This window comes from Enterococcus sp. AZ101 (genome assembly GCF_050499005.1).
Taxonomy (GTDB): domain Bacteria; phylum Bacillota; class Bacilli; order Lactobacillales; family Enterococcaceae; genus Enterococcus_L; species Enterococcus_L ureilyticus.
In genome coordinates this window covers 1,787,819-1,845,288 of record NZ_JBMHEZ010000001.1, presented here as the reverse complement: position 1 = coordinate 1,845,288, position 57,470 = coordinate 1,787,819, and the positions used below count along the sequence as shown (strand labels likewise).

Annotated in this window: 60 protein-coding genes and 1 pseudogene (2 of these 61 running past the window's edge); 43 read left to right on the top strand and 18 right to left on the bottom strand. The window is 36.2% G+C overall.

From position 1 onward, the window contains the following. From IGJ50_RS08785 to IGJ50_RS08765, 5 genes are all read left to right on the top strand, one after another. Nucleotides 1-492, top strand: partial view of a hypothetical protein gene (locus tag IGJ50_RS08785; RefSeq protein ID WP_429949914.1) — the 3' portion only. Its footprint begins 168 nt before the window's first position; 492 of the gene's 660 nt are visible here — the last part of the coding sequence; its start codon lies off the left edge, out of view; its stop codon occupies nucleotides 490-492. A 111-nt stretch (nucleotides 493-603) separates the two neighbouring features. Then, on the top strand, nucleotides 604-1,191 hold the full coding sequence (locus tag IGJ50_RS08780) for a GNAT family N-acetyltransferase (RefSeq protein WP_429949913.1): 588 nt from the start codon (nucleotides 604-606) through the stop codon (nucleotides 1,189-1,191). 380 nt (nucleotides 1,192-1,571) lie between these two features. Beyond that, on the top strand, nucleotides 1,572-2,561 hold the full coding sequence (gene trpX / locus IGJ50_RS08775) for a tryptophan ABC transporter substrate-binding protein (RefSeq protein WP_429949911.1): 990 nt from the start codon (nucleotides 1,572-1,574) through the stop codon (nucleotides 2,559-2,561). 12 nt (nucleotides 2,562-2,573) lie between these two features. Further along, complete coding sequence (locus tag IGJ50_RS08770) at nucleotides 2,574-3,461, top strand: ABC transporter permease (protein ID WP_207121651.1); 888 nt, start codon at nucleotides 2,574-2,576, stop codon at nucleotides 3,459-3,461. Further along, nucleotides 3,458-4,243: an ABC transporter ATP-binding protein gene (locus IGJ50_RS08765; protein ID WP_207121650.1), complete on the top strand. Its 786-nt coding sequence runs from the start codon at nucleotides 3,458-3,460 to the stop codon at nucleotides 4,241-4,243. Before IGJ50_RS08770 ends, IGJ50_RS08765 begins: the two co-directional genes overlap by 4 nt. A 131-nt stretch (nucleotides 4,244-4,374) precedes the next feature. Here the strand turns inward: IGJ50_RS08765 and IGJ50_RS08760 are convergent, their stop codons facing one another. Continuing rightward, on the bottom strand, nucleotides 4,375-4,833 hold the full coding sequence (locus IGJ50_RS08760; protein ID WP_207121649.1) for a threonine/serine exporter family protein: 459 nt from the start codon (nucleotides 4,831-4,833) through the stop codon (nucleotides 4,375-4,377). Between the two features lie 12 nt (nucleotides 4,834-4,845). Then, the gene (locus IGJ50_RS08755; protein WP_207121648.1) at nucleotides 4,846-5,607 is read right to left on the bottom strand and encodes a threonine/serine exporter family protein; all 762 of its coding nucleotides are present in this window, start codon (nucleotides 5,605-5,607) and stop codon (nucleotides 4,846-4,848) included. A 243-nt stretch (nucleotides 5,608-5,850) separates the two neighbouring features. Here IGJ50_RS08755 and IGJ50_RS08750 point away from each other — a divergent pair, with 243 nt between their 5' ends. Next, nucleotides 5,851-6,039 carry a hypothetical protein gene (locus tag IGJ50_RS08750; RefSeq protein WP_069641275.1) on the top strand — a complete coding sequence of 63 codons (189 nt, stop codon included), beginning with the start codon at nucleotides 5,851-5,853 and terminating at the stop codon, nucleotides 6,037-6,039. A 39-nt stretch (nucleotides 6,040-6,078) separates the two neighbouring features. On the opposite strand, the gene IGJ50_RS08745 is transcribed toward IGJ50_RS08750, so the two are convergent. Then, nucleotides 6,079-6,852, bottom strand: a complete 774-nt coding sequence (locus IGJ50_RS08745; RefSeq protein WP_429949908.1) for a Cof-type HAD-IIB family hydrolase — start codon at nucleotides 6,850-6,852, stop codon at nucleotides 6,079-6,081. 150 nt (nucleotides 6,853-7,002) lie between these two features. On the opposite strand from IGJ50_RS08745, the gene IGJ50_RS08740 reads away from it, so the two are divergent. Further along, nucleotides 7,003-7,722 (top strand): response regulator transcription factor, encoded by a 720-nt coding sequence (locus IGJ50_RS08740; protein WP_069641277.1) that lies wholly within the window; start codon nucleotides 7,003-7,005, stop codon nucleotides 7,720-7,722. Then, nucleotides 7,723-9,192 (top strand): sensor histidine kinase, encoded by a 1,470-nt coding sequence (locus IGJ50_RS08735; protein ID WP_069641278.1) that lies wholly within the window; start codon nucleotides 7,723-7,725, stop codon nucleotides 9,190-9,192. 38 nt (nucleotides 9,193-9,230) lie between these two features. On the opposite strand, the gene IGJ50_RS08730 is transcribed toward IGJ50_RS08735, so the two are convergent. The 3 genes from IGJ50_RS08730 to IGJ50_RS08720 all read right to left on the bottom strand — a co-directional run bounded on the left by IGJ50_RS08730 (nucleotide 9,231) and on the right by IGJ50_RS08720 (nucleotide 12,713). Then, nucleotides 9,231-9,782, bottom strand: coding sequence for a hypothetical protein (locus tag IGJ50_RS08730; RefSeq protein ID WP_069641425.1), 552 nt, complete (start codon nucleotides 9,780-9,782; stop codon nucleotides 9,231-9,233). Between the two features lie 4 nt (nucleotides 9,783-9,786). Next, nucleotides 9,787-10,497 (bottom strand): hypothetical protein, encoded by a 711-nt coding sequence (locus IGJ50_RS08725; RefSeq protein WP_429949905.1) that lies wholly within the window; start codon nucleotides 10,495-10,497, stop codon nucleotides 9,787-9,789. A gap of 107 nt (nucleotides 10,498-10,604) precedes the next feature. Further along, nucleotides 10,605-12,713 carry an LTA synthase family protein gene (locus IGJ50_RS08720; protein ID WP_069641426.1) on the bottom strand — a complete coding sequence of 703 codons (2,109 nt, stop codon included), beginning with the start codon at nucleotides 12,711-12,713 and terminating at the stop codon, nucleotides 10,605-10,607. A gap of 295 nt (nucleotides 12,714-13,008) precedes the next feature. Here IGJ50_RS08720 and IGJ50_RS08715 point away from each other — a divergent pair, with 295 nt between their 5' ends. Then, nucleotides 13,009-14,181 (top strand): class I SAM-dependent rRNA methyltransferase, encoded by a 1,173-nt coding sequence (locus IGJ50_RS08715; RefSeq protein WP_429949903.1) that lies wholly within the window; start codon nucleotides 13,009-13,011, stop codon nucleotides 14,179-14,181. Nucleotides 14,182-14,219: 38 nt separating this feature from the next. On the opposite strand, the gene IGJ50_RS08710 is transcribed toward IGJ50_RS08715, so the two are convergent. Next, nucleotides 14,220-15,116: a LysR family transcriptional regulator gene (locus IGJ50_RS08710; protein WP_429949902.1), complete on the bottom strand. Its 897-nt coding sequence runs from the start codon at nucleotides 15,114-15,116 to the stop codon at nucleotides 14,220-14,222. A 335-nt stretch (nucleotides 15,117-15,451) separates the two neighbouring features. Between IGJ50_RS08710 and IGJ50_RS08705 the strand changes: the two genes are divergently transcribed. The 5 genes from IGJ50_RS08705 (at nucleotide 15,452) to ybaK (ending at nucleotide 20,993) form a co-directional block, all read left to right on the top strand. Next, the gene (locus tag IGJ50_RS08705) at nucleotides 15,452-17,509 is read left to right on the top strand and encodes an FAD-dependent oxidoreductase (protein WP_207121642.1); all 2,058 of its coding nucleotides are present in this window, start codon (nucleotides 15,452-15,454) and stop codon (nucleotides 17,507-17,509) included. A gap of 16 nt (nucleotides 17,510-17,525) precedes the next feature. After that, nucleotides 17,526-18,398 carry a shikimate dehydrogenase gene (locus IGJ50_RS08700; protein WP_069641283.1) on the top strand — a complete coding sequence of 291 codons (873 nt, stop codon included), beginning with the start codon at nucleotides 17,526-17,528 and terminating at the stop codon, nucleotides 18,396-18,398. Nucleotides 18,399-18,432: 34 nt separating this feature from the next. Then, complete coding sequence (locus IGJ50_RS08695; RefSeq protein ID WP_069641284.1) at nucleotides 18,433-19,635, top strand: MFS transporter; 1,203 nt, start codon at nucleotides 18,433-18,435, stop codon at nucleotides 19,633-19,635. A gap of 13 nt (nucleotides 19,636-19,648) precedes the next feature. After that, entirely contained in the window at nucleotides 19,649-20,404 is a 756-nt protein-coding gene (gene aroD, locus IGJ50_RS08690) for a type I 3-dehydroquinate dehydratase (RefSeq protein ID WP_429949900.1), read from the top strand. A 136-nt stretch (nucleotides 20,405-20,540) separates the two neighbouring features. Beyond that, nucleotides 20,541-20,993 carry a Cys-tRNA(Pro) deacylase gene (ybaK, locus tag IGJ50_RS08685; RefSeq protein WP_429950061.1) on the top strand — a complete coding sequence of 151 codons (453 nt, stop codon included), beginning with the start codon at nucleotides 20,541-20,543 and terminating at the stop codon, nucleotides 20,991-20,993. A 7-nt stretch (nucleotides 20,994-21,000) separates the two neighbouring features. Here the strand turns inward: ybaK and IGJ50_RS08680 are convergent, their stop codons facing one another. Next, nucleotides 21,001-21,396, bottom strand: coding sequence for a ribonuclease HI family protein (locus IGJ50_RS08680; protein WP_069641286.1), 396 nt, complete (start codon nucleotides 21,394-21,396; stop codon nucleotides 21,001-21,003). Nucleotides 21,397-21,478: 82 nt separating this feature from the next. On the opposite strand from IGJ50_RS08680, the gene IGJ50_RS08675 reads away from it, so the two are divergent. Continuing rightward, a complete protein-coding gene (locus IGJ50_RS08675; protein WP_069641287.1) occupies nucleotides 21,479-21,922 on the top strand; it encodes an EbsA family protein in 444 nt (147 codons plus the stop codon). 38 nt (nucleotides 21,923-21,960) lie between these two features. Here the strand turns inward: IGJ50_RS08675 and IGJ50_RS08670 are convergent, their stop codons facing one another. Continuing rightward, nucleotides 21,961-22,161: a cold-shock protein gene (locus IGJ50_RS08670; protein ID WP_025869040.1), complete on the bottom strand. Its 201-nt coding sequence runs from the start codon at nucleotides 22,159-22,161 to the stop codon at nucleotides 21,961-21,963. Nucleotides 22,162-22,469: 308 nt separating this feature from the next. On the opposite strand from IGJ50_RS08670, the gene IGJ50_RS08665 reads away from it, so the two are divergent. From IGJ50_RS08665 to IGJ50_RS08585, 17 genes and pseudogenes are all read left to right on the top strand, one after another. Next, nucleotides 22,470-22,853 carry a hypothetical protein gene (locus IGJ50_RS08665; RefSeq protein WP_069641288.1) on the top strand — a complete coding sequence of 128 codons (384 nt, stop codon included), beginning with the start codon at nucleotides 22,470-22,472 and terminating at the stop codon, nucleotides 22,851-22,853. Beyond that, a pseudogene (locus IGJ50_RS08660) lies at nucleotides 22,853-23,554 on the top strand (CBS domain-containing protein). The gene IGJ50_RS08665 and the pseudogene IGJ50_RS08660 overlap by 1 nt, the downstream one beginning before the upstream one ends. Nucleotides 23,555-23,559: 5 nt before the next feature. Further along, nucleotides 23,560-24,036, top strand: a complete 477-nt coding sequence (lspA, locus tag IGJ50_RS08655; RefSeq protein WP_069641428.1) for a signal peptidase II — start codon at nucleotides 23,560-23,562, stop codon at nucleotides 24,034-24,036. After that, a complete protein-coding gene (locus IGJ50_RS08650) occupies nucleotides 24,023-24,928 on the top strand; it encodes an RluA family pseudouridine synthase (RefSeq protein ID WP_069641290.1) in 906 nt (301 codons plus the stop codon). Before lspA ends, IGJ50_RS08650 begins: the two co-directional genes overlap by 14 nt. Before the next feature lie 415 nt (nucleotides 24,929-25,343). Then, nucleotides 25,344-25,901: a bifunctional pyr operon transcriptional regulator/uracil phosphoribosyltransferase PyrR gene (gene pyrR, locus IGJ50_RS08645; RefSeq protein WP_069641292.1), complete on the top strand. Its 558-nt coding sequence runs from the start codon at nucleotides 25,344-25,346 to the stop codon at nucleotides 25,899-25,901. A 34-nt stretch (nucleotides 25,902-25,935) separates the two neighbouring features. Beyond that, entirely contained in the window at nucleotides 25,936-27,222 is a 1,287-nt protein-coding gene (locus IGJ50_RS08640; protein ID WP_069641293.1) for a solute carrier family 23 protein, read from the top strand. 77 nt (nucleotides 27,223-27,299) lie between these two features. Further along, a complete protein-coding gene (locus IGJ50_RS08635) occupies nucleotides 27,300-28,226 on the top strand; it encodes an aspartate carbamoyltransferase catalytic subunit (RefSeq protein WP_069641294.1) in 927 nt (308 codons plus the stop codon). Nucleotides 28,227-28,235: 9 nt separating this feature from the next. Further along, nucleotides 28,236-29,519, top strand: a complete 1,284-nt coding sequence (locus IGJ50_RS08630) for a dihydroorotase (protein WP_429950059.1) — start codon at nucleotides 28,236-28,238, stop codon at nucleotides 29,517-29,519. A 2-nt stretch (nucleotides 29,520-29,521) separates the two neighbouring features. Further along, nucleotides 29,522-30,601 carry a carbamoyl phosphate synthase small subunit gene (locus IGJ50_RS08625; RefSeq protein ID WP_429949898.1) on the top strand — a complete coding sequence of 360 codons (1,080 nt, stop codon included), beginning with the start codon at nucleotides 29,522-29,524 and terminating at the stop codon, nucleotides 30,599-30,601. Next, nucleotides 30,601-33,780, top strand: a complete 3,180-nt coding sequence (gene carB, locus IGJ50_RS08620; protein ID WP_429949896.1) for a carbamoyl-phosphate synthase large subunit — start codon at nucleotides 30,601-30,603, stop codon at nucleotides 33,778-33,780. Before IGJ50_RS08625 ends, carB begins: the two co-directional genes overlap by 1 nt. 125 nt (nucleotides 33,781-33,905) lie before the next feature. Beyond that, nucleotides 33,906-34,688: a dihydroorotate dehydrogenase electron transfer subunit gene (locus IGJ50_RS08615; protein ID WP_429949894.1), complete on the top strand. Its 783-nt coding sequence runs from the start codon at nucleotides 33,906-33,908 to the stop codon at nucleotides 34,686-34,688. Then, entirely contained in the window at nucleotides 34,688-35,614 is a 927-nt protein-coding gene (locus tag IGJ50_RS08610) for a dihydroorotate dehydrogenase (protein ID WP_207121636.1), read from the top strand. The genes IGJ50_RS08615 and IGJ50_RS08610 overlap by 1 nt, the downstream gene beginning before the upstream one ends. Beyond that, nucleotides 35,611-36,330 (top strand): orotidine-5'-phosphate decarboxylase, encoded by a 720-nt coding sequence (gene pyrF, locus IGJ50_RS08605; RefSeq protein ID WP_207121635.1) that lies wholly within the window; start codon nucleotides 35,611-35,613, stop codon nucleotides 36,328-36,330. The genes IGJ50_RS08610 and pyrF overlap by 4 nt, the downstream gene beginning before the upstream one ends. Then, nucleotides 36,327-36,962, top strand: a complete 636-nt coding sequence (pyrE, locus tag IGJ50_RS08600; RefSeq protein ID WP_207121634.1) for an orotate phosphoribosyltransferase — start codon at nucleotides 36,327-36,329, stop codon at nucleotides 36,960-36,962. The genes pyrF and pyrE overlap by 4 nt, the downstream gene beginning before the upstream one ends. Nucleotides 36,963-37,144: 182 nt before the next feature. Beyond that, nucleotides 37,145-37,846, top strand: a complete 702-nt coding sequence (locus IGJ50_RS08595) for a carbonic anhydrase family protein (protein WP_069641302.1) — start codon at nucleotides 37,145-37,147, stop codon at nucleotides 37,844-37,846. A gap of 14 nt (nucleotides 37,847-37,860) precedes the next feature. Next, nucleotides 37,861-38,751 carry a LysR family transcriptional regulator gene (locus IGJ50_RS08590; RefSeq protein ID WP_069641303.1) on the top strand — a complete coding sequence of 297 codons (891 nt, stop codon included), beginning with the start codon at nucleotides 37,861-37,863 and terminating at the stop codon, nucleotides 38,749-38,751. 110 nt (nucleotides 38,752-38,861) lie between these two features. After that, nucleotides 38,862-39,476 (top strand): hypothetical protein, encoded by a 615-nt coding sequence (locus tag IGJ50_RS08585; RefSeq protein ID WP_207121632.1) that lies wholly within the window; start codon nucleotides 38,862-38,864, stop codon nucleotides 39,474-39,476. Between the two features lie 75 nt (nucleotides 39,477-39,551). On the opposite strand, the gene hisC is transcribed toward IGJ50_RS08585, so the two are convergent. Then, nucleotides 39,552-40,610, bottom strand: coding sequence for a histidinol-phosphate transaminase (gene hisC, locus IGJ50_RS08580; protein ID WP_429949891.1), 1,059 nt, complete (start codon nucleotides 40,608-40,610; stop codon nucleotides 39,552-39,554). 221 nt (nucleotides 40,611-40,831) lie between these two features. Here hisC and IGJ50_RS08575 point away from each other — a divergent pair, with 221 nt between their 5' ends. From IGJ50_RS08575 to IGJ50_RS08565, 3 genes are all read left to right on the top strand, one after another. Beyond that, a complete protein-coding gene (locus IGJ50_RS08575) occupies nucleotides 40,832-42,004 on the top strand; it encodes a pyridoxal phosphate-dependent aminotransferase (RefSeq protein WP_429949889.1) in 1,173 nt (390 codons plus the stop codon). An 81-nt stretch (nucleotides 42,005-42,085) separates the two neighbouring features. Continuing rightward, nucleotides 42,086-43,506 (top strand): IS3 family transposase gene (locus tag IGJ50_RS08570; protein WP_429949887.1). Its coding sequence is split into 2 segments (ribosomal slippage): nucleotides 42,086-42,563 and nucleotides 42,563-43,506, totalling 1,422 coding nucleotides; the frame shifts between segments, so codons are not numbered across the junction. 206 nt (nucleotides 43,507-43,712) lie between these two features. After that, a complete protein-coding gene (locus IGJ50_RS08565) occupies nucleotides 43,713-44,621 on the top strand; it encodes a phosphate ABC transporter substrate-binding protein PstS family protein (protein WP_069641307.1) in 909 nt (302 codons plus the stop codon). Between the two features lie 49 nt (nucleotides 44,622-44,670). Here the strand turns inward: IGJ50_RS08565 and IGJ50_RS08560 are convergent, their stop codons facing one another. Then, nucleotides 44,671-46,431, bottom strand: coding sequence for an ATP-binding protein (locus IGJ50_RS08560; RefSeq protein WP_429949885.1), 1,761 nt, complete (start codon nucleotides 46,429-46,431; stop codon nucleotides 44,671-44,673). Beyond that, nucleotides 46,428-47,141, bottom strand: coding sequence for a response regulator transcription factor (locus IGJ50_RS08555; RefSeq protein ID WP_069641309.1), 714 nt, complete (start codon nucleotides 47,139-47,141; stop codon nucleotides 46,428-46,430). Before IGJ50_RS08555 ends, IGJ50_RS08560 begins: the two co-directional genes overlap by 4 nt. 144 nt (nucleotides 47,142-47,285) lie before the next feature. On the opposite strand from IGJ50_RS08555, the gene IGJ50_RS08550 reads away from it, so the two are divergent. From IGJ50_RS08550 to ffh, 4 genes are read left to right on the top strand one after another with little or no spacing between them, the layout of a single operon-like run. After that, a complete protein-coding gene (locus tag IGJ50_RS08550) occupies nucleotides 47,286-47,756 on the top strand; it encodes a DUF523 domain-containing protein (protein WP_069641310.1) in 471 nt (156 codons plus the stop codon). Continuing rightward, nucleotides 47,757-48,401: an NUDIX hydrolase gene (locus IGJ50_RS08545; protein ID WP_429949884.1), complete on the top strand. Its 645-nt coding sequence runs from the start codon at nucleotides 47,757-47,759 to the stop codon at nucleotides 48,399-48,401. A 50-nt stretch (nucleotides 48,402-48,451) separates the two neighbouring features. Beyond that, nucleotides 48,452-48,790 (top strand): putative DNA-binding protein, encoded by a 339-nt coding sequence (locus IGJ50_RS08540; protein WP_429949882.1) that lies wholly within the window; start codon nucleotides 48,452-48,454, stop codon nucleotides 48,788-48,790. 4 nt (nucleotides 48,791-48,794) lie between these two features. Then, complete coding sequence (gene ffh / locus IGJ50_RS08535; RefSeq protein ID WP_069641313.1) at nucleotides 48,795-50,213, top strand: signal recognition particle protein; 1,419 nt, start codon at nucleotides 48,795-48,797, stop codon at nucleotides 50,211-50,213. 68 nt (nucleotides 50,214-50,281) lie between these two features. On the opposite strand, the gene IGJ50_RS08530 is transcribed toward ffh, so the two are convergent. From IGJ50_RS08530 to IGJ50_RS08520, 3 genes are read right to left on the bottom strand one after another with little or no spacing between them, the layout of a single operon-like run. Further along, nucleotides 50,282-51,448: an ABC transporter permease gene (locus tag IGJ50_RS08530; RefSeq protein ID WP_429949880.1), complete on the bottom strand. Its 1,167-nt coding sequence runs from the start codon at nucleotides 51,446-51,448 to the stop codon at nucleotides 50,282-50,284. Further along, complete coding sequence (locus IGJ50_RS08525; protein ID WP_429949878.1) at nucleotides 51,445-52,344, bottom strand: ATP-binding cassette domain-containing protein; 900 nt, start codon at nucleotides 52,342-52,344, stop codon at nucleotides 51,445-51,447. The genes IGJ50_RS08530 and IGJ50_RS08525 overlap by 4 nt, the downstream gene beginning before the upstream one ends. Beyond that, nucleotides 52,341-52,727 carry a GntR family transcriptional regulator gene (locus IGJ50_RS08520; RefSeq protein ID WP_207120518.1) on the bottom strand — a complete coding sequence of 129 codons (387 nt, stop codon included), beginning with the start codon at nucleotides 52,725-52,727 and terminating at the stop codon, nucleotides 52,341-52,343. The genes IGJ50_RS08525 and IGJ50_RS08520 overlap by 4 nt, the downstream gene beginning before the upstream one ends. Nucleotides 52,728-52,828: 101 nt before the next feature. Between IGJ50_RS08520 and IGJ50_RS08515 the strand changes: the two genes are divergently transcribed. Continuing rightward, entirely contained in the window at nucleotides 52,829-53,425 is a 597-nt protein-coding gene (locus IGJ50_RS08515; RefSeq protein WP_429949876.1) for a DNA-3-methyladenine glycosylase I, read from the top strand. A gap of 56 nt (nucleotides 53,426-53,481) precedes the next feature. Here the strand turns inward: IGJ50_RS08515 and IGJ50_RS08510 are convergent, their stop codons facing one another. After that, entirely contained in the window at nucleotides 53,482-54,033 is a 552-nt protein-coding gene (locus IGJ50_RS08510; protein ID WP_429949874.1) for an NADPH-dependent FMN reductase, read from the bottom strand. A gap of 272 nt (nucleotides 54,034-54,305) precedes the next feature. Between IGJ50_RS08510 and IGJ50_RS08505 the strand changes: the two genes are divergently transcribed. The 3 genes from IGJ50_RS08505 (at nucleotide 54,306) to IGJ50_RS08495 (ending at nucleotide 55,922) form a co-directional block, all read left to right on the top strand. Continuing rightward, complete coding sequence (locus IGJ50_RS08505; RefSeq protein WP_429949873.1) at nucleotides 54,306-55,142, top strand: GNAT family N-acetyltransferase; 837 nt, start codon at nucleotides 54,306-54,308, stop codon at nucleotides 55,140-55,142. 247 nt (nucleotides 55,143-55,389) lie between these two features. Beyond that, nucleotides 55,390-55,665 carry a 30S ribosomal protein S16 gene (rpsP, locus tag IGJ50_RS08500; RefSeq protein ID WP_010761445.1) on the top strand — a complete coding sequence of 92 codons (276 nt, stop codon included), beginning with the start codon at nucleotides 55,390-55,392 and terminating at the stop codon, nucleotides 55,663-55,665. An 11-nt stretch (nucleotides 55,666-55,676) separates the two neighbouring features. Then, nucleotides 55,677-55,922, top strand: coding sequence for a KH domain-containing protein (locus IGJ50_RS08495; RefSeq protein WP_069641319.1), 246 nt, complete (start codon nucleotides 55,677-55,679; stop codon nucleotides 55,920-55,922). 153 nt (nucleotides 55,923-56,075) lie between these two features. On the opposite strand, the gene IGJ50_RS08490 is transcribed toward IGJ50_RS08495, so the two are convergent. Continuing rightward, complete coding sequence (locus IGJ50_RS08490; RefSeq protein WP_429949871.1) at nucleotides 56,076-56,414, bottom strand: hypothetical protein; 339 nt, start codon at nucleotides 56,412-56,414, stop codon at nucleotides 56,076-56,078. Next, on the bottom strand, nucleotides 56,392-57,470 hold the 3' portion of the coding sequence (locus IGJ50_RS08485; RefSeq protein ID WP_429949869.1) for a DUF1576 domain-containing protein. The gene runs 250 nt beyond the window's last position; 1,079 of the gene's 1,329 nt are visible here — the last part of the coding sequence; its start codon lies beyond the right edge, outside the window; its stop codon occupies nucleotides 56,392-56,394. The genes IGJ50_RS08490 and IGJ50_RS08485 overlap by 23 nt, the downstream gene beginning before the upstream one ends.

Below are 57,470 nucleotides of genomic sequence, written 5' to 3'. Positions count from 1 at the left end.
GTAAATCAAGAAAGGCTTACTAAAAAAGCCAATTATTTAGAGGCGAAAACAGCTGATAAAACAATTAGTGAAAAGACTGCAATGACTGTTTTATTTTCAGTACCAAGTGGGAAAACATACGAAAATGTCATCGCTGTTTTAAAAGATTCAAATCAAATGAAAGAATTTAATCATAGTATTTATATTTATCCAATTGTTTATGAAGCCGAAAAAATTGAAAAAAAATATAATATCAAAAAAAATGAAGTCACGATTCTTTTCTTTGAAAATGGGAAAGAAAAAAATAGAATCACCGTGGATGAAAGTTTAGACACTAAAACAATGTTGATTCCTGCTTTAAATCAGTTGCCATTGTCTGGTGTAGGGCAAAGCGTTCAACCTCCTACAACAACTTCAACAGAAGAAACAACAGAAACAACAAAGGAAGATCAAACCATCAATGAAGAAACAGTGGATGATCCGAATACAGAAGCTGATTCTATAGTGCAATAAATCAATTTTGGAAAGAAGGGCTTGATATGAAAGAATTTATTTTATTCAGTTTATTGGGACTTTTTACAATGAAACCTAGATTGCAACGTGTATACGTAAGAAGTGAACGACGTGACAAGTATTAAATGGCGGACTTTAGCGACTGACTTAATAAGAAAGAGGACTCAGCCTAAAACTGAGTCCTCTTTCAAACGTAATAGGTCTAAAAAAATTCAAATAACAGAAAAAATCTATTTAATCCCCTTTGATAAGCTTCGTAAAGAATCATTAAAATGGTATCAAGATCCAGAGAGTATGTATCATATCGTGGGTGCTAAAATCACGTATTCAGAAGAACAAATTCAACAAATGTATGAATGGCAAGATGAGCATGGGTTACTTTATTACATTGAATATAAAAACGGCGACCTTGTTCAAATAATCGGTGATGTCTGGCTAGCAAAAGATGATTATGCCATTGTGATCGATCAAGCGTTTCGCAATCGGCATATTGGACGGGCGGTCACAAAATACTTTATCTACAAATCAAAAAAATTAGGTAGAGAATTTATCATGGTAAGTGAAATTTTTGATTGGAATAAAGCATCTAAGCAAATGTTCACAAGTTTGAATTTTTATCCGTTCAAAGAAAATAAAGATAGTTGGAGCTATCGAAGACAGTTGAAAAAGAGCAAAAGAACCAGTGAAGAGTCAAAATAATTTCTATTTAATACATTTTTAGACTTGACGAATAAATTCTCTATAGTGTACACTTGCTGTAACAGAAAAAACTTGTAGGAGTGATTACATGAACCAACTATCAAAACCAATTAGCAAATTGAATCATTCATGGCAAAACTGGCGTAGATAGTTGTATGTATGAGACTCTCATAGATACAACTTTAGAAGATGATTTCTAAATTTTGTATCTATGTCGGTATATTAAAGCTGTATTTTTGACCGCATAGATGATTAGTCTATGCGGTTTTTGTTGAAAAGACAACGACTGCTCCTTTTTAGGAATTGTCGTTGTCTTTTTTTAATACTTTCATACAGAGCTAAAGAAGCCAACTACGTATTCACATTTAGGAGGAGAATTTATGAGAAAAAATCGTTTATCATTTGTTGTAGCAATTATTGTTATTTTTTTAATTGGTTCATTTTTTTTCGAAAAAAAAGAGACGTTCAAAGAGGAGTTGCCAACCGTTGGTGTACTGCAATTTGTTAGTCATCCTGCACTGGATCAAATCTATAAAGGCATCCAGACGGGGTTGAAAGAAGAAGGCTATGAAGATGGTAAGAATATAACCATTGCTTTTCAAAACGGACAAGCTGATCAAAGTAAATTAGCTACGATGAGTCAACAATTAGTGCAAGAAAAAAAATCTAATGTCTTGATAGGAATCGCTACACCAGCAGCACAAGCTTTAGCTAATACAACTTCTGAAATCCCAATCGTTCTTGGTGCGATTACTGATCCGGTTAGTGCTGGACTTGTAAAAAATGATCAACAGCCTGGTGGCAATATAACGGGTGTCAGTGATAAATCACCAGTTGATGCACAATTTGAGTTAGTAAAAGAAATTTTGCCGGAAAGTAAAAAGGTCGGTATATTATATGCTTCATCTGAAGAAAATTCTAAGTATCAGGTTGAGGAAGCAAAAAAAATTGCTGAAAATCAAGGATGGAGTGTTAAGACCTATGCAGTCCCTTCCAGTAATGAAATTGCGCAAACAGTTCAAGTCATGACAAGTGAAGTCGATTTTATTTATATTCCCACTGATAATACGATTGCCAATGCAATGCAGACGGTTGTGAATGAGGCAAATAAAAGCAAAACACCCATTATTCCATCCGTAGATACGATGGTTGAACAAGGTGGACTTGCTACTGTTGGAATCAATCAATTTGATTTGGGTATACAGACAGGTAAAATGGCGGCTGATATTTTATCAGGAAAAGCCAAACCTGCAACAACGCCAATTTATACATTTAAAACGGGAGATATTATCATCAACGAAAAACAAGCTGCTAAATTAGGAATTTCAATTCCTGAAAATATCAAGTCAAAAGCAACGATTATAGAATAGGGAGAGGATCAAATGATTGTTTCAGCGATTGGACAAGGAATGTTATGGGCAATATTAGGGTTAGGGATTTTTATGACATATCGTATATTAAATTTTCCGGATATGACAACAGAGGGGTCATTTCCTTTAGGTGGTGCAGTTTGCGTTACGGCAATTACATCCGGTATCCATCCGATTTTAGCAACATTACTAGGTGTTTTAGCGGGGATGTGTGCAGGTTTAGTAACAGGTTTACTATTTACTAAAGGAAAAATTCCCGTAATCTTAGCGGGGATTTTGGTTATGTCAGGTTTGAATTCTGTTATTCTTTATGTGATGCAAACACCAAATTTATCTTTATTGAATAAACCAAAAATTCAAGATTTCTTTTTACAACTAAACTTACCTAATTATTATGATATTATTTTTTTAGGTGTGATTGTTTTAGCCATCATCATCAGTTTACTACTGTTTTTCTTTAACACGAATTTAGGTCAAGCATATATTGCAACTGGAGATAACGAGCATATGGCCCGTTCGATCGGAATCAAGACGGATTCTATGAAAATATTAGGGTTGACATTATCAAATGGTGTCATTGCATTGTCTGGGGCGCTAATTGCACAAAATGATGGCTACGCGGATGTCAATAAAGGAACTGGCGTAATTGTCATTGGTTTGGCTTCCATCATTATTGGAGAGGTCCTCTTTGGTGAACTGACATTTGCTGAACGTCTTGTGGCAATTGTCGTAGGAAGCATCATTTATCAACTACTTATTTTGCTTGTCATTAAACTGGGCTTCGACACAACGTATTTAAAAATCTTTTCAGCAGTGATATTGGCGGCATGTTTAATGATTCCACAACTAAAAAAAGCATTGAATCTTCACTTTTTACCACAAAAGGAGGCAGACAAATGAGTACAGTGTTAGAGCTTAAAAATGCGACAAAACAAATTGATAATGGCTTAAATGAAACAAAACTGATTTTGAATCATGTAAATTTAAAAATTGCACAAGGTGAATTTGTCACGGTACTTGGTGGGAATGGTGCGGGGAAAAGTACGTTATTTAATAGTATTGCAGGAACTTTGGACCTAAGTGAAGGGGAGCTTTTTATAGACGGTCAGAATATTACAAATTATTCTGAAGAAAAGCGCGCAAAGTACTTTTCTCGAGTGTTTCAAGATCCAAAAATGGGAACGGCCCCAAGGATGACAGTTGCAGAGAATTTATTATTAGCATTACATCGAGGCAAAAGACGAGGGTTACGTTTACGAAAGCTGAATGAAGAAAGAACTTTTTTTACAAAGATTTGTAGTGAAGTTGGCAATGGTCTGGAAAATCATTTAGATACGCCAACTGGAAATCTATCAGGCGGACAAAGACAAGCTTTAAGTTTATTGATGGCAACGTTGACCAAACCCGAGCTATTACTTTTAGATGAGCATACAGCTGCGTTAGATCCTAAAACATCAAAACAGTTGATGCAACTGACAGATCAACGAATCAAAGAAGGTCAGTTGACCTGTTTGATGATTACGCATCGTATGGAAGATGCACTACACTATGGCAATCGTTTGATCGTCCTACAAAAAGGAAAAATTATTAAAGATTTAAATAAGGCAGAAAAAGAAAAACTAAGCTTACAAGATCTATTATTATTCTTCGAAGAAGCAGCTGAAGAAATTTCGGTTGATTAAAAAAGGCGAGATAAAAGCGTTTAGCTCCGAAGGATTTACTTTTTCCGCGCTGTTTATTCGAATTTAGAGCGCGAAACAAAACTGACCTTTAGTTTTGTCTTGCGCTCCTGCTTTTTTTTTCTGTTTTTATCTTATGAATTATTGATTGTCGATCTATTTTTATCAAAAAATTTTTTCAATAAACGTTCAACGATACCAGTCACCATAAAACCAGCAGCAATTGCACCGGCTGTCAGGATTACTTTGATGATCGAGTGAAATCCTCCAACATAATCACCTAAAACGATGCTTCTAACTGCTTGATAGGCAGCTCCACCAGGTACTAATGGAACTAAGCTGGGAATATTAAAGATCGTCATCGGCATTTTTTTTCTACGTGAAAAATAAATACTTAACAAACCAATACCAATAGCACCCAGAAAATTAGCAAAAATTTCTCCTGCTTCCAAATTTTTCGTGAACCAAAAAATCATCCAGCCTACAGCACCAGTGAGGCCGCAAGCGTTTAAAACTTTTCTAGGGACATTTGTAACAATTCCAAAGGTTACCGTACTCAGATAACTAAATAAGCAATGTATAATAACTTCCACAGAATTTTCTCCTTACATAAATAATTTAAACACAATGGCGATCCCAATCCCAATCGAGCCGGCCACAAAGATGGCTTCGGTGGCTCGTGCAGTTCCACTCAAAAGATGGCCGGCTAAGATATCTCTAAACGAGTTTGTAATAGCTACTCCAGGCACAAGTGGCATGACGGCACCGATAATAATATTATCGATATTTTCAGCTACATGAAACTTTACTGCTAGATAAGCTAAAAATCCAATTGAAAAAGCCGCAAGAAAATCATCTAAAAACTTGATATTTAACCACTCTTTAGTAAAAAAAGCTACACTAAAACCGATCATACCGATGAAAAAAGTAGCGAAAAAATCATTCCAAGTACCACCAAATATATACATCAACATACAGCTGACCACTCCTGCTGAAAGAATTTGCAGAAGAGTAGAATAAGTGGGTGCTTCATGAGTGATGTTTTTTAGCTTTCGATTAAGTTCTTCCAATGTAATTTCTTTGTTAGCAAATTTTCGGGAAAGGTCATTAACGATCGCAACATTTTCTAAATTGATACTTCGTTCTGTAACATTTTCTAATTGGGTATAATTACTAGAACGAAAGCCCATAAAAAGTCCTGTCGCTGTAACGTAGCTGACACTTTCTTTTTGACCGGCATTTTCAGCAATACGATTCATCGTATCTTCAACTCGATATACTTCAGAGCCACTTTCGGTCATGATTTTTCCAGCCATTAAGCACGTATCTAAAATAAGTTGTATTGTTGATTGTTTATCTGTTCTCATAATAAAAAAACTCCTTACCCTAAAGGTTACAATAAGGTTAGTGTATCACTTTTTTATCCTGTTTGAAATGACTAGCGTATTATCTAGAAAAATACCAACGAGCAGAAATATTTAGAATTCTCTTAGAATTATAAGGAAACCCTAAAAAATTGTAGAAAACTTCACAGATAGCTAAAAGTTCCTTGCTTTTTCCAAGTAAAAGTCCTATCCTTATAGATAACAAACCGAAGGGGTCTAGATATTATGGATAAGCAATGGTCACTTTATTCAGTAAGCAGTCTGATTTTACTTGTATTGTTAAAAAGAACGTTCGATCAGGGACATATGGGATTAAGCATAATCCTGCTTCTTCTCTTACTGATTCAAGTGACAGGAACCGTTATCTGTGTTCATCAAAAAAGACATAAAAAAGAAATCCCATCTTCTAAATAAGAAGTGGGATTTTTTAGTGTAATTTAGTAGAGCACTTCGTTAAATCAAGTCAAAATGTTTCAACGCATGAACAATTCCGCCGTCAGTATTTTTTTTGGTGATAAAGCTAGAACGTTCTTTTAATTCGCTACGTGCATTGCCCATCGCAATTTTATGGTCACAAGCTTCAAATAATGCAAGATCATTAATCCCATCTCCAAATGCAAAAGTTGGAACTTTAGGCAGTTCTAGTGTCTTAAATAGATTTTGAACACCACTGCCTTTAGAGACACCTTTTCTTACAGTATCAATTGAATAAGGACCATTACGATAAAAGGTCATTTCTGGGAACTGCTTTAGATAATGCTCATCCCCATCTTCGGATAGTACTAACATCATATTTACAGTTTTCTCAGCCAAATTGGATCGATCAATATCAGGAACGTCAGAATGAATAAAAGCATAGGCATTTCTTAAGATGTCGCTGTGACCAGAACACCAAATTTGTTGATCATTATAAAAAGAAATCTCATGTCCAAGACTTTTGACCTGTTCATACATTTTTAGACATTCTTCATAGGAGAATTCATCTGAATAAACTTTCTTTCCTTCTACTTGAATAAATTGACCATTCATTACAATCGCAGAATCAATGCCGCTATCTTTCATAATATGCTCAATTTCTACAACGGTTCGTCCAGTCGCGATCAATGGTAAAATTTGATTGGCTTTTAATGCACGAATTGCGCTTGTAATCTCGGGTGTGATTTGGGACTTATCATTCAATAAGGTTCCATCCAAATCAAAAAAAGCAACTGCTTGTATATTTTCCATGAATTTTCAACGTCCTTTCAACACTTATCTTATCAAAGATTGAATAAAAGACAAAGCTTTTTTGAAGAAAGGTAGAAGTTATTGGAGCTAAGCCAATTTTAGAGTATAATATAAATGACGTTAAACTAGAAGGGAAGAGGCGATTAGATAATGAATGTCTTAATGATAGAAGATAATGAATCTGTTTCAGAAATGATGCAAATGTTTTTCTTAAATGAGGGGTGGGAGGCAACATTTAAATATGATGGGAAGGAAGGTTTAGATGCTTTTTTAGAAAATCCTGAGAAATGGGATATGATCACTCTAGACTTAAACTTGCCTACAATGGACGGAATGGCGGTCTGTCGTGAGGTCCGTAAAGTTTCAAATTCGGTTCCAATCATTATGTTAACAGCACGTGATTCAGAAAGCGATCAAGTAATCGGATTAGAGATGGGAGCAGATGATTATGTTACAAAACCGTTTAGCCCGCTAACGTTGATTGCTCGAATAAAAGCCTTGCATCGCCGCTCTGAAATTGGAGAACATAATTTAGATGGCGCAGACCGTTCAGATGATCAGTTCGATGTCGAAACAGATCACTTTAAGATGAATACGAAGACAAGAGAGGCCTATCTTGATAATCAGCCAATCGATGGATTAACACCAAAAGAATTTGATCTTTTATATACGTTAGCTAAAAAGCCGCGACAAGTATTTTCACGTGAGCAGTTGCTTGAAATGGTTTGGGATTATCAATATTTTGGAGACGAACGTACAGTTGATGCGCATATAAAAAAATTGCGTCAAAAAATTGAAAAAGTTGGACCACAAGTAATTCAAACGGTTTGGGGCGTAGGGTATAAATTTGACGATTCTGGAGTAGCTTAGATGAAATATTTATACCAACAATTACTAGCTTTTTGGGGTGTGATCATACTGATCATTTTAATTGTGGGCACATCCTTTACACAACTAACTAAAAAAACGATGCAAGATACAAATTATGAGCAGCTTAGAGGGTATGCGCAATCAGCTTGGCAAACAAAAGATTCGATCAATCGCTACCCAGGAATGACTGAACAAGAGCTGCTAAATATGTCGTTTACTTTATCTGAAAGCGTATTGAGCAATCAGGATGTTCAGTTTATATTTATAGATCATGATATGACGATCCAATATCCTGTGAACACTAAAAAGAAGTTTGATTATTCTCTGATAGAAGAAAATTGGGCCAACTTGATGCAAGGTCAACAGGAATATACTACAATCGATAAAGATATTTATGGAAATAAACATATGTCTTCCTATGTGATGATGCCAGTTACGAAGACCAATGTTCAAACAAATGAAAATTCAATCGTCGGTGCATTAGTGGTTACGCAACCTGCTAAAAATGTTTCTGATAGTGTGGATGCCATAACTGCAAACTTGTTCAAAGGATTTATCATATCAAGTATTGTAGGCTTAATTTTAAGTTACTTTTTTGCTAGTTTCCAAGTGAAACGGATCAATCGTATGAGAAAGGCTACTAAAGAGATAACTAGTGGGAATTTTGATGTCAAATTAGTCACACATGATAAAGATGAATTTGATGATCTAGCAGAAGACTTCAATAAAATGGCCGAGTCCTTGAAAGAATCCCGAGAAGAAATCGATCGGCAAGAAGATCGCCGGCGCCAATTCATGGCAGATGCTTCTCATGAGATGAGAACGCCATTAACGACGATCAATGGTTTATTGGAAGGTCTTCAGTATAATGCGATCCCCGAAGGTCAAAGAGAAAATGCCATTAAACTTATGCAAAATGAAACCTCACGTTTGATTCGACTTGTAAATGAAAATTTAGACTATGAAAAGATTCGAACCAATCAAATCAGTATTGTCGTCAAAAAATTTGATGCCACAGAGACATTGAAGAATATTCTTACGCAATTAGAGGGGAAAGCAGAATCAGCAAACGATAAACTTATCTTGGAAGCTGAGAATGCAATCGATGTATATGCTGATTATGATCGATTTGTTCAGATCATGGTCAATATTATTCAAAACGCAATACAATTTACTCGTGACGGTGAGATTCGAGTTCGTCTGCAAAAAGGTTATTTAGAGACGATTGTAACGATTTCGGATACAGGTATTGGGATGACAGAAGAGCAAGTCCAAAATATTTGGGATCGGTACTATAAAGTCGATCCTTCAAGGAAAAATACAAAATATGGTGAATCTGGTTTGGGCTTATCGATCGTACAACAATTAGTTCGTTTGCATAAGGGAAAAATCAGTGTAACAAGTGAAGAGGGCAAAGGAACAAGTTTTACTATTTCTTTTCCTGATGTGGAAATAGAAGATGAAATGTAAAAAGTACCGGTTAAACAATTTTGTTTAACCGGTACTTTTTATGCAATTTTGATAACTTTATCCATGTAAGGACTTTCAGCGATCTGAATGTCATTTGTTAAAACCAAAATGGCTTTTTGTTTTTCTTTTGCTATTTTTTGAAGCAAAGGTAGGAGCTCTTGTCTTTGACCAATAGACAGTTTTTGGAAAATGTCATCAATAATGATAACATCTTTTTCTATGAGCATAAGCTGAACTAAATGAAGCTTAATTTGCTCAAAAGAAGTTAGTTCTTCTTCTGATTTGTTTAGTACATTTGTAGCAAGTCCCACATAAATAAATAGATCATCAAGCCGTTTCTTTTTATCCTTTTCTTTGATGGAAGAACCTACAAACAAATTGTCTCTGATAGATAGATAAGGTAAGAAAGTATTTTCAGATGAAATAAAGCCCACAGCCATCGATTGTTTCATCTCAAATGTTTTATCAATAAGAAAGTAAAAATCGGCTTGAATACTACTTTGGTCTTCTAAAACAACGGTCATATGTTGTTGTTGAAATAATTCCTTAAAACTTTCTTCAGTCCAATTTTTTGCTAAAGGAAAATTCATACACTCACGTCCTAAATACTTTTTTTGAATTTCTTGAAAGAAAATAGGTTGAAGCAAAAGTAACTCCAGTTGTAATCGATAATAATAAAAGACAATTTTTTGAAAAAGCCTTGAAAATCGTAGCAATCGGTAAACTGCTAATTCTTAGGGATAAAAAGTGTGTTTCTCCAGTTGAATTCATCACTTGGTTAGGTGTGCTTTCTATAAGTACATTAGAAGAGAAAAATGCCACACGTTTAATTCCCAGTCCTTTTGCAAGTAGTGGTCTAACTTGTAATAAAATAAATTCATATGTATGCTGACAGACAATAAGAACTACTCCAGTGGTGATTATTCCAACTGTAATTGGAATGATACTTTCTAAAATAGATTGCTTCACAATAAAACGATTTGAAAAGCCCATAATACGCCATTTCATCATATCTTGTTTTTTTATATTTAATGAAATAAAAACTAACAGAGTAATTAGCATTGCCCACAGTAATATAAAAACTAAATATAAAGTAGAATACAGCTGCATAATTTTTTGATAGTTAGAATGGTACTCAGAGTTATTGATTAAGTCGCTTACTTGATCATATAAAGACGTTTCTAGATCTTTCAAATTCAACAGACTAGTCAATAAAAATAGAAAAAAAGCAGAGCAAACACCAATACAAAAAGAAATCCTTTTATGATAAGAAACGCTGGCAAACGCGTAACGAATATTTTTCAAATAGGTTCACCTCACTAACGTAAGTATAAAAGAAGAATATGAATTAATTATGAATAAGATTTAAAAAAGCTTGAGTAATTTACTCAAGCTTTCATGATTGTTCTGTGTTATTGTCCAGATTTTAAATAGTCTTGATAAGATTCGGTATGGTATTTATCAACGGTAGAGGTGTTATCATTTTTGCTGTAAACACTTGTTGATTTTTGCCCTTTATCTGCTTCTATTTTTTCTAGTTGTTCCAATTGATCTTTGTAATTATAATCGTCTGGATTGACAGGCGTCAATCCGCTATTTGTATAGAAACGGAGCAAGTCACCATTTGTTGTTTGATCAGACATTTCAAGTTGTAAGTTCGCTTTGTCTTTCAAGGCTTGCGCTTCTTGTTTCTGTTGTTCAGTTGGTTCTTCGATCAAACGACCAGTTGCCGTGTCATAGATACTAGAACCTAGCATTGTATACTTAGGTGAAACATAATTTCCGTTTCTAAAAGCAACAAGTTGTGCATTTTCTTTAGAGAATAAATCTTGTCCCATTTGAATATAATTTTTAGTATCGATACCCATTAGATGTAATAAAGTAGGTAAAGCGTCGATTTGACCACCATAAGTATGATTGATCCCGCCATTTGTTTGTCCTGGAATATGAATCATATAAGGAACACGTTGCATTGTTGAATTGTCAAAATCATTCCAAGTTGATTTTGATTTCCCAACAAGTTCTGCTAAGTTTTGATTTCTAGAAGTAGAAACGCCATAGTGATCACCATAAAGTACGATCACAGAATTTTCATATAATCCAGAAGCTTTCAAATAATTAAAGAATTCTTCAACTGCTTTGTCAAGATAATTTGCTGTAGCAAAGTAGCCGTTGATCGTTTCATCATTTGTTTGTGCAATCGGGAACCCAGCTTCATTGTTTGTAAATTGTGAATAAGGGTAGTGATTTGAAACAGCAATAAATTTAGAATAAAACGGTTGTTGTAAATGTTCCAAGTATTGGGCTGACTGTTGGAAAAACGGTTTGTCATGCAAACCATATTGGAACGAATTATCTTCATTCACATCATAGTAGTTTGCATCAAAGAAATAATTATATCCTAAGTGTTTATACGTTTCGTTACGATTCCAAAAGTTACCAGCATTTCCATGAAAGACAGCACTGGTGTAACCTGCTTCTTGACCCAAGATAGCCGGAGCTGCTTCAAAAGTATTTTTACCACCCACTTGGGTGAATAAAGAACCTTGATCTAAACCAAATAATGAATTTTCAAACATTGTTTCAGCATCACTTGTTTTTCCTTGTCCCACTTGGTGGAAGAAGTTATCAAAACTATAGGTGCTATTGCTGTGATACAAGCTATTGATGAAAGGAGTTACAACGTGTTCAACACCTTGCTCATCTTTCAATTTGTAATCGATCAAAAATTGTTGGAAACTTTCTAAGTGAATGTAAATCACATTTTTACCTTTAGCAATCCCAAAGGTATCTGGATTTGGTGCAGCATGATGTTCTTTAACGTAATCAGCTACAGCATCCATATCATTTTCACTCGCTTCAGCACGAACCTGGTTAGTTTGATAAGTTGTCACACCATCATAGACCGTAAAGGCATTCAAACCTAAAAATTTAACGATATAATCACGAGAAAATTGGCGACCTAATAATTGCGGACGAGCTGTTTCAGCTAATGTTAAATTGGTAACGAAAAATAAAGCAGACAACATCGTAATGGAAACAGCGACACGTGCTCGAACAGGACGTTCATCCATTTTGATCTTTTTAGTGAGCAATAACACACCGATAATAATGAAGTCGATCCAATAAAGTACGTCATAAGGTCTAAACAAACGTAAAGCACTTTCGCCAAGACCGCTAGCAACTTTTCCAGCACCAAGCATTGTGTTGACAGTGATAAAGTCAGTAAATTCTCTATAGTAAACGACATTTGAAAAGACCAGTAATGTCATCAAGAAATAGATCACCATCATAGTAATATATGAGGCTCTCTTTCTTCTAACATACAAAGCGATAGCCAATAAGAAAAAGGTTGAGGCGATTGGATTAATAAAGAGAATGAAATACTCGAAAGCATTTTCGATTCTTAAATGGAAATCAACCGTATAGGCAAAAATATTTTTTAGCCAGATTAATACTGCCACAAACCCAAACAGTCCTAGTCTAGTGTTTAAAAAATTAGGCATATGTATTTTTTTTATATTATTCAAAATAAACGTATCCTTTCCGAAGTCAAATCTAAAGGAAAGCCTAAGAAACAATTCTAAGAGCTTTCCGTATACTGTTCTAATTCTACTCTGTCTACAATTCGATGTCAATTTAAATCAGGATTGTCCTCATAAAAGTTAATGAAATTTTACTTTTCTTAAGATTATCAGACCCAATCAGTTGATAATGTCTGGCGACAGAAGAAATAATTTTTGCTATACTAGCAAATGGTGAGCTCTATAGTAGTTTTTACTAAGGAATCAAATTTGGCAAAGGAAGTAACGAAAAATGAATATAATGGTAACAAAGAAATCAGAAAAAAAATTTAAGGGAAGATACCCGCTAATTCAAAAAGAAGATTTATTGGAAATACCGAAAACATTCACTGATGAGTGGATCAGATTCGTGGATAGTCAAGGAAAGTTTCTTGCTACAGGATATCTTGGTAAGCAAAATAAAGGAATTGGCTGGTTGGTTAATTGGGAAGGAACGATTGATTCACTTTTTCTAGAAAATTTATTTTTAAAAGCGAAAGATCAACGGCAAGTTTTTGATCAAGAGGAAGCTACGACGGCTTACCGTTTATTTAATGGAGAAGGGGATGGGTTAGGCGGATTGATCATTGATCGTTACGATAAATTCGCTGTTTTCTCTTGGTATAACGAAACCTTGTATCAGAAAAAAGCAACGATCATTCAAGCGTTTAGAAATAGCTTTCCAGAAATTAAAGGAGCCTATGAAAAAGTCCGCTTTACGAGTGATACATTACCTGAATCTCAAAAATTATTTGGGTTAGAGGCACCTGAACCGCTATTCGTCTATGAGAACGGTGTAAGGTATGCTACGTATTTAAATGATGGATTGATGACAGGGATTTTTCTAGACCAAAAAGAAGTAAGAGGGCGTTTAGTTGAAGGCGTAGTAGCTGGCAAGACAGTCTTGAATATGTTTAGCTATACAGGCGCATTTTCAGTTGCCAGCGCAATGGGCGGCTCTAGTACAACGACTAGTGTAGACTTGGCAAAACGAAGTTTACCGAAAACAAAAGAACAATTTGAAGTGAATCATTTAGCCGTAGACGATCAAAAAATCATCGTTATGGACGTTTTCGACTACTTTAAATATGCGTCACGTAAGCAGTTACATTATGATGTAATCATTTTAGATCCGCCAAGTTTTGCTCGAAATAAGAAGAAAGTATTTTCCGTAGCTAAAAATTATGGGGATTTAGTGAAAGATTCAGTAGATATTTTAGAACAAGAAGGCTTATTGATTGCTTCAACAAATGCTGCAAATATTTCTTTAGAGAAATATAAACACATGATAGTTCAGGCATTAGAAGAAAAGCAAGTTCGGTATCAATTTAAAGAAACCTATCAACTACCGAATGATTTTAGAACCAATAAGCATTTTGAAGAAGGTAACTATCTAAAAGTATTTTTCATTGAAATTATAAAATAGCAACAAGAATCGTTCTCTCTCAGGAACGATTCTTTTTGCTATTCATAAAACATATTTTGAGCAAACGAGACGATAAATTCTTTAAAGCGTAAGGCAGCAGGTGATAAAAAATGATCTTTTTTCGTAGCTAAATAGATGTAGCGAGGAAAAAAATTATCTTCAAGGGTAATCATTTTGACATTATAGGCTGAAATTGAAGGGATTTTAGGCATCAAAGCTATTCCATAATTGTGGGCAACAAATCCAAGCATGGTGTGATCTTCTTCCACTTCACAAATAATATTTGGTGTAACAGAGGCGGCTGTTAACATCTTATCAAGGTAAGGGCGCAAACCACTTCTCTGATTAAAGTAAACAAAGGGATAAGCACTTGTTTCTTTTAAAAAAATACTGTCGTAGCTTGCCAGGGGATGGTCAACAGGTACAATCAAAACGATTTCCTGCTCTGTTAAAATTTCATAATTTAGTTGTTCATCTTCTTTTAACTTAGAAGTGATTGCAAGATCAACATCTTCTTTTAATAATAAATCAGTCATATCTGAAGAATTTCCTTGAAATAAATGAAAACGAATTTGCTCATTACCTGGGTATGCAGAGAATTCTTTCATCAACATAGGAGCTAAAAAAGAGCCAGCAGTATAAATAAAACCAAAGTCGATCAACCCTTTTTCAGGACTGACTAATTCTTTTAAGGCACGTTCACCTTTCGCTAATTCTTCTAAAGCAGTTGACACATAGGTGTAGAAAAATTTTCCGTATTTGGTCAGTTGAATATTTCTGCCTTTTTTTTCAAAAAGTTGGGCGTCTAATTCTTTCTCTAGTTCAGACATAGAGTGACTTAAATTGGGCTGTGTTGTATTTAATAATTTTGCTGCGTGGGTCATATGTTGGGTATCAGCTAACATTCTAAAAAATTCTAGTTGTCGCAAATTCATAGGTAAAAACTCCTTATTGGTCATTCATAAGCATAGTTTATCAATAAATACTCAAACATGCATCAAAAAAGCCAAAATCATTTTAAAACAATATATAAATATTGTTTATCGGAAACATAAAAAACATTCATTGGAATTTATTGATCGACTGGATTACAATAAAATCACAGTAATTGTGAAATGTTTAACAATTGATGGAATTGATATTTCGAATCAAATAATTACATAGAAGTAGGAGACATCTATTTTTTTATAAAATAAAATAGATTCAAGTTAGCTTTTTCACGATCAAGTTTTGTAGCTAATCTATTCTACTTTAAAAATAGGAGGAAATCATGAATAATTATCAAGCAATTTTTGAACCATTAAGTGTAAAACGAATGACTTTAAAAAATCGGGTTGTCATGCCGCCAATGGGGACGAATTTCGCTAACATGGATGGTACTTTCAGTATGCAGCATGTTTCTTATTACGAACAACGTGCTAAAGGTGGAACCGGTCTGATTACGCTAGAAAATGTTTGCATCGATTATCCAATGGGAACCAATGGGGCTCGCCAGCTAAGGATGGATAATGATCAATATATTTCAGGTCTATGGAACTTTAATGAAAAAATGCATGCTTATGGAGCGTGTACTTCTGTACAGATCAACCATGCTGGAGCATCGGCTTATGGTTTACGTTTAGATGGAGAGCAACCAGTCTCAGCATCTAATATACCCTCTAAAAAAGGGAACCCGATTCCACGACCTTTAACAGAAGAAGAGATTTATGGAATTGTTGACCGTTATGCAGATGGGGCTTTAAGAGCGCAAAGAGCTGGTTTTGATTGTGTAGAAATTCACGCAGGGCATTCTTATCTGTTAAGTCAATTTTTATCTCCATTATATAATAAGCGAACAGATAAATTTGGAGGTAGTCCGGAAAATCGTGCACGCTTAACGAAACTAGTGGTAGAAGCTGTTCGAAAAGCTGTAGGGCCATTTTTCCCAATCTCACTACGTTTTAGTGCGGATGAATTACTAGAAGGTGGTAATACTTTAGAAGATACGATTGATATTTTAAGCTACTTTGCGGAAGAAGTAGATATTTTGAATGTCTCAGCTGCATTGAACGACAGTTTGCAATATCAAATCGATAAAATGAACTTACCAGATGGCTGGCGTGCCTATATGTCAAAAGCTGTGAAGGAACGTTTTCCTGATAAAATAACAGTTACTTCTGGAAATATTCGTAGTCCTAAAAGAGCGACAGAAATTTTAGAATCAGGTGATGCCGACCTACTTGCGATGGGACGTGGTTTGATTGCTGAGCCGAATTGGGTCAATAAAGTTGCGAACGGACAAGAAGATTTACTTAGAAAATGTATTTCCTGTAATATTGGTTGTGCTGATCATCGCATTGCGAAAGCACGTCCAATGCGTTGTACGGTTAATCCAGATTTACATTATGAAGATGACTACAAAATGAAACCAATTTTGCATCCAACCAAAATGGTTGTGATCGGTGGAGGGACTACAGGGCTTGAAGCTGCTGCAACAGCTGCTGAAGTGGGCGTTAATGTGGAACTTTTTGAACAAAAAAATTATCTAGGTGGTTTAGGGCACGAGATTGCTCGCTTCCCTGATAAAAAAAGAATCGACGATTTTATTACCTATCAAATCAATCGTTGTAAAGAGCTCGACAACTTAGCGATTCATTTGAATCAGCCTGCATCACTAGCTGATATTGAAGCCATTGGACCGGATATTATTGTTAATGCAACGGGGGCAAAACCATTATTACCACCTATAAATGGATTAAAAGAACAGTTAGCTAATCCAAATCGGAAAATTTTCTCTATTTTTGATATTTTGGATGATATGACGAAATTTCAAGAGTTTGAAGGCAAAGAAATCGTTGTAATCGGTGGTGGTGCTGTTGGGCTTGATGTGGTGGAATATTACGCTGAACGTGGAGCGAAAAAAGTTAGTATCGTGGAAATGCAAGGAGAAATCGGGAAAGATTTAGATTTGATCACAAAATTAGCAATGATGGAAATTGTTGAGAAATTTGGTGTGGAAGTCCATGTAGAGACTAAGTTGACAGAAGTTAGAGAAAGTAGCTTCTTAGTTGAAAAAGATGGTGAGTTAATGGAACTACCATTCGATTTAGGCTTTGTCTGTCTTGGCATGCGTGCAGAGGCACCTTTGATTCGAGAACTAGATAATTATGCTAGAAGCAATGGAGCTGTTCTATTGAATATGGGGGATAGCAAGGTAGCAAGACGAATTATGGAAGGAACTCGGGAAGCACGAGATATTTTAAAAACAATCGAAGTCTTAGAAAATACAAGAACGCAAAAAATGCTATTCGAACAAACAAAGAGCTTACAAGCAACACAAACTATATAAAGTGAGGGAATTTAAAATGACAGAAAGAATTGACGGACACACATTATTAATCAGCTTGATTGCAACACCGATTCGCCACAGTTTATCACCAACCATGCACAATGAAGCTTTTGCTAAGCTAGGCTTAGATTATGCTTATATGGCGTTTGAAGTTGGAAACGAAGAGTTAAAAGATGCTGTTCAAGGGATTCGTGCGCTAGGAATTCGTGGTTCGAACGTTTCAATGCCTAATAAGCAAGCCATCATTCCTTATTTAGATGAACTTTCACCAGCAGCGGAATTAGTTGGTGCAGTGAATACAGTGACCAATAAAGAGGGTAAAGGGCACTTAGTTGGTCATGTAACAGATGGTACGGGGGCAATGCGGGCCTTAAAAGAAGAGGGCGTTGAAGTGAAGGGGCAAATCGTTACGATGACCGGTGCAGGAGGCGCTGGAACAGCAATTGCGATCCAAGCTGCTTTAGATGGGGTAAAAGAATTACGGATTTTCAATATCAATGATCAACACTATCAAACAGCAGAAGAAACGGTTAAGAAAATCAACGGAAACACAGAATGTGTTGCAACATTGACAGACTTATCTGACCAAGCAGCATTTAAGCAATCTATCAGCGAGAGCAGTATTTACATCGATGCAACAGGTGTAGGGATGAAACCATTACAAGAAGAAAGTCTAATTAATGATCCAGAAGTAATTCGTCCAGATTTAGTTGTTTTTGATGTAGTCTATATTCCAAAAGAAACAAAATTATTAAAATTTGCCCGTGAACATGGCGCAAAGAAAACGATTAATGGCCTTGGCATGATGCTTTATCAAGGTGCTGAAGCGTTCAAACATTTTACTGGTGAAGATATGCCAGTTGATTATATTCGTGAGCTATTATTTTAAACAAAAAACAATGTTACTTACAGGAGAGAAATGAATGAAAAATAAATATGTACCAACAGCGTTAGGGCTGTATATCAACTATATTGTGCATGGGATGGGCGTTTTGATCATCATGCAAAACAAAGATGCATTAGCTGCACAATGGAACACGAATATTGAAGGTGTATCTGGTGTTGTGGCAATGCTCGGGATTGGGCGATTAGTCGCGATTTTGATTTCTGGCTGGTTATCAGATAAATTTGGCCGTAAGCCGTTTGTTTATCTAGGTATGCTGATTTATGCATTATTTTTTGTTGGAATTTTATTCAGTCCAAGTGTACCAGTTGCGATGGCATTTGGTGTGATTGCAGGAATTGCTAATTCTTGTTTGGATTCAGGAACTTATCCTGCTTTAATGGAGTCTTTTCCTAAAACAGCTGGGACAGCAAGTGTGTTAATCAAAGCAGCTGTCCAAATTGGTCAATTCGCTTTACCATTTATTATTGCCTTTTTAGGAAGCAGTGGTTTATGGTTCGGCTGGTCCTTTGTTGTGTGTCTTGTTTTATTATGTGTCAACGCTTTGTTCTTATTAAAACTACCTTTTCCAGATTCAGATAATAAAGAAGCTGAAAAAGAAGGCATTGAAATTGAAGCAGCTCCAGTTACAATATTCAAAAGTAAACCTAAAATGCATATCGAAGGCGTTGCATTTGTCATTTATGGCTTTATTTCTCAAGCAACATTTTATCTGATTAGTCAATATATTGCAGTATATGGACAAGAAGTTGCAGCTATGTCAGAAAACTCAGCCAAGTTACTTGTTTCATATTATTCAACAGGTTCATTAGTCTGTGTTGGTGTAACGGCAGTTGTTGCAGCTAAGGTTCGTCCAGTCAATCTAGTATTGCCATACACGCTCGCTTCATTTTTATCCATTACAGCTATGTGGTTGTTCCCAACACCGACAGTATTGATTGTTGGAGCCGTTTTAGTTGGATTTTTTGCAGCCGGTGGTGTAATGCAGTTAGGATTAACAGTTATGGGAGAAATGTTCCCAGCTGGTAAAGGCACTATAACTGGAATTTTTTATACATTCGGAAGTATTGCTTCCTTTGCTATTCCTGTTGTTTCTGGTAGAATCGCTAGTAGCAACCCTCGTGGCATTATGCTATTAGATACAATCATTGCGGGAATCGGTTTTGTATTAGCGGTCATTATTTTTATCCGCTATCGTCAAACGATCGATACATCTAAATAGGGAGGAAAAACAAATGAATACCGTCACAGTTAAAAACGTGACTCTCGGAAGTGGGAGTCCTAAGATTATTGTTCCTCTAGTAGGTAAAAATGAAAAAGAATTAATAGAAGAGGCGAAACATTTAGTAACGATTGATTGCGATCTTGTTGAATGGCGTGTTGACTTTTTTGATCAAGTAGCAGATTTTCAAGCGACGGCAGAAATGTCTAAGAAAATTGCAGAGATTTTATCAGATAAGCCAGTTCTATTCACATTCCGCACGAAACAAGAAGGTGGAGAAATTGCATTTTCAGATCAGCAATATTTTGATTTATATAAAACAGTTATTGAAAATGGCGCAATTGACTTATTAGATGTTGAATTGTTTATGGAAGAAGATGCTGTCAAAGAAATCATTCAATTAGCGCACCAAAAAACAATCAAAATCGTGATGTGTAATCATGATTTTGACAAAACGCCTAGCAAAGAGGAAATCGTTTCAAGATTATGTACAATGCAAGAAAAAAATGCAGATATCTGTAAAATTGCTGTAATGCCTCAATCATCAGATGATGTTTTAACCCTTTTAGAAGCTACCAATGAAATGCAAACAAAACATGCAGATCGTCCGATTGTCACTATGTCGATGGGTCAAAAAGGGATGGTCAGCAGAATGTGCGGTGAAGTTTTTGGATCAGCAATGACTTTTGGTGCTGCCAAAAAAGCATCTGCCCCTGGTCAAGTACCTGTAGGTGAATTGCGTGAGATTCTTAACACATTAGCGTTATAAGAATAAGACTAGCTTAGAAATGAAAGACTAATTTCTAAACTAGTCTTTTTTCTTGCATCCATAACGTTCTTTGATACACTTAAGTATGAGGTGAGTAGAATTGGCCAAGAAAAAGAAAACACAAAAAACAAATGCGATGCGCATCGTGGAACAACATAAGATAGCTTATAAGGAATATGAATTTGAGTGGAGTGAGGATCACTTAAGTGCAGATAGCGTTGCAGAAAAACTAGCGATAGAAGAGGGGGAAATCTTTAAAACCTTAGTGACTGTAGGGAATAAAACAGGACCAGTTGTCGCTGTTATCCCAGGTAATAAGGAACTAGATTTGAAAAAACTGGCTAGTGCAAGCGGTAATAAGAAAGTTGAAATGCTCCATCTGAAAGACTTGGAAGAAACAACTGGATACATCAGAGGAGGTTGTTCACCCATTGGCATGAAAAAGTTGTTTCCAACTTATCTTGCTAAAGAAGCCTCTGATTACACTACAATCATTGTCTCAGCAGGTAAAAGAGGCCTGCAAATTGAATTACCTGCTGCTTCGATTCTTCAAGTAACAAATGGAGCCATAGTTGATTTGACAACGTAAAACAAGATTATTGATATTTTTGCAAAGCTTGTCGCGCTAAGCTATCAGCACCTTTATTTTGACTTTCAGGAATCCATTTTATTAAAAGTAAAGGAAAGTTCTTCTCCAATTGTTGGAACGTCTCTAAATAAGGTTGAAATAAAAGATTCTTAGTATATCGTTTTTCAATCGTTTGAACAACGATTTTACTATCAGAATGAATTAAGATTGTTTGATCATTTAACTCTTTATCGATCAGTAGTTGAAGAGCATTCATAAAAACTTTAAATTCTGCTTCATGATTTGAGTGCTCACCAAGTGGAACGTGAAATTGTTCGTGAATCCCGTCACCAACAACGACAATTCCACCGCCGCTTGGACCTGGATTTCCTTTTGTTGCAGCATCGACATATATTCGTAACATAAATATCTCCTTATTTCTTTTCGTTAAAAGTTGAAATATGTTACTATTATAACATACTGAATTTTTATTAAGGGGTCGCTACATGAAGAAAAAAGTCTATCATTGGCAACCAGAATTATCAACAGCGATAATTTATTGGTCTTGTACATTTGGCATTTTATTTTTAAGTTTGATTTTAACATTGGAACATACTCGTCCTTACTTAACAAGTAATATTGTCTTGGGTATTTTTATTTTCTTTGTCTTTTTAGGATGCAATCGTTATTTTATAATAGACGGAAAATACTTGGTCGTTCATGCTTTATTACCAGTGAGACGAAAAAAAATTACATTGAGTGCAATTGAAGCTATTCGAGTGGGACCTAAATGCATTGAACTAAAATCGTGTGATTTCAAAGAAGGAACACAGATGTTTATTATGACTAAAAAGAATAAAAACGCATTTATAGAAACAATCAAGCAGCATAAATCATTTAAGGCAACAATTATAGATGATCCTGAGCTGACTATTAGTAAACATTATTAAAAAAACAGCATCCTGTATAAATACAGGATGCTGTTTTTCTATATTTTCTTCACATGAGCTGCTTGTAGCCCACGTGTGCCTTCCATTACTTCAAATTCGACTGCCTGATTTTCTTCTAACGACTTAAAGCCATCTTCTTCAATTGCTGTGAAATGAACAAAGATTTCCTCGTCTTCATTGTAACCAATAAAGCCGTAACCTTTTCTATTATCGAACCACTTGACGAACCCTTTTTCCATTCAAATCACGCTCCTTTATTTTCTAAAGTCTAGCATCATTATAAAGTGAAAAAACGAAGCCGTCAATCTTTTGTAAAAAAGTAATGTTTGTGATAAAACGCTCCGTATGGAAACGTTTAAATTGGTGGCAGCTTAATAAATTTTATTAAATAAGAACAAAAAGTTCGGGAATAGAGAATTTTGATGCTGGTTGATACAGAAATTTATCAAGAAATCGATTTATTACTTATAAAATAAAAGCAACTTCTTTCTTCCAGTCTACGGTTTTTTGTTATATACTTTAAACTAAAGCTCGAGGAGGGATATACATGATGATTCGTTGTACTAGAAATACCGGATTTTATGGAATGGGTAGTCCGATCGAGATTAAAAAAGAGCAGAAAAAATGGTTTTACTTAAGTCAAAATCAAACGAAACAAGTTGAGTTAGATGAAATGAAATGTACCATTCAAGCTCAATTCTCTTTTTTAAAGAGCGCTCCTTTTACAGTTGAAGACAGTGGGCAATTGATTGAGTTAGAAATAACGATGAATCCAACCTTGATAGTTGTTTATGTTATACTCTTTGTGGGGATGTTTATGATTCCTGTGCTACATTTATCGTTGTGGGGTATCTTGTTGCTCATGATCCTTTATTTTATCTTTGTATTTTTTATGCTAAATAAAGCGTATATAATTAAGGAGAAAACTTAATGGGTGAAAGAGCAGAGGCGTTTTTAAGTAGTTTCAATCGTATTGAAAAATGACTTCGTGAGCAGTTGAATAACTCAACAAATATAGGGTTCAGTGAAATGGTTCGGCGTTTAGCTAGAAAAAGAGAAAGTCAAATTTCGTTGTTCCAAGATGATTTACTCCAAATGGCTCAATTAAGAAATGCAATTGTACATGAACAAATCTCAGCGGATTTTGTTATCGCTGAACCAAATGAATGGGCAGTCAAACGTTTGCAGGAAATTGAAAAAGCGTTGATTAGTCCTGAAAAAGTTCTGCCGAGTTTTTTAAAAAAAGTAACAGGTTTTGATGTCAATATCTCAATTCAAGAGATTTTATCGATTGTGGCCCGCAAACAATATTCGCAATTTCCAATTTATGATAATGGTCAATTTAATGGTTTGATCACCGTTCGTGGTTTAGGGATTTGGCTAGCTGTTGAAAGTTCTAAAGGAGCTATTCAATTAGACGGAAGAAAAGCATCAGAGCTTTTAGTTAGTAATTATAAAGAAAGCAATTATCGATTTGTAGATAAAGAAACAACTGTCTTTCAAGTAGAAGAACTGTTTGCGCATCACATTCGATTAGAAGCAATATTGATTACAAAAGATGGGAATCCAAATGGCAGTTTACTTGGAATTATTCGTCCAAGAGATTTATACAATAATTTAGAGAAGGAATGAAGCATTTGTTAGCAATTTATTTGATTATCAGTGCCGCATTGATTGGGCTCGATCAATGGGTAAAATATTTAACGGTAGCCAATATCCAACTAGGAGACACAAAAGAATTTATTCCTGGGTTTTTATCCTTTACGTATATTCGTAATACAGGTGCAGCTTGGAGTCTTTTAGAAGGGAAAATGTGGTTCTTTTACATTGTGACGGTAATCGTAGTCGCCGTCGTTTTGTACATTCTCGTTAAAAATATTAATGGAAGCAAGTGGTTTACGGTCGGTTTGACTTTAGTTTTAGCAGGAGCGATCGGAAATTTTATCGATCGTGTACGTCTAGGTTTTGTGGTTGACATGTTCCAAACGGAATTTATCAGCTTTCCTATATTCAATGTTGCTGACTCAGCGCTAGTTATTGGCGTAATATGTATTTTTATTTATCTTATTTTAGACGAAAAAGCAGCGAAGGATGGAAAAAATGAAGCAAATTAATGTAAAAATCAAACAAGAAAAAGGACGGATCGACAAAGTTTTAAGTGATCTATTAAAAGAGCATTCCCGTTCGCAAATTCAACAATGGTTAAAAGATGAACACATAACGGTCAATGGTGAAGTGACTCGTTCTAATTATAAAGTCAAGGAGCAAGATGAGATTAGTATCGATGTACCAGAACCTGAAGAATTGAATGTTCTAGCTGAAGATATCCCAATTGAAATCGTTTATGAAGATGATGATGTATTAGTCGTCAATAAACCACAAGGGATGGTCGTACATCCATCAGCTGGACATCAGCATGGCACATTAGTAAATGCATTGCTATACCATATCAAGGACTTATCCTCGATCAATGGTATCATTCGTCCAGGAATCGTTCATCGCATTGACAAGGACACTTCGGGTTTATTAATGGTTGCCAAAAATGATCAAGCACATGTTGCATTAGCAGAACAATTAAAAGATAAAACATCCCTTAGAAAATATATCGCTTTAGTTCATGGAGAAATTGCACATGATAAAGGTGAAATCAATGCACCGATCGGCCGCTCTAAAAATGATCGAAAGATGCAAGCGGTAATAGAAGGTGGAAAGCCAGCTGTTACGCATTTTGAAGTGTTAGAGCGCTTTGAGGGCTATACATTAGTTCAATTACAATTAGAAACAGGTCGAACGCATCAAATTCGCGTTCATATGAAGTATATTGGCTATCCAGTTGCCGGGGACCCATTATACGGGCCAAGAAAAACCTTAAAAGGCAACGGACAATTTTTACATGCTGAAATGCTAGGATTCAAACACCCGACAACTGGCCAAATGATGGTTTTTGAAGCACCGCTACCCGACCTTTTTGAAAAAACTTTAGATCAATTAAGAAATAATGATTGATTTATTTAAAAAGAAAAGGTAAACTGATTTGAGAAAGAAAATTAAATAAGTAATCCTTTAAGAGTAGTCCCGTGAGGCTAAGAAGGAAACATGCAGAACAATATCTAGGTGCGCTTAGAAAAAATCTGTGTGAAATGAATAGTATCTTTGTATAGATAAATTCAATCCTCCTATCCGAACACGGGTGGGAGGATTTTTGTATGCTTTGAATCACTAAGATTGCTTCATAGAGCAGATGATGAACAAGGCTTGGCGAATGAAGTGAGAGAAGTCACCGTACAAAAGCGCTAACTACTCCAAATTAGGAAGAACAAGCACCAACACCAAACAAAAAAGAGTAAGTGTAACGCCTTTACGCTGAAACAAGTCACGCATAAGGTGGCAAGAAAAACTATATTTTCAGGAGGAGACAAAAATGCAAACAAAAGAAGTCGTTGATGCAGTTACTATGAAACGTGCCTTAACCAGAATCACATATGAAATCATCGAAAGAAACAAAGGAGTCCAAGATATCGTATTAGTAGGAATCAAAACGCGAGGGATCTATATTGCACAACGAATTGCTGAGCGGTTGAAACAATTAGAACAAATCGAGGTTCCTGTAGGTGAGCTTGATATCACATTATACCGTGATGATATGGATGGTCAGACAATGAAAGAACGCTCTTTGGAAGAACCAGAATTGCACTCGTCAGACATACCTGTTTCATTAGAAGGAAAAGAGGTTATTTTAATTGATGATGTCCTGTTTACAGGTCGGACGATCCGAGCAGCAATGGATGCAGTCATGGATCTGGGACGACCAAGAAAAATTTCATTAGCAGTCTTAGTAGACAGAGGACATAGGGAACTTCCAATCAGAGCTGACTACGTTGGAAAGAATATTCCAACATCAATGGCTGAAGAAATCATTGTGGAAGTAGAAGAAAAAGACGGAACAGATCGAATTTTGATCGCTAGTATAGAAGAGTAAACAAATAGATTAGTAAAAGATAGGGTAGGTTGAGATGACAGAAAAAGAATTTCGTAATGAAGAAGCAGTTTTAGATATACATGATAGACCGAAGACAATACATTGGATAGGTTTGAGTTTACAGCATTTATTCACCATGTTTGGTGCAACAGTTTTGGTTCCGATTTTAGTAGGAATCGATCCAGGGATTGCCTTAGTAAGTTCTGGATTAGGAACAATCGTCTATCTGTTTGTGACGAAAGGGAAAATTCCTGCATACTTAGGAAGTAGCTTTGCTTTTATAGCTGCCATGCAGATGCTGATGAAAACTGACGGTTATCCAGCAATCGCCCAAGGAGCGATTACAACGGGTCTCGTTTACCTAATTGTATCAATCATCATTAGTAAAATTGGTTCAAGCTGGCTAGATAAAATTTTACCGCCAATCGTCGTTGGCCCCGTGGTTATGGTGATTGGGTTGGGACTCGCATCAAACGCGGCAAATAATGCCATGTTCAATAATGGTGAGTACGATTTTAGCTATATTGCAGTAGCACTTATTACACTAGGCTTAACCATTTTTTATAACATGTTTTTCAAAGGATTCCTCGGTTTGATTCCCATTTTACTAGGGATTGTGAGCGGATATCTAGTGGCTTTGTTATTCGGGATCGTTGATGTCGAACCGATCAAGGCAGCTGCATGGTTTGCCATGCCGAATTTTGAAATTCCATTTGTGCAGTATCAGCCAAAATTACATTTAAATGCTATCACAACGATGGCACCAATTGCCTTCGTTACAATGACAGAACATATCGGGCACTTAATGGTCTTAAATAAGCTGACCAAACGCAACTATTTTCAAGATCCCGGTTTATCCAAAACACTAATGGGCGACGGAGCGGCTCAAATTGTCGCAGGGCTAGTCGGTGGCCCTCCCGTAACTAGTTATGGTGAAAATATCGGAGTTTTAGCCATTACTCGGGTTCACAGCGTCTTTGTGATTGGCGGAGCGGCAGTTTTCGCTGTTGGACTTGGTTTTGTTGGGAAATTAAGCGCCATTATCCTAAGCATCCCTGGTCCAGTGATTTCCGGTATCAGCTTCGTTTTATTCGGAGTGATTGCTGCTAGTGGATTAAAAATCTTGATTGACAATCAAATCAATTTTGATAAGAAAAAGAATTTATTGATCGCTTCTGTAATCTTAGTGATAGGAATCGGGGGATTAGTTTTTAAGCTAGATACGTTTGAATTATCATCAATGGCATTGGCTACAGTTTTAGGAATTATTCTAAATTTAATTTTACCAGAAACAGCACGCAGTGAAGAAAAGTCCATCTAGCAACAGGAATGAATAAGTTGTCTAGTTTCAAGGCTGAATGAGTTCTTTCAGCTTTTAAAATAGGGAGGAATGAACGTATGATCATCACATCTGAACGTATTAGCTTGAAACACCTTTTAACTGTAGAAGCATTAAGTGATCAAGAAGTTATGGGGTTGATCCGACGCGCACAGGAATTTAAACAAGGAGCGACGTGGCAGCCGGAAAAGAAACAGTACTTTGCGACAAACTTATTCTTTGAAAATAGTACACGAACACATAAAAGTTTTGATGTAGCTGAAAAGAAACTTGGGATTGAAGTCATAGAATTTGAAGAGAGTATGAGTTCAGTCAAAAAAGGTGAGACGCTTTATGATACGGTGCTGACAATGTCGGCAATCGGAGTTGATGTGGCGGTTATTCGTCATAGTGAAGAAAATTATTACGATGAACTGATCCAAAGTAAAACGATTCAATGCGCTATTATCAATGGTGGTGATGGCAGTGGGCAACATCCTACACAATGTTTATTGGATTTGATGACTATCTACGAAGAATTTGGACACTTTGAAGGACTCAATATAGCTATCGTTGGCGATATCACCCATTCACGTGTAGCTAAATCGAACATGCAGATGCTAAAGCGACTTGGCGCAAAAATCTTTTTCTCAGGCCCAGAAGAATGGTATGACAAACAATTTGAAGCCTATGGACACTACATGCCACTTGATGAAGTTGTGGAAACTGTTGATGTGATGATGATGCTTCGAGTACAACATGAGCGGCATGACGGTTCAGAAATATTTTCGAAAGAGGAATATCATAAAAATTTTGGGTTAACCATCGAACGAGCAAAACATTTGCAAAAACAAGCAATCATCATGCATCCAGCACCAATTAATCGTGATGTTGAATTAGCAGACTCGCTTGTTGAAGGAATCCAGTCGCGGATCATTCAACAAATGAGTAATGGCGTATATATGAGAATGGCTATTTTAGAAGCAGTACTACAAGGGAAGGCATAGGTGAACAACATGAAAACACTTATCAAAAATGGGAAAATTATCAAAAAAGACAATCAACTGATTACAGCAGAAATATGGATCGAAGATGGCAGAATCAGGGCGATTGGAGAGTCCTTTGACGAGACTACTTTTACCGAAGTTTATGATGCTAAAGGTCAATTGATCACACCAGGCTTAGTTGATGTTCATGTCCATCTAAGAGAACCGGGCTTTACCTATAAAGAAACAATCGCTACTGGTAGTAAATCAGCAGCCAGAGGCGGATATACTACTGTTTGCGCTATGCCTAACTTGAACCCGGTTCCAGATACTGCTGAAAAATTAAAAGAAGTTTATCAAATCATAGAAAAAAATGCAGTAGTGAAAGTGTTGCAATATGCTCCTATTACCGAAGAGTTACGTAGTGAACGATTAACGGATCAAAAAGCATTGAAAGAAGTTGGCGCCTTCGCTTTTACCAATGATGGCGTTGGTGTGCAGACCGCAGGCACGATGCACCTTGCAATGAAAGAAGCAGCAGCACTTGATATGGCAATCGTAGCACATACAGAAGATGAATCGTTATTATTCGGTGGTGTGATGCATGAAAGTGAGGTTTCTAAAAAATTAGGATTACCAGGTATTTTAAGTTCGACTGAAGCATCACAAATCGCACGAGACGTTGTGTTAGCTGGTGAAACAGGCGTTCATTATCATGTTTGTCATGTTTCAACCAAAGAAAGTGTCCGCGTGATCCGTGACGCTAAACGTGCTGGAATTAATGTAACGGCAGAAGTTGCGCCTCATCACTTGATTTTGGTTGACGAAGATATCCCCGAAGACAATGGTTTTTGGAAAATGAATCCGCCGCTAAGAGCTACTTCTGATCGCAATGCACTTATTGAAGGCTTACTTGATGGCACGATCGATTGTATCGCAACAGACCACGCACCACATGGGTTGGAGGAGAAGAATCAAACATTCTTAAAAGCTCCGTTTGGGATTGTTGGTAGTGAAACGGCTTTTCAACTAATTTATACGCACTTTGTCATACCAGGCAAATTTACTCTTGAACAAGTTATCAATTGGATGGCAACAAAACCAGCCGAAATATTTGGCTTAGATGCGGGGACATTAACAATCGGCAGTCCGGCAGATATTGCAGTATTTGATTTGCTAGCAGAAGAGGCAATCGATGATAAAAAATTCGAATCACTAGGGGTCAATACACCTTTTGTTGGCTGGAAAGTCAAAGGGAATACATTAATGACTTTTGTTGATGGACAGTCAGCTTGGTCTAAAGGAGATGCATAAGTTTGAAGCGATTATTGATACTAGAAGACGGTACTGTTTTTGAAGGAAAAGCATTTGGTGCAGATGTTAATGTTGTTGGAGAAGTTGTTTTTACAACTAGTATGACAGGCTATCAAGAAACCATCACTGACCAAAGTTTCAATGGTCAGATCATTACGTTTACTTACCCAATGGTTGGTAATTATGGTATCAATCGCGACGATTATGAATCGATTTCTCCAACTTGTAAAGGAGTTGTAGTCAAAGAGCAGGCTCGCTTGGCTTCTAATTGGCGGGCCCAAATGTCACTAGACGAATTTTTAAAAAGAAAAGGTATTCCGGGAATTGCTGGAATTGATACACGGGCTTTAACGAGAAAACTTCGTTCTGTCGGGACGATGAAAGCGGCATTTGTAGATGCTGATGACGATTTGACTCATGAATTTGATCAGTTGAAGGCGACGGTTTTACCTAAAAATCAAGTCGCACAAGTTTCAACAACCAAACCATATCCTAGTCCTGGAATTGGTCGTAATGTAGTAGTAGTGGACTTTGGCTTAAAACACAGTATTTTAAGGGAATTATCAAAGCGCCATTGCAATTTAACTGTTTTACCCTATAACACAGATGCAGAAACAATTTTAGAACTTTCACCAGATGGTGTCATGCTGACAAATGGGCCTGGGGATCCTAAAGATGTACCAGAAGCAATTGAAATGATTCAAGGAATTCAAGGAAAAGTACCGATTTTTGGTATTTGCCTAGGTCATCAGCTATTTGCCTTAGCAAATGGAGCGGATACGTACAAGATGAAGTTTGGTCATCGAGGGTTAAATCATCCTGTTAGAGAAGTGGCGACAGGTAGAATCGATTTTACTTCACAGAATCATGGCTATGCAGTAGCTGAAGCAACGGTCGATCCTGAGAAATTACTGGTGACACATGTCGAAGTTAATGATGGTTCGGTTGAAGGCGTCAGACATCGTCAGTATCCAGCATTCACTGTTCAGTATCATCCCGATGCTGCACCGGGGCCACATGATGGTCTGCATTTGTTTGATGAATTTATGGAATTAATGGATGCATGGAAGGAGCAAGACTAATGCCAAAAAGAACAGATATCAAAAAAATCATGGTAATTGGTTCCGGTCCAATCATCATTGGACAAGCCGCAGAATTTGACTATGCAGGCACGCAGGCTTGTCTTGCTTTAAGAGAAGAAGGCTATCAAGTTGTGTTAGTCAACTCAAATCCAGCAACGATCATGACTGATAAAGAAATTGCTGATCAAGTATATATCGAACCAATCACATTAGAGTTTGTTTCACGAATTTTACGAAAAGAGCGCCCAGATGCATTATTACCTACCTTAGGTGGCCAAACAGGATTAAACATGGCTATGGAGCTAGCTGCTTCAGGAATTTTGGATGAACTGAATGTAGAATTATTGGGAACAAAATTAAATGCGATCGATCAAGCTGAAGATCGTGATCTATTTAAACAATTAATGAACGATTTAGATCAGCCAATTCCAGAAAGTGACATTGTGAATACTGTTGAGCAAGCTGTCGAATTTGCAAATAAGATCGGCTATCCTATCATTGTTCGTCCAGCTTTCACCTTAGGAGGAACTGGCGGTGGGATGTGTGATAATGAAGAGGAACTAAGAACAATTGCCGAAAACGGCTTAAAATTATCTCCAGTGACTCAATGCTTAATTGAAAGAAGTATAGCTGGTTTCAAAGAAATTGAGTATGAAGTAATGCGTGATTCAGCAGATAATGCAATCGTTGTTTGTAACATGGAAAATTTTGATCCTGTAGGAATTCATACAGGGGATTCGATTGTTTTTGCCCCAAGTCAAACCTTATCAGACCATGAATACCAAATGCTTCGTGATGCATCTTTGAAAATTATTCGGGCATTAAAAATAGAAGGTGGCTGTAACGTCCAATTAGCTCTTGATCCTCATAGCTTCAATTATTATGTCATCGAAGTAAATCCACGTGTTTCTCGTTCATCGGCCTTGGCTAGCAAAGCAACCGGTTATCCTATCGCGAAATTAGCTGCTAAAATCGCAGTTGGTCTGACTTTGGATGAGATGAAAAATCCAGTCACAGAAACGACTTATGCAGAATTTGAGCCAGCCTTAGATTATGTGGTAGCGAAAATTCCGCGCTGGCCTTTTGATAAATTTGAAAAGGGCGAACGTCGCTTAGGAACGCAAATGAAAGCAACAGGAGAAGTCATGGCAATCGGTCGAAATATTGAAGAATCGTTGCTGAAAGCTGTTCGTTCACTTGAAATTGGGGCCTATCATAATGAATTAAAAGAGCTGCAAGATGTTAGCGACGAATTATTGACTGAGAAAATCGTGAAAGCACAAGATGATCGATTGTTCTATTTATCAGAAGCAATTAGACGCAATTACACAATCGAAGAGTTGGCAACACTTACTAAGATCGATTTATTTTTCCTCGATAAACTGCTGCATATTGTTGAATTAGAAACTGCACTACAAGAAAACATCAAGGACCTTGACACGCTGAAAGAAGCCAAGCAAAATGGTTTCACTGATCGAAAAATTGCTGAACTATGGCAGATGACCGAACAAGAAGTTACGGATTATCGCCATGAACAAAAAGTTTTGCCCGTTTATAAAATGGTTGATACGTGCGCCGCAGAATTCGAGTCTCAAACGCCTTATTTTTATAGCACTTACGAATTTGAAAATGAAAGTATTCGTTCTGAAAAGCCTTCAGTATTAGTTCTAGGTTCAGGGCCAATTAGGATTGGCCAAGGTGTGGAATTTGATTATGCAACGGTTCACTCAGTTAAAGCGATTCAAGAAGCAGGGTTTGAAGCCATTATTATGAATAGTAATCCGGAGACCGTCTCAACAGATTTCTCGATTTCTGATAAACTCTATTTTGAACCATTGACTTTAGAAGATGTGATGAATGTCATTGAATTAGAACAACCAACAGGCGTTATCGTACAGTTTGGTGGGCAAACAGCCATAAACTTGGCAGAGCCGCTAGTCAAGCAAGGGGTCAAAATCTTAGGAACGTCCATCGAAGATTTAGATCGGGCGGAAAACCGAGATTTATTTGAACAAGCGTTACAAGAATTAGATATTCCTCAACCTCTGGGAGATACGGCAACTAGTGCAAAAGAAGCAGTAGCTGTGGCAAATAAAATTGGCTATCCTGTCTTGGTTCGACCAAGTTATGTACTTGGTGGGCGTGCGATGGAAATCGTAGAAAACCGAAAGGACCTAGAAGATTATATGCGTAACGCGGTAAAAGCTTCACCAGAGCATCCAGTCTTGGTGGATCGTTATCTTTTAGGAAAAGAATGTGAAGTTGATGCAATTTGTGATGGGCAAACCGTTTTAATACCGGGCATTATGGAACATATTGAACGTGCGGGTGTTCATTCAGGAGATTCAATGGCGGTTTATCCACCACAAAACTTATCAAAAGAGATCCAGAAAACCATTGCTGATTATACAAAAAAATTGGCGATCGGGTTAAATTGTATCGGGATGATGAATATTCAATTCGTGATTCATGAGGAAAAAGTGTACGTAATAGAAGTCAATCCGCGGGCTAGCCGGACAGTTCCATTTTTAAGCAAGATTACAGGAATTCCAATGGCTCAAGTGGCTACTAAAGTAATTCTCGGTCAAAAATTAAAAGATCTAAACTATCAAGATGGCTTGTATCCAGAAAGTCAGCAGGTACACATTAAAGCCCCAGTATTTTCTTTTACAAAACTACAAAAAGTCGATACGTATTTAGGACCTGAAATGAAATCGACAGGTGAAGTGATGGGTTCTGATTATAGTTTAGAAAAGGCCTTGTACAAAGCATTTGAAGCATCTGGTCTTCATTTGCCAAGTTTTGGTGCAGTCTTGTTTACGATTGCAGACGAAACGAAAGCAGAAGCACTGTTTTTGGCGAAACGTTTCAATGCAATCGGCTACAGCCTGATTGCAACACAAGGAACTGCAGAATTTTTGGAAAGCCATGGCTTACAGGTCAAATCCGTTCTTAAAATCAATCAAGGCGGTGAAACAGTTCTTGATCTTATTCGTAGCGGAGAGGCGCAAGTTGTGGTGAATACGATGGATAAAAATAGATCAGATTTAAATCAAGATGGATTTCTGATTCGTCGCGAGGCTGTCGAGCATGGCGTTCCATTGTTTACTTCACTAGACACAGCAGAAGCTATCTTAAAAGTGTTAGAATCACGAGCATTTTCATCAGAGCCGATTTAATTTGAAAAGGTTAAAATGAAATAAAAGTGTTTACTCTGAGAACCAATTCATTACTGTTTGTTACAAGTTTTCGCTTATCTTAGACATTTTTACTACATTAATAACGTTGTAAAGGAGAAACATACATGAAACAAGAAATAATGACGATCATCTCTCAACAACAATTAGCGCCTAGAATTTTTCAAATGACCTTAACAGGTGATTTAGTTAATGAAATGGAAAAGCCAGGGCAATTCATCCATATAAAAGTGCCTAGAGCAGATATGCTTTTAAGACGCCCAATCAGTATCAATCAAATAGATAAGCAAGCAAAAACATGCACCATCATTTATCGTACAGATGGAGATGGGACAAAAGTTTTTTCAGAGTTAGTATCGGGTGATACTTTAGATGTTATGGGACCTTTGGGGAATGGATTTGATGTTGACTGTATAGCAGCTGGTCAAAAAGCATATGTCATCGGCGGCGGAATTGGGATTCCGCCAATGTACGAATTATCAAAGCAACTAAAACAAAAAGGTATCGAAGTCATCCATTTTCTTGGCTATGCTTCTAAAGAAGTTGCTTATTTTCAAGATGAATTCATTGATTTAGGGGAAACACGTTTTGCAACAGATGATGGTTCGTTTGGTGTTGAAGGAAATGTGGGTAACCTTTTATTAGAAGCAATAAAAAAAGAAGAGCCTGACGCTGTTTATGCGTGCGGTGCAAACGGTATGTTAAAAATGGTTGCTCAAGTCTTTTCAGATAATCCAAACGTTTTTCTATCTTTAGAGCAACGCATGGCTTGTGGCATGGGCGCTTGTTACGCTTGTGTTTGTCATGTACCAGATGATGAAACTGGCACTAAAAGTGTTAAAGTGTGTGATGAAGGGCCAATTTTTAGAGCCAGTGAGGTGGTATTATAATGAACAATCCTTTAGCAATCAATATTCCTGGTTTAGCATTGAAAAATCCAATCATCCCTGCTAGTGGCTGTTTTGGTTTTGGTGAAGAATATGCTCAATATTATGATCTAGGTATGTTAGGATCGATCATGATTAAAGCAACGACTCCTCAAGCCCGCTTTGGTAATGCAACACCACGAGTTGCAGAAACACCTAGTGGAATGCTGAATGCCATTGGACTACAAAATCCAGGATTGGATGTGGTTATGACGACCAAACTCCCAGCTTTAGAAGCATATGATGTACCGATCATTGCCAATGTTGCAGGGGCTTGTGAAGAAGATTATGTTGAAGTTTGCAGTAAAATTGGTGACGCGCCGAATGTCAAAGCCATTGAATTAAATATTTCTTGTCCCAATGTTAAACATGGCGGGATCGCTTTTGGAACGGATCCAGATGTCGCATTTCAGTTGACTCAAGCCGTAAAAAAGGTCTCGACTGTTCCAATTTACGTAAAACTTTCTCCGAATGTAACAGATATTGTTCCAATCGCACAAGCCATAGAAGCTGGTGGAGCAGATGGTTTTTCAATGATCAATACGCTCTTAGGGATGCGGATTGATTTAAAAACACGTCGTCCAATCCTAGCGAATCAAACTGGAGGATTATCAGGTCCTGCGATTAAGCCAGTTGCGATTCGTCTAATTCATCAGGTCTCTCAGATTTCCAACTTGCCGATTATTGGTATGGGTGGTGTTCAAACAGTAGATGATGTTTTAGAAATGTTTATGGCTGGAGCAAGTGCAGTCGCTGTTGGAACGGCCAATTTTACGGATCCTTATATTTGTCCTAAACTAATTGAGGCATTACCAATACGAATGGCGGAACTAGGGATCGAATCATTAGAACAATTGATCAAAGAAGTCAGGGAGGCAAAAAATCAATGAGTCAACGACCAATCATCGCATTAGATTTCCCTTCAAAAGTTGAAGTAGAAAGTTTTTTAGAAAATTTCCCTGTTAAAGAGTCACTTTTTGTTAAAGTAGGGATGGAATTGTTTTATCAAGAAGGACCAGAAATTGTCCGTTGGCTAAAAACATTAGGTCATTCTGTTTTTCTTGATTTAAAGTTGCACGATATACCAAATACTGTTGAAAAGGCAATGATCGGCTTAGCTAAGCTTGGTGTTGATATGACGAATGTTCATGCAGCAGGTGGTGTAAAAATGATGGCTGCGGCCAAAGCAGGTTTGTTAAAGGGAACAAAAGAAGGTGCAGAGGTTCCTCTACTGATTGCTGTTACTCAATTGACTTCAACAAGTGAAACTGAAATGCAACAAGATCAATTGATCAAAGTCTCATTACAAGATAGCGTGATCCATTATGCAAAATGTGCTGAACAAGCAGGATTAGTTGGCGTTGTGTGCTCTGCTTTAGAAGCACAAGATATCCATAGTGCAACGAGTGAAGAATTTATTTGTTTAACGCCGGGCATTCGTCCAAGCGGTAGTGCTGTAGGAGATCAGAAACGCATTGTGACGCCGACAAACGCTAAAAAAATGGGTTCAACTTATATCGTAGTTGGTCGCCCCATCACACAAGCTAAAGCACCCTATAAAGCCTATCAACAGATCAAAAATGAATGGAATGGAGTAAACCAATGACCGAATTAGCAAAAATCATCGCCAAAGATTTATTAGAAATTGAAGCAGTATTTTTAAGTCCAAGTGAACCCTTTACTTGGGCGAGCGGAATCAAGAGTCCAATCTATTGTGATAATCGAATAACAATGAGTTATCCTGTTGTCCGTAAAGATATCGCCAAAGGACTTGCTGATAAAATAAAAACAGCATTTCCCGATGTACAAGTGATTGCTGGAACAGCTACAGCAGGAATTCCTCATGCAGCATGGGTAGCAGATATTTTAGATTTACCAATGGTGTATATTCGTAGTAAAGCAAAAGAACATGGCAAAGGCAATCAAATTGAGGGCCGAATTTTCAAAGGTCAAAAAATGGTCATCATTGAGGATTTAATCTCAACTGGTGGCAGTGTATTGGAAGCAGCTGATGCAGCAAAATGTGAAGGTGCCGAAGTCTTAGGCGTTGCTGCGATCTTTACGTATGAATTACCTAAAGGCAAAGAAAATTTTGAAGAACACAAGATGGATCTGCTTACATTGACTAATTATTCAACACTGATTGAGGCAGCTTTAGAATCAAACTACATTGAAGAAAAAGATGTTGTATTATTAAAAAATTGGAAACAAGATCCGCAAAATTGGTTAATAGGATAAATAAGAGAATTCAAGCATGATTTTTGATCATTTTTCAAAGATCATGTTTTTTCATGATTTCACGAATTATCCATGTATGCTATACTTTGATTACCAAAAATGTCAAAAAAGTTTTGAGAATTGACTGTTGATTCTAAATAAGCTACAGTTATTCAAATGATAAAATCAGAAGGTGGGGTTTGATGAGAAATATTCGAAATATGGATGTAGAGTGGGGCTATGAAGGGGAACTTGGCCCAGATCATTGGCACACATTATGTGATTGGTTTTCAACAGGTGCCAAATATCCCTATCAATCACCAATTAATTTATCGAACGACTTAGTCAATGGTCAATCTGCGAATCGTGCAATTGATTTTTGTTATAAAACAGAAGAATTTACAGAAAAAGAATTTAAAAATACGTTTCACTTTGTTCCGCCAAATACAGAAAGTTACGTCATTTTTGAAGAGGAAAAATATTATTTAACAGATATCCATTTCCATACTCCAAGTGAGCATACTTTTGATGGAGAACATTCGCCATTGGAGTTTCATCTGGTTCATATGAATAATTCTGGTGAGAATTTGGTTGTGGGCTGTTTGTTTACAATCACAACACATGACAATAAATTTTCAAAAAAGCGTTCAACGATTGAATGGAACTTAGAAACGCACCAACAATGGTTTGATCCGTCGATATTTTTACCTGAACAAAAAACTCATTTTCATTATTTAGGGTCACTAACAACACCACCAACAAAAGGACCTGTCCATTGGTTTGTTTTCGATACTATCCAAGAAATGGATCGTGATTTTTTTGAACGGATCGATGAAGGGATGCTGAAATTCAATAATCGTCCAGTTCAAGCGCTGAATGGACGCAAAATCTATTTTTCTGAATAAAGTGGAGGAAAACGATGAATATCCAACAAATGAAATATGTTGTGGCTGTTGCAAACAATGGTAGTTTTAGAGAAGCGGCGAAAAAACTCTTTATTACTCAACCCAGTCTGTCAAATGGTATTCGTGAGCTTGAAGAAGAAATCGGTGTCACTTTATTTATCCGCACGAATAAAGGAGCTTCCTTGACTGAAGAAGGGTTGACTTTTTTAGAGCACGCTGAAAAAATCTTGACCCAGATGGAAATGATAGAAAATCGCTATCAAGAAGTAACGAAGAGCGAACGTTTTTCAATTTCTTCTCAACATTATGATTTTTTAGGAGAAGTAATGGGAAAAGTGATCCAACAATTCAAAGATCAATATAAAAATTTTCGTGTGTTCGAAACAACAACGCTGAAAGTTATCGAAGATGTGAAAAGTTATCATAGTGAGCTTGGAATTATTTATTTAAACAATCAAAATCAATCGGGCATTGAGCGGTATTTAGAACAAGCAAATTTAACATATGATGTTGTTGGAAGTTTTAAAACACATATTTTTCTTGGTAGAAACCATCCTCTGGCGAAACAAACTAAAATCGAATTAGAACAATTATGTTGTTATCCTCAAGTTCGTTTTACGCAAGAAGGGAGTAATTTTGCTTATTTTTCAGAAGATCTCATTGAAAATCAAGAACAAGAAACGGTGATTTATACAAATGATCGCGGTACCCTGATGAATTTACTGGTGGAAACCGATGCGTATGCTTCAGGTTCAGGTGTTGTCACTGGTTTTACCAAAAAAGAAATTCGTTTAGTTCCACTAGCTGAAAGTCCAAACAATAAAATCTGTGTTTTATCTCAAAAAAATAGAACAATCAGTACGATTGGACAATACTTTATTAAAGAGTTGAAGCAATTATTTTAAACTCTGTTGTGGATTTATTTTGTATTGTATGATCACTTGTAATGATTTATAATCGATTTAATTGGCTTTATGAGCCGATTTTATTTTGTAGGAGTAAAGGGGAGTTACAAATGAAAAGAAAACAACTAGAAAAAGCTGTTATTGTTTTGGGATTAGGGGTTCTTTTAACCGGTTGTGGTACAGTCGCAAAAGAGAGCCAAGAAGTGAAGCACTCTGAAAAAATTGAAAAGAAAAAAGACCCAATCAAAGCAAAAGACGATTCTTCGACTAAAACAACGGTAGAAGCATCTGAAGAAGTGATTGAAACTGAAAATGGAACATTTTCCGTTAAGCTACCTGATGGATGGGAAGAAATTGAACCAACGGATTTAAACGATGAAGCTGACATAGGTCTTGAAAATGAAGAGAAATCTCTTTATTTGGCAGTTTTAAGTGAATCCGAAGAAGATTATGATGGATTTGACGGATATAAAGAAGCCATTGAGTTTTCTTTAGATGTTGTAGAAGAAACGGAAAAACCAATCGATCTTAATGGCTGGAAAGGTACACGTCGTTTCATAACGGCTAAAGTTGACGGAATGAAGGCCTACTATGTCTATGATGTCGTTGCGTCAGATGCTGGTCACTACGCTCAAAGAATGGCTTGGACAATGAATAGTAAGAAAGATAAGTATGGAAAAGAATTAGAATCTGTGTTGGATTCTATTAAAGATGTCACAAAATAATAGACCCTAAAAAATCATCCTGGATTAGGGTGATTTTTTTTACGGTCTAAATACTGGTAAGCATCCAACAATTTATCATTTATCATTATTTTGTAAATAATTAACGAGTAATTGCTGGACTTTTTCCATTTCTTCTTGTGTTCCAATAGATACTCTTAAATAATTTTTCAAACGGTCAATAGTAGAGAAATAACGAACAAAAACGTCTTGGCTCTCCAGATAGTGGTAAAGCTCTGTTATTACTATGTCTGGATGAGTTAAAAGTATAAAATTCGTTTGTGAAGATAACGCCTGAAATCCTAGATTACTAATGCTCGTTGTGAACCAGTTTCGAGTTTCACAAATCTTATTCGTTATTTTTGTATAGTATGTATCATCCTCAAGCGCTGCCACAGCTAAACATTCAGCTAACATATCAACAGAATAGGGATTAAAAGATGATTTTATACTTTCGACAACTTGGATATAGGTGGGGTTGCCAATTGCATAGCCCACACGCAATCCTGCTAAAGAACTGGATTTAGATAAGGTTCGAACGATTACTAAGTTTGGATAGTTATCAAGCAACGAAACTGCGGATTCAGTTGCAAAATCAATATAGGCCTCATCAATAATTACGATGACATCTGGATTCATTTCCAATAATTGTTTTATTTCGGCAATTGGCTTGAATAGCCCTGTTGGCGCATTTGGATTCGCAATAATGATGCCGCCATTTGTTTGTGTATAGTCCTTTAAATCAATAGCAAATTGTTCATTCAAAGGCAACTCTCTATAAGGAATGTGGAACAAATCAGCCCAAACTTTGTAAAAACCATAGGTGATATCAGGAAATAAAAGTGGGTCTGAACTGTTAAAAAAAGCAAGAAAACAGAAAGCCAAGACTTCATCAGACCCATTACCAATGATAAAATGCTTTGGCGATAACCCATGTTTAGTTGCTAAAGAGGCTTTTACATCCGGATTATTGACAGAGCTATATCGTTTTAATTGTTCAGTATCAAAATTATTTAAGGCAGCCTTCACTTTTGGTGAGGGCGGGTAAGGGTTCTCATTTGTATTTAATTTGATCATATCTGAGTAATTGGGCTGCTCTCCAGGAACATAGGGGGTGATTTTTCTAATACCTTTCATTTAGCTGGCTCCCTTCGTTTCTTATAACTATAAAGAAGACTAAAACGTTTAGCAAGTATAATCTGTGAATTTGAAAAGAAAATAGTGTTTTTTGAAATACAAATTTCATTTTCGCTTGAATTATGCTATTATAAATCCATTAATAAATTTAGGATGACTATATTAGCGCTTTGATCTCAGCAGTTTGAACGTTGGATCAGCAGTTAAGAGGAGAGGGTTACATGGATTTAACAAAAAGATTTAATAAACAAGTAGACAAGATCGCTGTTTCAATGATTCGTCAATTTGATGAACAAGTATCGGATATTAGAGGAATCATAAAATTGACATTGGGAGAACCGGATTTTAATACGCCTGACCATGTAAAAACGGCAGCTCATGATGCCATTAAAAATAATTTTTCCCATTATTCTGGTATGGCAGGGTTAACGGATGTACGTGAAGCCGCCACTTTTTTTATCAAAGAAAAATACAATTTATCCTACAAACCAACATCAGAAGTTTTAGTGACAGTTGGAGCAACTGAGGCTATTTCAGCAAGCCTATTATCTATTTTAGAGCCTGGAGATAAAGTCTTATTACCCGCTCCGATCTATCCAGGATATGAACCTGTCATTACTCTGGCGCAAGCAGAACCGATATATATTGATACCACCTCAAACCAGTTTGTGTTGACTCCTGAAATGATTGAAGTCGCAATGGTAGAGCACGGTAACCAAGTGAAAGCCATTATTCTAAACTATCCAAGTAATCCAACAGGTGTTACCTATGATCGACAAGAAGTGAAGGCCATTGCAGATGTTCTGAAAAATTATCCGATTTTTGTGATCAGTGATGAAATATATAGTGAGTTGACCTATGATGAGCAACATGTATCAATTGCTGAATTTATTCCAGATCAAACAATTTTGATCAATGGTCTATCAAAATCTCATGCAATGACTGGCTGGAGAATCGGCTTTATTTTTGGTCCTGAGCAGTTGATTACTGAAATCATTAAAGTGCATCAATACTTAGTTACAGCAGCATCCACCATTTCACAAAAAGCAGCTGTTCGAGCCTTAATAGAGGGGATGGATGATGCAGCTGTTATGAAAAAAGAATACCGTAAACGGCGAGATTTTGTGTATGAACAAATGACATCTTTTGGTTTTGAAGTAGCTCGACCTAATGGTGCTTTTTATATTTTTGCTAAGATTCCCAAAGGTTACGAACAAGATTCGATGAAATTTTGTGTAGATTTAGCCCAAAAGCAAGCCATTGCGATTATTCCAGGTGTTGCTTTTGGTAAAGAGGCTGAAGGCTATGTCCGAATCAGCTATGCAGCTGATTTTGATACATTAAGAGAAGCGATGGATAGAATTGGGAACTATATGATCAGCGCACTAGATTAAACACATAAAAAAGTAGTATGAAACTGAACCGACCCCAAAAAGTTAGACCAAAAATCTAATTTTTTGGAGGTCGGTATTTTTATGTCTAAATATAGCTTTGAACTTAAACTAAAAATTGTTCAAGAATATCTGGTAGGGAAAGGAGGAATACAAGCTTTAGCAAATAAGCATGGGGTTAAAGCGGCGGAACAAGTCCATAGGTGGATCAATGCTTATCAAGAATTTGGTGAAGAAGGTCTTTTACGAAAACGTCAAAATCAGAATTATTCTGTTCAATTCAAGCTAAATGCGATAGAGTTATATCAAACAAGTGAGCTCTCCTATCGTGAAGTTGCCAATATTCTTGAAATGAATAATCCAACTCTTATTGCCAACTGGATGCGAAAATTCCGAAAAGAAGGAATCGATGGGCTCTCAAAAGAGAAAGGGCGTCTATCTACCGTGCAAAAAAAAGAAGAACAGACAAAGAAGCATTTAATGAAAGAAACGCTAGAAGAACAGAATCGCATCAAAGAATTAGAAAAGCAGGTTCGTACTCTTCAAATTGAAAATGCCTTTTTAAAAGAACTGAGGAAGCTGCGAAAACAGGAAGCTCAACAACGACGAGTGAATCAATCGCGCGAATCATCGCAAGCCTCCGAGGACAGTTCAAATTAGTTGAGCTTCTTGAAGCATTGAATTTTTCTAAATCAACCTTTATATATTGGCAAAAACGATTTGACCGAAAAAATCCAAATCAGGAAATTGAAACAGAGATGCTTCATATTCGTCAAAAGCATAAAGATTACGGCTGTTTACGAATGACGAACGAACTAAGGAGCCGAGGATTCCACGTGAATAAAAAGAAAGTTCAACGCTTAATTCGAAAGCTAAGGATTGAAGTCCGCTCTTATACACGGAAATCCCGTCGCTATAGCTCGTATCGTGGAAAAGTTGGAACGATTGCCAAGAACCGAATCCAACGTCGCTTTTACACGAGTGTTTGTCATCAAAAAATAACGACAGATACAACAGAATTAAAGTATTTTGATTGTGATCCCAAAGGAATCATTCGTCAAAGAAAGTTATACTTAGATCCTTTTATGGATATGTATAATAGTGAAATTCTTTCTTATCGTATCTCAGAAAAACCAAATGCACTGGCAATAATGGAAGGATTAGAAGAAGCAATCAGACTGACGAATGATTGTCCTTATCGTCGCACCTTTCACTCAGATCAAGGTTGGGCGTATCAAATGAAAGCTTACAGCTATAAACTGAAGAAACAGAACATTTTTCAAAGTATGTCTCGAAAAGGCAATTGTCTAGATAACTCAATCATGGAGAACTTCTTTAGTCTTTTAAAACAAGAAATTTATCACGGGAAAACCTATTCTGGTTTTGAAGAACTAAAAATGGCAATTGATAACTATATCTATTATTACAACAACGAACGAATGAAAAAGAAACTGAACTGGAAAAGTCCTGTACAGTTTCGAATAGCCGAAAGTAAAGCAGCTTAATAACGAATAAAAAACGGAGTAGATTTCTCTACTCCGAAAAAAGTCTAACTTTTTGGGGTCACTACAAACTAGATTTTAGTTTTGTGCTACTTTTTTAGTACACAAAAGCTTTACATTCCTTTACTCATTATTTACAGAACGTTGAAGTAGACTTAACATCCAATTGCTAAACTAAGCTTGTAACTAATTGAAAAGGACGTGTAGGAATGAAGAAACGTTTATTATCGGCAGTAGTTTTAAGTGTAGGACTTTTAATCGCAGGTTGTGGCAATCAAGGTGCCGCAACTGGTGAGAGTAATAATAAATTGAAAGATAGCGCGAGTAATAACAGCGAACCTGTTAAAATCGTGGCGGTTGGGTCTACTGCATTACAACCTTTAGTCGATGCGGCAAAAGATCAATTTGTTGTGGAGCACCCCAACTATACGATATCTGTCCAAGGTGGAGGCAGCGGCACTGGACTTTCTCAAGTTAGCGATGGAGCTGTTACCATTGGAAATTCAGATGTTTTTGCAGAAGAAAAATCTGGCGTCGATGCGTCTAAGCTTGTTGATCATCGTGTTGCTGTCGTAGGTATGGGACCAGTTGTTAATAAAGAAGTAGGGGTAAATAATATCAGTAAACAAGAGCTGATCGCTATTTTTACTGGAAAAACAAAAAATTGGAAAGAGCTTGGTGGTAAAGATCAAGAAATTGCAGTAATTAATCGTCCAAGCGGAAGTGGGACAAGAGCAACATTTGAAAAGTGGGGCTTGGATGGAGCTAGTGCTGTACAATCACAAGAGCAAGATTCATCAGGAACTGTTCGCCAAATCGTCGCACAAACACCAGGTGCCATCAGCTACCTCGCTTTTTCTTATATGGACGATTCTACCACAGCGTTAAGTATAGATGATGTAAAACCAACAGAAGAGAATGTTGCAGACAACTCTTGGAAAATTTGGTCATATGAACATATGTACACCAAAGGGCAGCCTGATGATAATGTCAAAGCCTTCTTAGATTATATGCTGTCAGATGAGGTACAAGATGGTGTTGTCAAAGAGTTAGGTTACTTACCGATGACAGGGATGAAAGTTGAAAGAGATGTCTCTGGAGCGATTACAACGAAATAGATTTTCTCAAACAAAAAAGGCTGAATGTGAAAAACATTCGCCTTTTTTTTTACGTTGTTTTGGGTAAGTTTACGGTAAAAGTTGAACCTAACCCTAAATGACTAACTATTGTTACGGTGCCTCCTAGTAGTTCAGTATAATTATGAACGATCGATAAACCTAAACCTGTACCGCCAGAATGTCGGCTTCTTGCTTTATCGACTCGATAAAACCGTTCAAAAATCCGTTCTTGATCTTTTGTACTAATCCCAATTCCGCTATCTTTCACCATAAAAAAGAATTGTTCTTTATAGCCAAAATCAATTGTAATCGTTCCACCAGTTTTAGAGTACTGAATCGCATTTTCAATCAAATTTTTAACAATAGGGTAAAAGAGTTCATATTTTGTTGTATATGTGAGAGTATCTGCTCCTAAAATGGTTATTTTCAAATTCTTCTCTTTAATTGTTTTACGATAGGAGCTCAGAATTTCTTGCGTGAAAGAAAATAACATCACTTGCTGATCATCATAGGTTATATTTTTTCCATCTCGTGAAAGCTGTAAAATTTCTTGAATCAATTGTTGCAGACGCAAAGCATCTTTTTGCATGATTTCTAAAAACTGTGTCAGTGTTTCAGGATCTTCTTTGGCACCATCTAATAAAGTTTCTGTAAAACCTAGAAGAGAAGTAACGGGCGTTTTTAATTCATGAGAAACATTGCTTACAAAATCTTTTTGCATTTTTTCTAATTGCCGAACACGAGTTAAATCATAGGCAATCCCTAAGACTTGATAGTCGTTGCCATCTTCTTCGATGAAGCGTAAAGACATATCTAGAATCGTTTCATTTAATAAGTTCGTTAGTTTGATTTCTTGATGGACTGTGTTTTTTTCTGTCATAACATGATGGATCAAATGAATGAGTGCAGGTTCTTTGATTACATCAAAATAATCTTTGCCAGCATCACTCTTATCAAGCATCAAGATATCGGTCATTTTAGGATTGATCAATTGTAATTTTCCATCAATATCAATAATAAATACACCAATCATCAATTCATCCAGCAACGCATGGAATTGTTCATCGGTTGAGGTATATGCTAAATATGTTTGGCTCATTTGCTGACTTAAAAGATTAACCGTTTGATAGAGTTCGTTCCACTCTGGAGAATCTTGGATGATAGAACGAGCTTCATCAGGATACTTCACGATTTTTTTTAATACTGGTAAAACTGTAACGAGGGGTTCGTTTTTTTGATGCAGTAATAAAAAAACAAATGCAGTAATAATCAAAAATAAAATACCTAAGGTAAATAAAATGTAGCGGCGAAACGACTGAATACTATTAGAAAATTGTGTTGTTTCCTCTGCCACACGAATAATACCGATAAGCTTGCCATTTTCCTGAACAGGCAATGCTAGATAAAGCAATTCTTCTTTTAACGTTGCACTTTTTCTTAAAGCAGAACCAAAATCAGCACCAGAAAGAATCGCCTTGATTTCAGGTCGATTACGGCGTGATTCATGGAGTGCAGACGGTACACTATCATAAAAAATTTCTCCTGCTGCATTCATCAACGTCAGTCGCTCATTTTGATCAACGGAGTAATGATCAATGAGTTTTTTTTCTTGTGAAGAAAAATCTTGTTTCAAAAATAAATTGGGAGACAGCTGATCAATTAACAAAATTCCCTTTTTTTGTAAATATTCTTCCTGTTGAGAAAGTAATTCTTGCTTAAAAAAATGATTGGTTAAAAAGACACTTCCGATAAATAAGGCCAACATCATGATTCCAACAAACAAATATTCAATTCGTTGTCTTTTTTTCATTTTTTAGGCTCCTGAAAACGATAACCAAAACCTCTAACGGTGATCAAATAGGCAGGGCGTTTTGGATCAATTTCAATTTTATCTCTTAGATGGCTGACATGTACATCAACAATCCGACTTTGGCCAGCAAAATCATAATTCCAAATTCGGTCTAATAAAGTATCACGGTCAATCACACGATCTTTACGTTTGATAAAGTAGACCAGTAATTCAAATTCTTTTGGGGTCAATTCGATTTTTTGACCACGAACAATCACTTCATAATTTTGTTCATCCACAACAATCTCGCCTAATGTTAAAGGCGCTTTTACCATTTCGTTAAACTCTTCTGTTTTTGTCGAAGTTGGTGTTAAGCGTCTAAAAATAGCTTTCATTCTCGCTAAAACTTCTCTAGGACTAAATGGTTTTGTTAAATAATCATCCGCTCCTATTTCTAACCCGATAATCTTGTCAACTTGATCATCTTTAGCAGTCAGGATCAAAATCGGTGTATCGATTTTTTCTCGTCGTAATGATTTTGTGATTTCTAAACCATCCATATTGGGCAGCATAACATCTAAAATAATGAAATCAAATTTGTTGGATAAGGCCAGTTCATAGCCGACAGCACCATCAAAGGCGGTCATCACTTCATAGCCGTCTTTTTCTAAATTAAAGGTTAACAACGTTACAATCGACGGTTCATCATCGACAACTAATACTTTTTTCATTGATTGGCTCCTTTAGATATGAAATGAATACAACGTCATTTTATCACAAATCCTTCGGTATCAAAAACTTTATGGAATGTTTCTAAAACTACTTTCAAAGCAAAAGAAATGGTATAATAATGAAGACTGAAATGAGGGAAGTAAATGATTGGAATCAGCGCATGCTTGGGTGGTGTTTGTTGTCGTTATGATGGTCAAGCAAAAGAGATCTCAGCTTTAAAAAAATTAGTAGCAAGTGGTCAAGCAATATTGGTTTGTCCAGAAGTTTTAGGAGGCTTGCCAATACCTAGAGAGCCTGCTGAAATTATTGGTGGAGATGGATTTGATGTGTGGAATGATACTGCACAAGTTTTGACGAATACTGGAGAAGATGTGACCGATCTATTTAAACAAGGAGCAATCACTGCTTATCAAAAATTGAGGGAAGAAAAGATCACAACGATTATTTTGAAAGAAAACAGTCCATCATGTGGAAACAATACGATTTACGATGGCACATTTTCCGGCAACCATCGAAGCGGGCCAGGAGTAGCGGCTGCATATTTTATCCTTAAAGGGCTAGAAGTGGTTTCAGAAAGTGATTGGCGCATCGTTATGGACCGTGAGGAAGTTTAGATGTCAGAAAATGAAGTATTAAAAACGTTTGATAGCCATTATCGACAAATTGGTACCGCAACAAGACAAGCGGCGCATACTTATGGCTTCTGGCATGAAACATTTCATTGCTGGTTTTATATCATAAAAGAACATGAACTTTTCATTTATTTTCAAAAGCGTTCAGCTACAAAGAAAGATTTTCCTAATCAATTAGATATTACCGCCGCTGGTCACTTATTAGCAGAAGAATCTGTGACGGATGGTTTTAGAGAAGTAAAGGAAGAATTAGGGATTGAGATCACAATGGATCAAGTGGAATGTTTAGGTGTGTTCCCAGTTGAAATTTGTTTGAAAAACTTTATTGATAATGAATTTACAAATGTTTACTTAGTAGAACAAGAAATCTTATTAGGAGATTTTCAATTACAAGAAGAAGAGGTAGATAGCTTATTTTCTATCTCGTTGGCTAGTTTAAAAAAACTATTTAATGATCCTAGTGCAAAAATGACTTTAACTGGGTATCGACAGAAAAATCTACATCAAGAAGTAGTAGAAGAGAGCTTTTCTAAGCAAGATTTTTGTACCAATGCACAAAGTTATTATAACCGACTGATCTCCTCTTTTGAAAAAATCCTTGAAAATCAAAGAAGAACTATTGACTAATCACTCTGAAATCGGTAACCTAAAAGGGATTGAAGATGGGAGTAACAATTATGGAAATTGAAAAAACCAATCGAATGAATGCTTTATTTGAATTTTACTCCACTTTGTTGACCGAAAAACAAATGAATTATATGGAGATGTATTACGCGGATGATTTTTCTTTAGGTGAAATTGCTGAAGAATATGATATCAGTCGACAAGCAGTTTATGATAATATTAGGCGTACTGAAAAAATTTTAGAAGAGTATGAGAAAAAACTTCATTTATTTTCTGATTACATCGTACGTGGTGAATTACTAGATAATTTAAAAAAGTACGTGAAAGAGACCTATCCGAAAGATACAACGATCGTCCAATATATAGAACAAATACAAGAAGTAGAGGAATGAGATTATGGCTTTTGAAAGTTTAACAGATCGCCTACAACAGGCAATGAGCAAATTACGTCGTAAAGGAAAAGTATCTGAAGCTGACGTAAAAGAAATGATGAGAGAAATACGTTTGGCTTTATTAGAAGCCGATGTAAATTTACAAGTGGTGAAAGATTTTACCAAGCGTGTTCGTGAACGTGCGGTTGGAGTCGAAGTTCTTGAAAGCCTATCACCAGCGCAACAAATCGTTAAAATTGTTGATGAGGAATTAACAGCAACATTAGGTTCAGAAACAGTAGGCTTGAACAAGTCAGAGCGCATTCCAACAGTGATCATGATGGTCGGACTACAAGGGGCTGGTAAAACAACTTTTGGTGGTAAATTAGCCAATCATTTGATTAAAACAGAAAAGGCTCGTCCATTAATGATTGCAGCCGATGTTTATCGTCCAGCAGCGATTGATCAATTGAAAGTGTTAGGTCAGCAATTAGATGTACCCGTTTTTGATATGGGCACAGAGGTTAGTCCAGTAGAAATTGTTCGTCAAGGAATGGAACTAGCCAAAGAAAAGAAAAATGATTATGTCCTGATCGATACGGCTGGCCGTCTACATATTGATGAGACGTTGATGGATGAACTAAAACAAATTAAAGAAATCGCACAACCAGATGATATTTTGCTTGTTGTTGATGCAATGACAGGGCAAGATGCGGTCAATGTTGCGGATAGTTTTAATCAGCAATTAGGAATTACAGGGGTTGTGATCACTAAACTTGATGGGGATACGCGAGGCGGTGCGGCACTTTCTATTCGTTCTGTCACGGGCGCACCAATCAAATTTATCGGTTCTGGTGAAAAACTAACCGATTTAGAAATTTTCCACCCAGATCGTATGTCCAGCCGTATTTTAGGGATGGGCGATATGCTGACCTTGATTGAAAAAGCCCAACAAGATTACGATGAGAAAAAAGCTGAAGAACTTGCAGTAAAAATGAAAGAAAACAGCTTTGACTTCAATGATTTTATTGAGCAGCTAGACCAAGTAATGGGGATGGGACCAATTGAAGATTTATTGAAAATGATTCCCGGCATGAATAATATGCCTGGCTTAGAAAATGTCAAAGTCGATCCTAAAGATGTAGCGCGTAAAAAAGCAATGGTCCTTTCAATGACACCTGCTGAAAGAGAAAATCCGGATCTATTGAATCCAAGCCGCCGTCGTCGAATTGCTGCTGGTTCTGGTAATAATGTTGTTGAAGTTAATCGAATGATCAAACAATTTAAAGAATCTAAAAAAATGATGCAGCAAATGTCTAAAGGCAACATGGATATTCCGGGCATGGATCAAATGCTTGGTGGAGGTATTAAAGGAAAACTTGGAAAAATGGCCATGAATCGCATGGTGAAGAAAAACAAGAAGAAGAAAAAGAAGAAAAAATAGAGACAAAAATAAAGCTGTCCGAAATCTAAAGATTTTGACAGCTTTATTTTTGTAGAGAGTAGTAACTATTATTCAATACGAATACTATCTTTGATTTGCTGTTTCTGATTGAACCATTCCTGAAATTCTTTTCTAAAAACCAGATATGTTCCAATCATAGCTGTGATGATTCCATAAATTAACAAAGCAGGAATAGGGGATGGCTGGTCTTCACCATAATAAACGCCTTGACTGAATACAAGAACGATTGGAACATAAATCGTCATGGCAACAATAACGGGTATTTTCAGCTTGTCAAACAGTAAATAGTTTCCTCTCTTCTCCAACGTAAGGGAAGGAAATAAAATAGCACCTAAAACAAATAGCAGTAATGATGAAACAACAGCTAACATAATTGGAACAGTAGAAATCGGATCTTTTGTGACGGTGTAGACGAAAAATTTTCCTGTTATATATACATCTGTTGTCGCGTGAGTGAAGTAATACCACGCATTTGTGATACCAGTGATGAAAAACTCTAATGACACACAAAAGCCAAAAGCCGTAAGCGGTCCTAACAACATGTTCCCTGTTACTAGCCCAATAAAAACCGAAACAAAGAAATAGAGAATACAAGTGGTCCAACTGGCTAAAATATTCTTAGCGAGATCCGTCATACTAATATTCACATACTCAGCAGGAATTCCTGTTGTAATAATTCCAACAAATAGAATTTTTGCTAAAAGGATACTAAGTAAAATTGGCAAAGCAATCAAAACGAGTTTCGAGTAATAGATCCTCCGCTTAGAAACACCTAATGAGAAAAGAAATTCATTGAAAGAAGTTTTTAAATCAGCAAAAAATAGAAAGAATCCAATTGTTGACACAACTGCGATTAAGAGCAGCGAGTTTTCATTAAAATACATAGAGTAATAGGGTTGATCTTTGTCAGAATCGGAAATTATTTTTCCTTGTTCATCATAAGAATTCGTTTGATAAAATAAGCTTAATCCTTCTTTTTTATCTAAAGCTAGGCGTTCATTTACTGACAAGCCTTTATATCTAGGATTTTCTTCGTCTGCTATCTCATTTAAATCTTTGATGTATTGTTCGGAGTCATAATAACTTTCCATTGCTTTCCAGCGATTAACGTCATTAATTCCTAGATAGCCATAAAATACTAAAATCAAGAGACTTATAACGATCAAAGCAAGTCCATAGCGTTTTTTCAAAATAATCATTAATTGTTTATTCATAAAATTACTCCTCCCAAAGAATTGACTTCGTTCTTATTGGCAAGATTTGCTTCAAAGACATCTTCTAGTGTCAAGGGCAGTTCCTCAAATAAGATAGGTTGCTCAGCTTGTATCAATGTTTTTAATTCTTCTGTATAATTTTCAAAAACGGCTGTAATAACGCGTCCTTGAAAATGTAGAAGCTGACTATTTTCTTTAACGAGAGTTGGGACTTTTTTTGTTTTGAAAACCAGTTGGATTTTGCGAGCGTTCTCTCTTAATGCTTCTAGGTGATAATCCAATTGAATCCTTGTATGTTTTAAAATCAATGCACGATCGATAATACTTTCTAACTCATTTAAATTGTGAGAAGAGATAATGATCGAACGGTTATTTTCACTGACATCATCTAAAAGAATCCCTAAAACATTTTTTTTAACAATCACATCGAGCCCATCTAAAGGTTCATCTAGCAAAAGATACTCAGCATTCGAACAAATAGCCAAAATCGTCTTATAAAGTCCCTGCATTCCTTTAGACATTGCGCGATATTTAAGGTGAGGATGTAGCTTGTTTTTCTTAGTCAAGCTTAAATATTTTTCTTTGTTAAAGCCGGCATAAGCATGTTGATAAAAGAACAATAGTTTGTTTAATGAATAGCTTGAGAGAAAGTTGTATTGTTCATCGATATAAAATATTTTTTGTCTAAGTATTTTATTGATTTGAATGTCTTCTTGATTGATAAAGATTTTCCCTTGATCCAACTCGTAGTGACCAGCTAGAGATCTAAAGAAGGTAGTTTTACCAGAACCGTTCCGACCAATCAAGCCCACGATTTCTCCTTGTTTAAATGTCAAATTGATATCTTGTAAGATGTCTTGTTGATCAATTCCTTTTTGTAAATTCTCTATTTTCATATAGATTCTCCTTTCAGCTGTTGATCACTTTCCTCCAGCCAGTGCGTTAATTCGTCTTTAGAAACGTTTAGATAATTCGCTTCAATAATTAGCTCGTTAAATTTATTTTTGATTTTTTGTATTTGGTATTCGTCACGGAGTGTTGGATCAATTTTTTTTACATAAGTGCCTTTGCCTTTAACCGTAACGATGACTTCTTGTGCTTCTAATAGTTTATAGGCCTTACTAACTGTATTAGGGTTCATCATAAGCTGACGAGCCATTTCTCGTACGGAGGGGAGGCGGTCACCAGATTGTAATAAACCGTTCAGGATATCTTCTTTGATCCCTAACATTAATTGCTCATAATAAGGTTTACTACTAGTTTTATTAATAGAAACCATAGATGTCTCCTTTCTAAAAAGAGTGTTTGTTGTGTACTAGTATACATAGTACAGTTCGGGTTGTAAACATTTTTTTAGAAATTTTGGTAAAATAAAGAGAAATGACTAAAATCAAAGTCTTGGGAGGGGATCAGTTGAAACAGAGATGTTCTTGGGCACAAGAAAATGAAAAAATGAAACTCTATCATGATACGATTTGGGGTATTCCTTTATATGACGACCAGCGCCTATTTAGAAAGTTGAGTTTAGATATCAATCAAGCAGGTCTAAGTTGGCAAACTATTTTAAATAAAGAAGATCATTTCGATGAGGCATTTGATGAGTTTAACTTAAAGAAAGTTGCAGCTTATGATGAAAAAAAAGTCGAAGAACTTTTAACTAATCCAGGAATCATCCGTAATCGCAGGAAAATCGAAGCCACTATTCACAACGCTCAAAAAGTTATTGAAATTCAAAAAGAATTTGGTTTGTTCTCAGATTATTTATGGGCATTCAATCAGCATAAAGTTTTAAAAAATGCTTACACTGACCAGACAGAAGTTCCCACAACAAATGATTTATCTGATACCATTACGAAAGATTTAAAGAGAATAGGCTTTAAGTTTGTTGGTAGTACGATTATCTATGCTTTCTTGGAAGCCGTGGGCATCATCAATGATCATGTAACAACTTGCTTTCGATATGAAGAAATCCAATAATAAATAGGCTAAACCAAAACTGAATACCGTTTTGATTTAGCCTATTTATTATTGGATTAACTATTTTTTTCTAAAAAAACAAGGTAAGAGTCAACAATGGTTTTGAAAAAGCTCATGGTATTTTCAGTAATCGTCCCATCCTCATTAATTAGGCTGACAACATTTCCAATATAAGCTTCTGGCTGTTGTAAAGTTGGTACATTAAGGAAAACAAGTGATTGACGCAAATGATGGTTTGCACCGAAGGCACTTAGAGCACCAGGCGATACACTGACAACAAGCCCCGGTTTGCCATCCCAAACATTTTGACCGTAAGGACGTGAGCCAACATCTAAAGCATTTTTCAACACGCCCGGAACAGAGCGATTATATTCTGGTGTGACAAAAACAAGTCCTGAAAGTTCTTTGACTTCTGCTCTAAACTTTGTCCAAGCTGCAGGAGGGGTCCCTTCATCATCTAAATCCTGATTATACATCTCTAAATTATCCAAATGAATAAAAATAGGTTCATAATCCTCTGGGAATAAACTGGCAAGAGCAGTTGCTACGGTTTTACTATAAGAGCCTTTTCTCAAACTTCCGACAAAAAAACCAATTTTTTTCTTCATAAATAATTCCTCCATTCGATAAATAACATATTTTATTAAATTTTAAATCTAAAAGCTTGATTTTGCAAGAATTCACTCTTTTGCTCAGCAATCAATCTACACTATGTAAGTAATGAAAGATAGATCTAGTTAAGTTACTGAAACGAAATCTCGTAAATTAATCAAGGATTGGAAAAGAGACAAATTGAAAAATGAGGATGGAATGTTTCATTGTTTTTCTTTGAACGTTCCTATATAATCAACCTAACTTAGGAGACAGGAAAGGAGCAAGTATGACAATAAGACAAACAATTCAAAAAAAATTAAAGGCATATGAAGTCAGCGCTATTCAAACATTAAAAGAAAACAATAGCTTCCTTTACTCTATTGAATACAAACTTGATTTAAGTTTTTTTAAATTTCAAAATAACAAAATAAATCACTTGTTATACTGGGATAAAGATGAATTAGTCGGCTATGCTGCGATGAGCAATTTTGATCCTGAAGCACTAGAGGTAACACTCATTGTGAGACCTGACCAAAAAATTCTCAACGAAATGAATAAGACAATACGGACGTTTAGCCAACAAGAAAAAATCAATAAAATTTTATTAATCACAGATCGAAAGGATACTTTTTTTAGGAGTTATATGGAAGGGATAAATCAGTATAAATATGTCTTTTCAGAATACTCAATGATTTTAGTAATCAATCAATTTGAGCCCAAATCTACTAATGTTTCGCTAGAACCTGCAAAAAAAGAGGAAGCAGGGATGATTGCTTCGTTAGAAGAAAATCAACTAGCGAATGAGACTATGCCATTAGATCCTGAAGATTTAGAAAAGACACTTGTTCTAAGAAAAAATGAGCAAGTCATCGCAAGTATCAGAGTAGAAAATGAAGGGAATTCTTCTGGACTTTACGGTTTTGTGGTAAGATCAGAATTTCGAAATCAAGGAATAGGTAGAAAAGTAATCAGCCAGACCATCCAAGAATTACTGGAAAAACAAGCAAAAAACATTTATTTAGAAGTAGAATCAACGAATGAAACAGCACTTCATTTATATCGCTCCATAGGATTTACGGAGCAGACGCTTTTTGATTACTATATTTACGAAATAACTGACTAAGATAATCTAAAAACAAGCTACGAACGACGACAAAGAATTACCTTTTTTTCGTTCATAGCTTATTTTTGTTAAGCAAGTGCTGATTGCCCCTGCCAAGGTGAAATAAGTATACCATATGAAGTTAAAAGTGCCAAAAATCAGTGCTTTAAAGGTTTTTATAAGGTGTCAAGAAAAAACTCTTTACAGGTGATTGGAAATCTGTTAAACTAACATTTGTGATTAAGTTAATGGAGGTGTAATATATAAAATGTCAGTAAAAATTCGTTTAAAACGCATGGGTTCTAAAAAAAGTCCTTTTTACCGTATTGTAGTTGCAGATTCTCGTTCTCCTCGTGATGGACGTTTCATCGAAACTGTTGGAACTTACAATCCTTTAAAAGATCCTGCAGAAGTAGTTTTAAAAGAAGATTTAGTTTTAGACTGGTTGTCTAAAGGCGCTCAGCCTTCAGATACAGTTCGTAACATCCTTTCAAAAGAAGGCGTTATGAAAAAACACCATGAAGCTAAACTTGAAAAGAAATAAGGTGATCGATGATGACAGATGTGAAAGAGTTAGTCTTAACTATCGTTCGTCCATTAGTCAGTCAACCTGAGATGGTCAAATTAGAAATAGAAGAATCTGATGTTTTTTTAGAGTATAATCTGACTGTATCACCTGAAGATATTGGCCGTATCATTGGCAAACAAGGACGTGTAGCGAAAGCAATTCGTACAATTGTTTACAGTGTGCGTGTGGATGGGCCTAAAAAAGTTCGTTTAAATATCGTAGATGGTAAATAACTTCAAATTAAAACACTCAAATATTTGGGTGTTTTTTCTTTGACTTACAAGAAATCAAAGAAAGTAGTGGACTTGTGCGAAATATAAATAAAAAGGCAGAAAAGCTAGTCAATGTGAGGCAATGGCTAGTTCTTCTGCCTTTTTAAGATACCGTTACTTTTTTCTAAATACTTTAATTTCGAAAAGAGGAGCATCAAAACTAATTTCTGCTTCGTCGATCATTAAACCTAATAAATGATAATCTTCTTCTTCATGATGGGTGATCCCAAGCAATTCATCATAATAACTTTCAATACTTAGATCCCTAGGTGTATTGAGTAGCTCTAATAAATGAAGGAGATTGTCAGGCTCTTGTTCAGTTTTCCCTTGTATGCTTATATAAAAACCTTCCAATGTAAAATCTACGCCAATTCGGATTTCTTCAATATCGTTTGAAAAGAAGTAAGTCAATAATTCATCTATAATTCGCTTAGCCTTGTCTCTTTCTTGCATGTTGTTTCACCTTTCTGATCTGTAAAATATTATCAAGTAATGGTACCATGACTGCTGCGACAAAACCAGTAGAAAATCCGTTATTATAAAGATTTAGTCCACCATGAAGATAGCTGACATTTGTGACCAATGACATATGTAAAAATCCTGCAATTAGGCCAAAAGTAATACCATAATACCCAGCAATCGGAGCTAAGCTAGTCCCGAAAATGCCAGCAAGTACGACGGTTGTTTGGCTAACTTCAAAGACCGAAGACCACAAAGCTGTTAAATAGACGCTGATTAGTAGCGGTAGACTGTTAAAAAGATGATTCCCAAAGGCACTGAACCCAACAGCAGACAAAATTGCCCCCACAATTGGACCATTAAGAGTAGTTTTACTAACTTGAGTGTAGCCAACAAGTAATAATCCCATTAGAGCCATATTCATCATAGTAGCACCAACACCTGCTATCGAAATGAAATCAGTAATTAATTTTCCAGACGTTTTACTGATCTCTTTTAATCCATTCAGTGAACGATGATTAACAAAAAAACCAACTAAAAACATCAGAATAAATAAAAATATCAGAAAGAAAAGAAGCCTAATATGATACGCAGTAGAAACCAAATTTTTCCCTTCGATTTTCCAGCCAAACATCCTGAGGATTCCAGTGAACATCATTGCAATAAGCCCCGAAGTAAAGCCAACATTATACAAAGAAAAACCTTGATGAAATGTTAGAATATGAGAAGCTAAAGGAGGTAAAATCAAGCCGATAAAAATTCCTACTAAGTAACCTAATGGAATCGAATAGATTAAAGGTAACGAAATACCGAATGTAAGATAGCTAATAATAGGGGATAAGGCACTGCCAAATAAGCTAACGACGATAAACTGTGAAAAAGGTTTTTTCACAATTTTTGCATAAAATAGTCCGCCAATAATGATCGGAATCGAATTATATAAATTTTTTCCAAAAAAAGAACACCCAGAAACAGTAAATAATGCTGCAATCATAGGCCCGTTGATTGGTATTTTTTCTTTTTTAGCTAGTAAAACGCTGATCAAAGTAA

Coding starts and splice junctions, on each gene's coding strand:
- IGJ50_RS08670 (WP_025869040.1), bottom strand. CDS start 22,161: ATGGAAAAAGGGTTCGTCAAGTGGTTCGATAATAGAAAAGGTTACGGC.
- hisC (WP_429949891.1), bottom strand. CDS start 40,610: ATGAAAGGTATTAGAAAAATCACCCCCTATGTTCCTGGAGAGCAGCCC.
- IGJ50_RS08555 (WP_069641309.1), bottom strand. CDS start 47,141: ATGAAAAAAGTATTAGTTGTCGATGATGAACCGTCGATTGTAACGTTG.
- IGJ50_RS08730 (WP_069641425.1), bottom strand. CDS start 9,782: ATGAATTTTCCTTTAGCAAAAAATTGGACTGAAGAAAGTTTTAAGGAA.
- IGJ50_RS08705 (WP_207121642.1), top strand. CDS start 15,452: ATGAATAATTATCAAGCAATTTTTGAACCATTAAGTGTAAAACGAATG.
- IGJ50_RS08540 (WP_429949882.1), top strand. CDS start 48,452: ATGGAAATTGAAAAAACCAATCGAATGAATGCTTTATTTGAATTTTAC.
- IGJ50_RS08505 (WP_429949873.1), top strand. CDS start 54,306: ATGACAATAAGACAAACAATTCAAAAAAAATTAAAGGCATATGAAGTC.
- IGJ50_RS08745 (WP_429949908.1), bottom strand. CDS start 6,852: ATGGAAAATATACAAGCAGTTGCTTTTTTTGATTTGGATGGAACCTTA.
- IGJ50_RS08735 (WP_069641278.1), top strand. CDS start 7,723: ATGAAATATTTATACCAACAATTACTAGCTTTTTGGGGTGTGATCATA.
- IGJ50_RS08765 (WP_207121650.1), top strand. CDS start 3,458: ATGAGTACAGTGTTAGAGCTTAAAAATGCGACAAAACAAATTGATAAT.
- IGJ50_RS08515 (WP_429949876.1), top strand. CDS start 52,829: ATGACTAAAATCAAAGTCTTGGGAGGGGATCAGTTGAAACAGAGATGT.
- IGJ50_RS08510 (WP_429949874.1), bottom strand. CDS start 54,033: ATGAAGAAAAAAATTGGTTTTTTTGTCGGAAGTTTGAGAAAAGGCTCT.
- IGJ50_RS08695 (WP_069641284.1), top strand. CDS start 18,433: ATGAAAAATAAATATGTACCAACAGCGTTAGGGCTGTATATCAACTAT.
- IGJ50_RS08740 (WP_069641277.1), top strand. CDS start 7,003: ATGAATGTCTTAATGATAGAAGATAATGAATCTGTTTCAGAAATGATG.
- IGJ50_RS08665 (WP_069641288.1), top strand. CDS start 22,470: ATGATGATTCGTTGTACTAGAAATACCGGATTTTATGGAATGGGTAGT.
- carB (WP_429949896.1), top strand. CDS start 30,601: ATGCCAAAAAGAACAGATATCAAAAAAATCATGGTAATTGGTTCCGGT.
- aroD (WP_429949900.1), top strand. CDS start 19,649: ATGAATACCGTCACAGTTAAAAACGTGACTCTCGGAAGTGGGAGTCCT.
- IGJ50_RS08550 (WP_069641310.1), top strand. CDS start 47,286: ATGATTGGAATCAGCGCATGCTTGGGTGGTGTTTGTTGTCGTTATGAT.
- IGJ50_RS08490 (WP_429949871.1), bottom strand. CDS start 56,414: ATGCAAGAAAGAGACAAGGCTAAGCGAATTATAGATGAATTATTGACT.
- IGJ50_RS08520 (WP_207120518.1), bottom strand. CDS start 52,727: ATGGTTTCTATTAATAAAACTAGTAGTAAACCTTATTATGAGCAATTA.
- IGJ50_RS08630 (WP_429950059.1), top strand. CDS start 28,236: ATGAAAACACTTATCAAAAATGGGAAAATTATCAAAAAAGACAATCAA.
- IGJ50_RS08750 (WP_069641275.1), top strand. CDS start 5,851: ATGGATAAGCAATGGTCACTTTATTCAGTAAGCAGTCTGATTTTACTT.
- trpX (WP_429949911.1), top strand. CDS start 1,572: ATGAGAAAAAATCGTTTATCATTTGTTGTAGCAATTATTGTTATTTTT.
- IGJ50_RS08635 (WP_069641294.1), top strand. CDS start 27,300: ATGATCATCACATCTGAACGTATTAGCTTGAAACACCTTTTAACTGTA.
- IGJ50_RS08650 (WP_069641290.1), top strand. CDS start 24,023: ATGAAGCAAATTAATGTAAAAATCAAACAAGAAAAAGGACGGATCGAC.
- IGJ50_RS08495 (WP_069641319.1), top strand. CDS start 55,677: ATGACAGATGTGAAAGAGTTAGTCTTAACTATCGTTCGTCCATTAGTC.
- IGJ50_RS08715 (WP_429949903.1), top strand. CDS start 13,009: ATGAATATAATGGTAACAAAGAAATCAGAAAAAAAATTTAAGGGAAGA.
- IGJ50_RS08575 (WP_429949889.1), top strand. CDS start 40,832: ATGGATTTAACAAAAAGATTTAATAAACAAGTAGACAAGATCGCTGTT.
- IGJ50_RS08640 (WP_069641293.1), top strand. CDS start 25,936: ATGACAGAAAAAGAATTTCGTAATGAAGAAGCAGTTTTAGATATACAT.
- IGJ50_RS08525 (WP_429949878.1), bottom strand. CDS start 52,344: ATGAAAATAGAGAATTTACAAAAAGGAATTGATCAACAAGACATCTTA.
- IGJ50_RS08565 (WP_069641307.1), top strand. CDS start 43,713: ATGAAGAAACGTTTATTATCGGCAGTAGTTTTAAGTGTAGGACTTTTA.
- IGJ50_RS08680 (WP_069641286.1), bottom strand. CDS start 21,396: ATGTTACGAATATATGTCGATGCTGCAACAAAAGGAAATCCAGGTCCA.
- IGJ50_RS08770 (WP_207121651.1), top strand. CDS start 2,574: ATGATTGTTTCAGCGATTGGACAAGGAATGTTATGGGCAATATTAGGG.
- pyrR (WP_069641292.1), top strand. CDS start 25,344: ATGCAAACAAAAGAAGTCGTTGATGCAGTTACTATGAAACGTGCCTTA.
- IGJ50_RS08710 (WP_429949902.1), bottom strand. CDS start 15,116: ATGAATTTGCGACAACTAGAATTTTTTAGAATGTTAGCTGATACCCAA.
- IGJ50_RS08595 (WP_069641302.1), top strand. CDS start 37,145: ATGAGAAATATTCGAAATATGGATGTAGAGTGGGGCTATGAAGGGGAA.
- IGJ50_RS08610 (WP_207121636.1), top strand. CDS start 34,688: ATGAACAATCCTTTAGCAATCAATATTCCTGGTTTAGCATTGAAAAAT.
- ybaK (WP_429950061.1), top strand. CDS start 20,541: ATGCGCATCGTGGAACAACATAAGATAGCTTATAAGGAATATGAATTT.
- IGJ50_RS08545 (WP_429949884.1), top strand. CDS start 47,757: ATGTCAGAAAATGAAGTATTAAAAACGTTTGATAGCCATTATCGACAA.
- IGJ50_RS08530 (WP_429949880.1), bottom strand. CDS start 51,448: ATGAATAAACAATTAATGATTATTTTGAAAAAACGCTATGGACTTGCT.
- IGJ50_RS08560 (WP_429949885.1), bottom strand. CDS start 46,431: ATGAAAAAAAGACAACGAATTGAATATTTGTTTGTTGGAATCATGATG.
- pyrE (WP_207121634.1), top strand. CDS start 36,327: ATGACCGAATTAGCAAAAATCATCGCCAAAGATTTATTAGAAATTGAA.
- IGJ50_RS08585 (WP_207121632.1), top strand. CDS start 38,862: ATGAAAAGAAAACAACTAGAAAAAGCTGTTATTGTTTTGGGATTAGGG.
- IGJ50_RS08675 (WP_069641287.1), top strand. CDS start 21,479: ATGAAGAAAAAAGTCTATCATTGGCAACCAGAATTATCAACAGCGATA.
- ffh (WP_069641313.1), top strand. CDS start 48,795: ATGGCTTTTGAAAGTTTAACAGATCGCCTACAACAGGCAATGAGCAAA.
- rpsP (WP_010761445.1), top strand. CDS start 55,390: ATGTCAGTAAAAATTCGTTTAAAACGCATGGGTTCTAAAAAAAGTCCT.
- IGJ50_RS08590 (WP_069641303.1), top strand. CDS start 37,861: ATGAATATCCAACAAATGAAATATGTTGTGGCTGTTGCAAACAATGGT.
- IGJ50_RS08755 (WP_207121648.1), bottom strand. CDS start 5,607: ATGAGAACAGATAAACAATCAACAATACAACTTATTTTAGATACGTGC.
- IGJ50_RS08700 (WP_069641283.1), top strand. CDS start 17,526: ATGACAGAAAGAATTGACGGACACACATTATTAATCAGCTTGATTGCA.
- pyrF (WP_207121635.1), top strand. CDS start 35,611: ATGAGTCAACGACCAATCATCGCATTAGATTTCCCTTCAAAAGTTGAA.
- IGJ50_RS08615 (WP_429949894.1), top strand. CDS start 33,906: ATGAAACAAGAAATAATGACGATCATCTCTCAACAACAATTAGCGCCT.